This is a genomic window from Proteiniborus ethanoligenes (assembly GCF_900107485.1).
GTDB classification, from domain to species: Bacteria; Bacillota; Clostridia; order Tissierellales; family Proteiniboraceae; genus Proteiniborus; species Proteiniborus ethanoligenes.
In genome coordinates this window covers 57,672-115,342 of sequence record NZ_FNQE01000004.1, presented here as the reverse complement: position 1 = coordinate 115,342, position 57,671 = coordinate 57,672, and the positions used below count along the sequence as shown (strand labels likewise).

The following is a 57,671-nucleotide window of genomic DNA, read 5'->3' as shown; positions in this document are numbered from 1 at the left end:
TCAGTATGACTTTGACCTGATGCGTGTTTATAGATGGCCTTATTTTTGAAAATATGAAGGATATAGTCACATGCGACCTCCCATTTAACTCGACTTGTGACGATATTATCCTTCATATTTACTTTAATGTTGACAGGTGCAAAAATGCTTATGCCATTCTCAGCTAAGCTTTTCATTTCTTTCATATATATAAACTAATCAAATATTTAACAAAGATGTAGAGTTCTAAAAATGAAATGATCTATTCGTTTATATTATTATATTATAATGCATATCTTCAATTTCATCCAAAAACAAGGCTTCATCATTTCCAAGTCCTAACAAGTCGCGGTTTCTGCTTAAGGTAGATCTCGTAAAAGTCTTATATTTATTATCAAACAAATCAGATTCTAAAAGCGTATTAAGAATAATCAGAAGTTTATTTTACATAAAGGATCTCCTTTATATTTTCTTATTTTTGGGGTTACTAAGCTAAGACCAAACTGATAAAAAAGAAGAGATAAAACTAGAGTAGAGCCTAGAAATTACTATCATGCATAGAGAAATATACATGTTATTGTCTAATTATGATATAATTGAATTAAGTTTGGATTAATATGTCGAACAAGCTTTGAAGATATATATATTTTCTATATCAATATAAGGAGGCTTGTGGAAAAGCGGTAGATAAGGAGAATACTTAGATAAAGAGTATGATTAGACATCTTATAATAAATATTTTAAAATCAATCTACTATAGAAAGGAGATGAAAATGTAAAATGGAAGACTTACATCAAAGAGCTCTAGAATATTATGATAAGGTCCTAAATCATTTACAAATGATAATAGACAATGTCTTTGATGGCATAATAATAGAATCAAAAGGAAGAGTAATATTTTGCAATGAACCCTTCGAGAAAATTGTAGGATTAAAAAAAGAAGATATTGTTGATAAATCATTAAGCTCAATTTTAAAGGATGAGGAGCTTATCAGCGTAATTTCTCAGTCTGCTAATACAGAAAAGATAGAGATAAGCATTGGAAAAAAGCAAATACTGTTTATGAAAAGTGCTATTCAAATAAGTGATAGCATTAGCTCAAACATACTAGTGTTTAAAGATATTACTATGGAGAATTTTTCGCAAGCCTTTTCTAAGGAGCTAACTGGAAACCTAGAAGTGTTGGAGGAACTTTATAGCCATGCTTATCATGGGATGGCTGTAGTGGATGACGAAGGAAAAATAATTAAATGGGATTATGAAGAACTTTTAGGCTACAAGGAGGAGGAGGTTTTAGGGAAATATGCTCCAGATATTATTGAAAATACTAGGCTCCATATAGTAGCTAAGACGGGTAAAAAAGAAATATGTGACCTACAGCTGGTGAATGGAAGATATCTCATTACCTCTCGTATACCTATTGTGAGAAATGATAAGGTGATAGGAGCAGTAGGAACAGTTTTTTTCAAGAATGTAGATGAGCTAAAGAATTTAGTAAGTAAAATAGAAGTACTAGAGAATACGGTAAATAAATATAAAAGCGAAATAAGCAGACTATACAAGACTAAGTACTCATTTGATGATATAATAACTAAAAACAAGAAGATGCTCAGCATTAGAGAGGTTGCTAAAAAGGCAGCGAGAAGTAACTCTACAGTCTTGATACAGGGAGAAAGCGGAACGGGTAAGGAATTCTTTGCACATGCTATACATGATGGAAGCCAAAGAAAATATGGACCTTTTGTTACTATAAACTGTGCGGCCATTCCTAGAGAGCTTTTAGAATCTGAGCTTTTTGGATATGAAGAAGGAGCCTTTACAGGGGCTAGAAAGCATGGAAAAATGGGGAAATTTGAACTAGCAAACGGCGGAAGTATACTATTAGATGAGATTGGTTCTATGCCCATTGAAATGCAGGCTAAGCTACTGAGAGTATTAGAGGCTAGAGAGTTTGAAAGGGTAGGAGGAACAAATCGTATCAATCTAGATGTGCGTATAATAGCTTCAACTAACGAATCTCTAGAGGAACAGGTTAAACTAGGCAAGTTTAGGCAGGATTTATACTATCGTTTAAATGTAATATTGGTAGAAATACCACCTTTAAGAGATAGAATAGAAGATATAGGGGTGTTATCTCAAAATATTTTAGAGAACCTATCTAGAGATTTAATGATAGGAGTTAGAAGGTTTGCGCCAGAAACAATTGAAGTATTAATGAAGCACGATTGGCCTGGCAACGTAAGAGAACTAAGAAATGCTATTGAAAGAGCCATAAACATAGCACAAGGAGATGTAATTTATCCTGAGTATTTACCAGATTATATATTAGATAAGGCAGATTTTAATAAGCATCAAATAGTAGAAGGTGGTCTATTAAAAAATATTGTTGCTAAGGCAGAAATGGATGCAATTATAAAAATTTTAAGGGAATGTGAGGATAATAAGACCTTAGCAGCTAAAAAACTGGGCATACACAGAACTGTATTATATAAAAAAATAGATGCTTATAATATAAATAATTAATACTTTGACAAAGGTGTATCAAAAGAACTACTCCAAACAAAAATGGTGTAGTTTTTTTGATACATTTTTTATTCTTTACTATAAGTTAGTGAAATACAAGCTTGGGGGCATACTGACAAATTAAATAATAACATATCCAAGAAATATGTATTAAAAAAACTATAGTAATTAGGAAAAACAAAAATTGAGCTCAAAAAAATAAAAATACTTAAAGCGCATAAAATACAGGGTTATAAGCAATATTTTTAAAATATAAAATGTTGGCATGGTACTTGCTATATATAATAGTGCAGTAACTGCATTATGGTTTGCTAGCGTATAATAAAATCCTATATAAGTTAAGGGAGGCAAGGAATATGAGAGAAGTAGTTATAGCTAGTGCTGTTAGAACACCAATTGGAGCCTTTGGAGGCAGTCTAAAATCTATATCTGCAGCCGATTTAGGGGCTATAGTAGCTAAAGAAGCCATTGTTAGGGCTGGTATAGAGGCAGAAGCAGTTGAAGAGGTTATCTTTGGTAACGTTCTCCAAGCAGGACTAGGGCAAAATATTGCTAGACAGGTATCTGTTAAAGCTGGAATACCTATTGAAACACCTTCATTCACTGTAAACAAAGTATGTGGTTCAGGACTAAAAACCGTAGAATTAGCAGCTCAAGCTATCTTATCTGGAGAAGCAGATGTAGTTTTAGCAGGTGGAACAGAAAACATGAGCGCTGCTCCTTATATCCTAAAAGATGCTAGATGGGGTCAAAGAATGGGAGATGGAAAGCTTGTTGACTATATGATCCATGATGGCCTATGGGATATATTTAATGACTATCATATGGGAATTACAGCAGAAAATATAGCAGAGCAATGGAATATTACTAGAGAAGAACAAGATGAATTTGCACTTAGAAGTCAATTAAGAGCAGAGATAGCTATTAAAGAAGGAAATTTCAAAGCAGAAATAGTTCCTGTAACTATTCCTCAAAGAAAAGGAGACCCTGTAGTTGTATACACAGATGAGTATCCAAAGTTTGGAACAACATTAGAAACACTTTCAAAGCTTAGACCAGCATTTAAAAAAGATGGAACAGTAACAGCAGGAAACGCATCAGGAATAAATGACGGAGCCGCAATCCTAGTAGTAATGTCAAAAGAAAAAGCAGAAGAACTAGGAGTAAAGCCTTTAGCAACTATTAAAGCCTTTGCATCAGCAGGAGTAGATCCAAGCATTATGGGAACAGGACCAATACCAGCAACTAGAAAGGCTTTAAAGAAGGCAAATTTACAAATCCAGGATATAGACTTAGTAGAAGCAAATGAAGCCTTTGCATCACAAAGCTTATGCGTTGCAAAAGAACTAGGCTTAAACATGGAAAAGACAAATGTAAATGGAGGAGCCATAGCACTAGGGCATCCAATAGGAGCATCAGGAGCAAGAATACTAGTTACATTAATACATGAAATGATTAAAAGAGATTCAAAAACAGGACTTGCAACCCTATGTATAGGTGGAGGGCAAGGTACAGCATTGATAGTGTCAAGATAATAAATTTTTAAATAAATAACAAAAAAACAAGGAGGTAATTGTTATGTCAGTTTCAATAATTGGTACAGCCCATTCTAAAATGGGAAAATTAGTAGATGAGTCAATATACTCACTATTAGTTAATGCAGGTAGGGAAGCAATGAAGGATGCTAACGTTACGGGAAAAGATATAGATGCTGTTTATGTTAGTAACTATGGAGGACCATCCTTTAACAAACAATCACATTTAGCACCATATGCACTAGAAATTGACCCAGATTTAAGATTTACACCTTGTACAAGAGTGGAAAACGCTTGTGCAGCTGGTTCAAATGCAGTTAAAGAAGCTATCCTTGCTATAGAATCAGGAAGAGCAGAAACTGTATTAGTAGTTGGTGTTGAAAAAATGACTTCATTAAAGACAGCTGGTGTTACTGAAACATTAGCATTAGCATCATATTATCCAGAAGAAGGAGCAAAAGGATATACATTCCCAGGATTGTATGCTGAATATGCTAAAGGATATATGAAGCATTATGGCTATAGTGTAGAAGAGCTTTATGACACATTAGGACATATAACAGTAAAGGCTCATAAAAATGCAATGAGTAACCCTCTTGCTCAAATGCATGTTGAATTTGAACATGAATTTGCTAAAACTATTTCAGACAAAAATCCATTGATAGCTGATCCACTAAAGCTTTCTGACTGTTCACTTGTATCTGACGGTGCAGCAGCTCTAGTGTTAACTAAAACAGATTTAGCTAAGGCAAAGAAGGACAAAGTAGTAGAAATATCTAGTATAGCTCATGTTACAGACTATCTGTCAATAGTAGAAGGTAAGAGAGCAACTTACGAGTTAACAGGAGCAAAACTAGCAGTTAAAAAAGCCCTAGAAGAAGCAAAACTAACTATAGATGATATTAATGTTGCAGAGGTTCATGACTGCTTTACTATAACAGAGCTATTAATATATGAAGCATTAGGTCTAGCAGAGCCAGGAAAAGGAAGAGAAGCAATATTAAATGGAACTGTTCAAGTTGGAGGAAAGCTTCCAGTTAACCCATCAGGTGGACTAAAAGCAAAAGGACATCCAATAGGAGCTACAGGAGTTTCTATGTTTGTGCTTATTGCAAGACAATTACTTGGAGAAGCTATAGGACTTCAAGTGGAAAATGCTGAGAGAGGACTAGTTCTAAACATAGGTGGTAGTGGTGGAACTAACATATCTTCAGTATTAACAAGAATTAAATAGCTTTACCATATAGAAAACTAAAGAACTTGAGTACGAGATTTCCACAATATTAGCTTATTTCATCCATAGCACCATCCCTGTTATCCTGAGCGAAGTGGAGAATCTTCTTTTAGAGGTTCTTCACTGATGTTCAGAATAACAAGGTGTAAAGGATTTAATATAAAAAAGCAAAACAACTAAAATTGTTAATATTTGGACAAGCTTTTTAAAAGTAACAAGAGATAAAATATTCAATATACATGAGCAACATTCAAATAAGAGGAGGATAGCCAATGGAAAAGGTTATTATCAGTGCTGCCTTAACGGGAGTGTCCACTTTTAGAGAACAGACACCATATGTTCCTATTACACCAGAAGAAATAGCTGATCAAGCATATGAATCATGGAAGGCTGGAGCTTCTATAGTGCATATTCATGTGCGTGAAGAAGATGGAACTCCTTCAATGAATTTTGAAAAATTTGAAAAGACAGTAAAGCTAATAAGAGAAAGATGTGATGTGGTAATAAATCTAACTACTTCAGGGGGCATAGGCTTAACTGACGAAGTACGAATACGACCATTTTATGAATTAAAGCCAGAAATTGCATCATATGATGCTGGTACTATGAATTGGCAGCACAGAACAGTATTTGAAAACAGACCAGAATTCCTTGAAAAGCTTGCAAAAAGGATGAAAGAAGTGAATGTAAAACCAGAGGTAGAAATATTTGACACAGGCATGATATATAACACCATGTACTATGCAAGCAAAGGATTAATAGATGATCCAATATATTTTCAATTTGTTTTAGGTGCACCAGGTGGAATGACAGCGACAGTTAAGAATCTATTACATTTAAAAGAATCCATACCTGAAGGCTCTATATGGTCAGCTTTTGGCATAGGAAAAGGTCATTTGCCAATAATGTATGCTACCTTAGCACTAGGCGGAAACATTAGGGTAGGCTTAGAGGATAACATTTATTATTCAAAGGGTGTACTAGCAAAATCAAATGCAGAGCTTGTTGAAAGAGCTGTAAGAGTTGTAAAAGAGTTTGGTAAACAGCCTGCAACACCAGATGAAGCAAGAGAAATATTAAAATTAAGAAAATAATAGTTGGAGGTGGAGTTTTATGTCTAAAGTAATCTCAATGAAAGAGGTATTAGACAAAATCTATGATGGTGCAACAATTATGGTAGGTGGCTTCATAGGAGTAGGTGGACCAAATACTATAGTTGACGGAATGTTAGAGAAAAATGTAAAGGATTTAACTTTAATAGCTAATGATACTGTTGTACCAGAACTAGGAACAGGCAAGCTAATAGTAAACAAACAAATAAAAAAAGCAATTGTAACTCATATAGGGACAAACCCTGAAACAGGAAGACAAATGAATGCTGGTGAGCTAGAAGTTGAACTTGTACCACAAGGGACACTAGCAGAAAGAATAAGAGCAGCAGGTGCTGGTCTTGGAGGAGTACTTACTCCAACAGGTTTAGGAACAATAGTAGAAGAAGGAAAACAAAAAGTAGAAGTTGATGGCAAAGAATTCCTTCTAGAAAAACCAGTAAAAGCTGATATAGCATTAATCAAAGGCTCAAAAGTAGATAAGAAAGGTAATATATACTACAACGCATCAACAAGAAACTTCAACCCATTGATGGCAATGGCAGCAGACTTAGTAATAGTAGAAGCTGAAGAAATAGTTGAAGTAGGTGAGCTTGACCCTAATGATGTAATGACACCAGGAATATTTGTAGACTTCATTGTAAAGGGGGAAAACTAAAATGGATAAAGCTAGAGTAAGAGAAGTCATAGCTAAAAGAGTAGCACAAGAACTAAAAGATGGAGACGTAGTAAATCTAGGAATAGGTTTACCAACAATGGTAGCAAACTATGTACCAGAAGGCATGGATGTAACATTCCAATCAGAAAATGGTTTTGTTGGACTTGGACCAGCACCAGAAGAAGGTAAAGAAGACAAGGATTTAGTAAATGCAGGTGGTCAACATGTTACTATAAACCCAGGTGGAGCATTTTTCGACAGTTCTATGTCCTTTAGTATTATAAGAGGAGGACATGTTGACATAACAGTATTAGGAGCATTACAAGTAGACCAAAAAGGCAATCTTGCTAACTGGATGATACCAGGGAAAATGGTACCAGGAATGGGTGGCGCTATGGACCTTGTAGTAGGAGCTAAAAAGGTTATCGTAGCAATGGAGCATACAGCTAAAGGTAAGGCAAAAATATTGAAAGAATGTAAATTGCCACTAACAGCAGCAGGAGAAGTAGATATGATTATTACTGAAATGGCTGTAATACAAGTATCTAAAGATGGCTTATTCTTAACTGAGATAGGACCAGAAACAACAGTTGAAGAAGTAATAAGATTAACAGAAGCAGAACTAACAGTATCAGAAATGCTTAAAGTTATGGATGTTTAATTATTAAGGCACTTGCAGAGAGCCGAATTTGTATAAATAAGTTTGGCTCTCTATAAGATAAATGATCAGCAGCTCATTTTTGCAATACAAAAATAATGGGAGGTCATGATATATTATGTTTAAAAAATTTACGAATGGATGTATTGCTTTAGTTCAAAAATATTTACCTGATGCATTTTTATTCGCAGTTATTTTAACTATTATTGTTTTCGTAGCTGGTATGATAACAACAGGACAAGCACCAGTAGATATGATTAGACACTGGGGCGGTGGCTTCTGGAGCCTACTAGGATTTGCTATGCAGATGGCACTTGTAGTAGTAACAGGTTATGTATTAGCTGATACAAAACCAGTAAAAAAAGCTCTAGATAAACTTGCTTGTATTCCTAAAACTCCACGTCAAGCTATATGGTTTATTTCTTTTGTTTCACTAATTGCTATGTTTATTAACTGGGGATTTGGATTAGTTATTGGACCTTTATTTGCTAGAAGACTTTCTAAAAAAATAAAAGGTGTTGACTATAGACTATTAATAGCATCTGCCTATGCAAGTATTGCAAACTGGCATGGTGGAATATCTGGTTCTATACCTTTAAAAATGGCTACAGGTGGATTAGAAGCTGAGACAGCAGGAGCATTAACTGCTGCTATACCAATAACAGAAACTATATTTGCACCATGGAATCTTATCATGCAAATAGCTATATTAATTATAATACCATTAGTAAACTCAGCTATGCATCCAGATCCAAAAGATGTAGTATCTTTAGATACAAGCTTATTAGAAGAAGAAGTTGCAGTTGCAAAAGATAAGTCACTGATGACGCCAGCAGAGAGAGTTGAAAACAGTCCGATTCTTTCAATGATAATTGGTATAGGTGGTTTAGCATATATTGTATATTGGTTTGCGACTAAAGGATTTAACTTAGACTTAAATATTGTTAACTTTATTTTCTTATTCCTCGGCATTATTTTACATGGAAATCCAAGAAACTTCCTTGATTCTGTTGAAGGTTCTGTGAAAGGTGCTGCTGGTGTTTTAATACAATTCCCATTTTATGCAGGTATTATGGGTATGATGGTAGGAGCTAATCCAGAAGGAGTTTCATTAGCAAAAATAATATCAGACGGATTTGTTTCTATAGCTACACCAAAAACATTCCCACTTCTTTCATATCTAAGTGCTGGAATAGTTAACTTCTTTGTGCCTTCAGGTGGAGGACAATGGGCAGTGCAAGCTCCTATCATGATGCCAGCAGGAGCTGCTCTAGGTGTTAACCCTGCAGTTACAGGTATGACTATTGCTTGGGGAGATGCTTGGACAAACCTAATACAGCCATTCTGGGCTTTACCTGCTCTTGGTATTGCAGGACTTGGTGCTAGAGATATTATGGGCTACTGTATAATTGACTTAATAGTAGTAGGTGTAATAACTTGTGCTGGATTCTTATTCTTAGTTTAATTATTTAATATTAAAAGTTATGAACACTCACATAATTAAATAACTAATGTTTTAAATATATGAGCTGCTGATTTTCATTAAGGATTAAACATGGCTTTACTAGCAGGGTACACAGCTTATATAGGGTGACTTTGACTCTGTACATGCCTGTTTATTATATAGAAGTAATTTAAAGATATGAAGGATGGGAATAGCATGGGACCCCCCATCACTCGGCTTGTGACTATTAGATCCTTCATATACATTTTATGGTGTTAGTAAACACTAGGCGAGAATATTGTTGTCATATCCTCGCCTAGTGTTTATTACAGGAAAGTGTTGCAATTATATATAATCTTAAGGCTAAAAATAGTTTTTACTTATTTCCCTAAAAACTTGTCTGATATCCATACAAATTTACGTATTTCGTCAAAAAACCGTTGCAAAAACATTGAGAGGTATTATATAGTATCAATATATAGGGTAAAATAGAGGTAGAGTGGGATGATATAAATGAAAACTAATGGAAAGTCGAAAATACTCGAAAACTTAGCCTTGGTTTCACAAATAGGCATATCAATGCTAGTTCCTATTTTAGGCGGAATTTTGCTAGGCAATTTTATAGATAAAAAATTAGGAACAGGAGTAATTTTTCTTTTGACTTTTTGTGTTTTAGGAATAATCTCATCCTTTGTAACTCTATTTAATATTGCTGTGGGGCGTAATAAAAGGAAGTGATACTATGAGAACGATGGAAGGTAATTATCAACAAAAAATAATTGTTAGAGCATTAGGACTTGCCCTTATATTGTCAGGCATATTTTGGCTTCTACTTCCAAACCCTAAAGAGTATATCTATGGCTTGATCTTTAGCACATCAATAAATGTTCTCAACTTTAGACTCATGGGTATTACCTTAGAAAAAGCAATAAACATGCCCTCTAAGAATATTATGCCTTATGTTGTTGCAAATTATTTTGTAAGATATACTATATACGGTATAATGCTAGTAGTATCTGCTGTAGCAGATTATATAAGCTTATATACTGCAATATTAGGTTTATTTATGATTAAAATTGTTATACTTTCTTCTCCAATTTATGATATTATAGTAGATAAGATTTCAAAAAAAGACAAGTCTAAAAGAGGAAATTAAAGCAGTCAAAAAAAAGATTGTTAAAAAAAATACAACCTTTTGCTTTATAAACTTTATAAATTAATATTCTTACTATGAAAGGAGGTAGAAGATATGGAACCGGGAATTAAATTTACTATGCTAGGCAATCAAATATATATCCATGATAGTGTAGTTAATTCGTGGGTAATAGTAATTTTGCTGTCAATACTTGCCATTGTAGTAAATAAAAAAATTAAAAAAGCAAATATTGATGATAAGCCCAGTGGATTATTAAATGTTATGGAGATATTTGTTGAGGCCATAGAATCTTTAGTAAAAACTACAATGGGGCCAAGTAGAATAGGATTTGCTCCATTTATAGGAACTCTAGTATTGTACTTAGCGTGTGCTAATCTTTTTGGCCTAATAGGATTCACACCACCTACTTCTGATTATAATGTTACACTAGCTCTAGCAATGATTACCTTTACTTTGATTCATTTCTTTGGTATTAAATCAAATGGAATCAAAGGATATTTAAAAGGTTATTTTGAGCCTTTTCCATTATTATTTCCTATTAACCTATTAGGAGAGATTGCAACACCTATATCACTTTCTTTCCGTTTATTTGGAAATATTTTAAGTGGTGTTATTATAATGTCATTGGTATATATGGGCTTAAATAGTATATCTATGCTCATAACACCATTAGTAGCTCCAGTATTACATGTGTATTTCGATTTCTTCTCGGGGCTGATTCAAACATTTATATTTGCTATGCTTACTATGGTATACATTAGCAGTAAAATGGGAGATGAATAAAAGCAAAATTTTTATTAAATAAAAAATAAATTATGAAATTAAAGGAGGATATTATAATGTTACAAGGAATTTCAAGTGAAGCTTTTGTATTAGGATGTTCAGCAATAGGAGCAGGTTTAGCACTTATAGCAGGTATAGGTCCTGGAATAGGCCAAGGTATTGCTGCTGGTTATGGTGCACAAGCAGTTGGTAGACAACCAGAGGCAAAGGGAGATATTATCCAAACCATGCTTCTAGGTCAAGCGGTTGCAGAGACAACAGGTATCTACGGACTAGTTATAGGTATTATATTACTATTCGTAAGACCACTAATGGGAGCACTTTAGAATACAAAGAGGTGGGTACACCTACCCATCTCTTGTTTCTGCATGACTAAGCAATATAAATGGGAAGCCATTTTTTATATACTTCAGAGCAAGGAAGGGAGGCTTAAAGCATGGACGTTCAAATTAATGTATTACCAGATCTGGTCAACTTTTCACTACAGATTGCTGCAACAATAGTATTGTTTCTAATATTGAGACACTTTTTATTTGGACCAGTATCAGGCTTTTTGAATGCTAGAAAAGAAAAGATTGCTAAAGACATAGATGAAGCTAAGCTTCAAAGAGAAGAAGCTAATGCCCTAAGACTAGAATATGAATCAAGAATAGATGAAGCTAAAAATGAAGCAAGGGTAATAGTAGACTCTGCAAAGAAAAGAGGAGAAGAGCTTAAGGATCAAATTGTAGTAGAAGCAAAAACTGAAGCTAGTAATGTACTAGCTAAGGCTAAAAGCGACATACAAAGAGAAAGAGAAAAAACTATGGCTGACCTAAAGTCAGAGGTAGTTCAAATAGCTATGATGGCTGCTGAAAAGGTAGTAGAGAAAAGCTTAGACGAAAAGGCTCATAATGATATGATAAACAAGTTTATCGATGAGGTAGGGGAAGCACAATGGCAAAATTAATAGGTAAAAGATATGCAGAAGCCTTGTGTGAGGTAGCCCTTGAGCTAGATAAACTAGAAGATTTTAAAAATGAAATCAAGTCAATATCACAGGTACTTGAAAGTGAGCCAAAGCTAAAGATTATATTTGAGCATCCTAAGCTTTCAAAGGATGAGAAAAAAGACATAATAAACTCTATTTTTAAGGATAAAGTTTCTCAAGAAATACTTAACCTATGCTATATACTAATAGATAAAGGTAGAGAAAAGTTTGTAAAGGATATTAGTGAAGAATATACTAAGCTTTCAAATGAAAAGCAAGGAATAGTAGAAGCTAAAGCTATTACTGCGATTTCTATGAATGAAAAAGAAATGAAGAAGCTGGAAGATGAATTATCTAATAAGCTAGGTAAAAAGGTTCTTCTTTCTAATGTTATTGACAATACCATAATAGGTGGAGTTCTTGTAAAAATAGGCGACAAGGTTATAGATGCCAGCATTAAAGGAAGATTTGAAGAACTTCACAAGGATTTAAATAGTGTAAGAGTAAGAATAGGATAGGGGTGAAGAACTAAATGAATCTTAGACCTGAAGAAATTAGCTCAATTATAAAAGAGCAGATTAAAAGATATGAGAAAAAGCTTGATGTAGTAGATGTAGGTACAGTTATTCAAGTTGGAGACGGTATAGCAAGGATTCATGGACTTGAAAGCTGTATGTCTGGAGAGTTGTTAGAGTTCCCAGGTGAAGTATATGGTATGGCACTTAACCTTGAGGAAGACAACGTAGGTTGCGTTCTTTTAGGCTCTGATGAGAATATCAAAGAAGGCGACATAGTTAAGAGAACAGAAAGAATCGTTGAAGTTCCAGTTGGTGATGCATTAATAGGTAGAGTTGTAAACTCACTTGGTCAGCCTATAGACGGAAAAGGACCTATAAATACAGATAAGTTTAGACCTGTAGAGTCAAGAGCACCTGGAGTTATTGAAAGAAAATCAGTTTCTGCACCATTACAAACTGGTATTAAAGCCATAGACTCTATGATTCCTATAGGAAGAGGACAAAGAGAGCTTATCATAGGTGATAGACAAACAGGTAAAACAGCCATAGCTATAGATACTATAATAAACCAAAAAGGACAGGATGTTATCTGTATATATGTAGCTATAGGACAAAAAAGATCTACAGTAGCTCAGATAGTAAATACACTAGAATCAAAGGGCGCTATGGATTATTCTATCGTAGTTTCTGCAACAGCTAGTGAGCTAGCACCGCTTCAATATATAGCACCTTATGCTGGTGTGGCTATGGCAGAAGAATTTATGTATCAAGGAAAAGATGTGTTGATAATATATGATGACTTGTCTAAACACGCAGTTGCTTATCGTGCAATGTCATTACTACTAAGACGTCCACCAGGACGTGAAGCTTATCCTGGAGACGTATTCTATCTACACTCAAGACTATTAGAAAGAGCTGCAAGATTAGATGAAAAATATGGCGGAGGTTCAATAACTGCACTTCCAATTATAGAAACTCTAGCAGGAGATATATCAGCTTATATACCAACAAACGTAATATCCATAACAGATGGACAGATATTCCTTGAGTCAGAGTTGTTCTTCTCAGGACAAAGACCAGCTGTTAACTCAGGACTTTCCGTATCACGTGTTGGTGGAGCTGCACAGATCAAAGCTATGAAAAAAGTATCCGGAGGTATAAAGCTTGAGCTAGCTCAATATAGAGAGCTATCAGCCTTTGCTCAGTTTGGTTCAGAGCTTGACAAGGAAACTCAAGATAGATTATCCCATGGTGAAAGAATAATGGAGATCTTAAAACAGCCTCAATATAGCCCTATGCCTGTAGAAAAACAGATAATGGTTCTTTATGCTGTTACTAACAAGTATATGTCAGATGTACCACTAGAGAGAATAAAAGACTTTGAAAGAGAATTCCTAAACTTTATGGAAACCACTTATCCACAAGTAGGAAAGAAAATCATAGAAACAAAAGAATTAACTAAAGAAATAGAAGCTGAGCTTGTTAAAGGGATAGAAGAGTTTAAGAAGAGCTTTGCATAGCAGTATAAAACAGATTAAAGCTGTTATTCAAAGAAAAGAGAGGTGAGAACATGGCTCAAGCAATGAAGGATATAAAAAGAAGGATTAGAAGTATTAGCAGTACAAAGCAAATAACAAAGGCTATGGAATTGGTTTCATCAGCAAAGCTTAGAAAAGCTAGGGAAAAGCTCGAAAGAACTAGACCCTACTATCAAACCATAGTTAGAAGCATTGGAGACATTCTTTCTTCTACAACAGGTATAAAACATCCTTTATTGGAAAAACGCGAAGTAAAAAAGCGGGCTTTTATAGTGGTAACTGCTGACAGAGGCTTAGCAGGAGGCTACAACAGTAACGCAATAAAGCTAGCAGAAAGCAATATAGATGATAAAAACAACACTGTTTTAATAACAGCTGGTCAAAAAGGTAAGGATTACTTTAAAAGAAGAGGCTACAATATTGTTGGCGAATTTGTATCCATATCAGAAGACCCAGAGTATGCAGATGCTAGTAAAATAGGCAACCTTGCCACAGAATTATATAAAAATGGTGAGGTTGATGAAGTAAACCTAGTATATACTAGATTTAAAAGCGTTATATCTCAGGAACCGACAATACTTAAGCTTTTACCTGCTGAAAATATGAAAGAAGAAAAAACAGAAGGCTCAAAAACATTAATAGAATATGAGCCATCCCCTGAGGAAGTACTAGATTATATAATACCTAAGTATATAAACAGTGCCATATATGGTGCTTTGATAGAATCTTCAGCTAGTGAGCAAGGAGCGAGAAGAACAGCCATGGAATCTGCAACAGATAATGCAGAAGAAATGATAGACGACCTTGGACTAAAATACAACAGAGCACGTCAAGCATCCATAACTCAGGAAATATCAGAGATCGTAGGCGGAGCAGAAGCGCTTAAATAATTAACGATAGTGTAACGATGGTTTAACGATAGAGTAACAATAGTTTAACGATAGAGTAACAATAGTTTAACGATAGTGTAGCAATAGTTTAACGATAGTGTAACGATGGTTTAACGATAGTGTAGCAATAGTTTAACGATAGTGTAACGATGGTTTAACGATAGTGTAACGATGGTTTAACGATAGTTTAACTACTGTTCAACTACTGTTCAACTACTGTTCAACTACTGTTCAACTATAGTTCAACCACTGTTCATAAAGCAAAGGAGTGAAATAAATGGCCGAAAAAAACATAGGTAAAGTAGTTCAAATAATCGGACCTGTGTTGGATATAAGATTTAGCGAAGAAAATCTGCCAAACCTTCTAAATGCTATAGAAATACAAGGACAAGATTCTAAGGTAGTGGCAGAGGTGGCACAGCACATTGGCGACGATACAGTTAGATGTATTGCCATGTCTTCCACAGATGGCCTTGTTAGAGGCATGGAGGCTGTAGATACAGGAAGCCCTATAACAATTCCTGTAGGAAAGGCTACATTAGGAAGATTATTTAATGTTCTTGGAGAAACAATTGATGAAGTTGGCGCTATAGATACAGAAGAACACTTCCCAATCCATAGACCATCACCATCATTTGAAGAACAAGAAACAGCTACTGAAATATTTGAAACAGGAATAAAAGTTATAGACTTAATAGCACCATATGCAAAAGGTGGTAAAATAGGTCTATTCGGTGGAGCAGGTGTTGGAAAGACAGTTCTTATTCAAGAGCTTATTAACAACATAGCAAAAGAGCACGGTGGATTATCAGTATTCTCCGGTGTTGGAGAGAGAACAAGAGAAGGAAATGACCTATACTATGAAATGAAAGACTCTGGAGTTATAGACAAAACAGCACTAGTATTTGGCCAGATGAATGAACCACCAGGAGCTAGAATGAGAGTTGCATTAACAGGACTTACAATGGCAGAATACTTTAGAGATGTGCAAGGACAGGACGTACTTCTATTTATAGACAATATATTTAGATTTACTCAAGCAGGCTCAGAGGTTTCAGCTTTACTTGGACGTATGCCAAGTGCCGTTGGTTACCAGCCTACATTGGCTACAGAGATGGGACTTCTACAAGAGAGAATCACATCTACTAAGAAAGGCTCAATAACATCAGTTCAGGCTGTATATGTACCTGCAGACGACTTAACAGACCCTGCACCAGCTACTACATTTGCTCACTTGGATGCTACAACAGTTTTATCACGTGCAATATCAGAGCTAGGAATATATCCAGCAGTTGACCCACTAGATTCATCATCTAGAATCCTAGACCCATTAGTTGTAGGAGAAGAGCATTACCAGGTAGCTCGTGAAGTACAAGAAATTCTTCAAAGATACAAAGAGCTTCAAGATATTATAGCTATACTTGGTATGGATGAATTATCTGAGGACGATAAAGTAACAGTTGCACGTGCTAGAAGAATTCAACGTTTCTTATCTCAACCATTTAGTGTTGCAGAGCAATTTACAGGTATGCCAGGAGCATATGTACCACTAAAAGAAACTATTAGAGGCTTTAAGGAAATACTTGAAGGAAAGCATGACAATCTTCCTGAATCAGCATTCTTATTCGTAGGAACAATAGAAGAAGCTGTTGAAAAAGCTAAGAAAATGGGATATTAGGAGGTGCTTTAAATGGCAGGATTTATGCTAGAAATAGTAACTCCTGATAGGAAGTTTTTCGAAGAAGAAGTAGACATGATAATAGTAAGAGGCGTAGAAGGAGAATTAGGTATTCTAAAGGGTATGTCACCCTTAGTAACTCCACTTGGCATAGGAAAGATTCAGATAAAACAAGGCGACAAAACTAGAACAGCAGCAGTGGCAGGTGGATATATAGAAGTAACTAAAGAAAAATCAACTATTGTTTCAGACGCTTGCGAATGGCCTGAAGAAATAGATGTAGAGAGAGCAGAAGAAGCAAAGAAAAGAGCAGAAGAAAGACTAGCAAGAAGAGACAATATAGACGTAGCAAGAGCAGAAATCTCTCTTAAAAAAGCAGTAAACAGAATAAATGTTGCAGAAGAAGAATAAAAATTATAAAAATGAGTTGGAATTTTCCAACTCATTTTGTTTTTTTCTATGTATAAAACCCCCTATTAGATGTTAATACTTGTTTATGAGGAAAGGTGGCTCCATTGCAAAAGTGTTTTGTCCCCCTTTACATTTTTGCATTTTATCCTTTCCTCAAATTACTTAATTGAACAGTAGTTAAACAGTAGTTGAATAGTAGTTGAACAGTAGTTGAACAGTAGTTGAACAGTAGTTGAACAGTAGTTGAACAGTAGTTGAACAGTAGTTGAACAGTAGTTGAACAATAGTTTAACAATTGTTAAACTATCGTTACACTATCGTTAAACTATCGTTAAACTATCGTTAAACTATCGTTACACTATCGTTTAACTATCGTTAAACTATCGTTAAACTATCGTTAAACTATCGTTAAACTATCGTTACACTATCGTTACACTATCGTTAAACCGGAGGGGTAAAATGAAAAAGATAAAAAATATTATTTCAATTGGACTCATAATACTACTAACATTTATAAATTGGTCATATGCAGACAAGGAAGGTTTAAAAAATGAAGACCTGTTCATAAAGGCCTTTGAAGAAACAGGAGCAGATTTTTTTCAGCTCAACCTTAATTTTAGCGGAACTATGTTCGAAGATTATAAGGATAGGGAAGAACTTAGTTTAATTATGGACTACATAATAAAAGAATTAGATTTAATCGGATTAGAAGAAAAAGAGGAAGCTGAATACGAAGATATAAATACAGAAGCCTTTAGTAGCTGCCAAATAGTCACCTATGGAAAGGACAAGGAGCAAGGCTTATTTACTATAATACTTTATTCATATTTAGATAAAGAAGCAAATACTGGAGAAACAAGTATAGTAATAGACATTACACAAGAAAAAGATTATAATAAACTTGGAGAAACAACAAGAAAAATTGAAAATTTGTATAAAACATACAATATAAAATCAGAAAATACCTATTGCATTATTGGTACATTTGAGGCAGAATTAGATATGAGAAATGTACTAAAAAAAATAACAAAAGCTCTTTCCATAACAAATAGCAGTAAAATAGAAGGTCTAATAGAAAATGAAATAATAAGCATTTCCGCATATTCACCAGATATTGATAGATTTATATATACAGGAAATAAAAAGATGAATTTAAATATTGCTATGAGTTATAATGAATATGAAGGGAAAACATATATACTTATGGGATACCCAATAATTGCAATAGGATACTAACAGCCAACTAAGAACTAACAACAAAAGGGAGGAAACAATACGTGCCAAAGATTATTGTTGAGAAGAGTCCTGCATTAAAAGGCTCTGTAAAAGTTAGTGGAGCAAAAAACTCTACACTACCAATTATAGCAGCTTCACTTCTTTCGCAAGAAACATGTACACTTGAAGATATTCCAGCTTTAGATGATGTAGATGTAATAAGTGAAGTTCTTGCAGCTTTAGGTGTTGACATAAATAGACATAATAAAAATATTTTAGAGATTAATTCTTCAAAGATAACTAATATTGAAGCACCCTATGAATTAATGAGAAAAATGAGAGCTTCTTTTCTAGTAATGGGACCTTTATTGGCCAGGATGGGTAAAGCAAGAATATCTCTTCCTGGAGGCTGTGCCATAGGTACTAGACCTATAGATTTGCACTTAAAAGGGTTTAAGGCATTAGGAGCAAATATAGAAGTAGGTCATGGCTATGTAGAAGCATATGCAGATAAACTAATTGGAGATAAGATATATCTTGATTTTCCAAGTGTGGGAGCCACAGAAAACATAATGATGGCAGCTACAATGGCAAAGGGAGAAACAATCATAGAAAATGCTGCAATGGAGCCTGAAATAGTAGATTTAGCAAATTTCCTTAATAAAATGGGGGCAGATATAAAGGGCGCAGGTACTAACAATATCAGAATAAAGGGAGTAACAGAGCTAGGCAAGACAAGACACTCAGTAATTCCAGACAGAATAGAGGCAGGAACATATATGATAGCTGCTGCTATAACTGGAGGAGATGTACTTATTGAAAATGTAATACCTAGCCATATTAAACCTATAATTGCAAAGCTAATAGAAGCAGGAATAGATGTAGAGGAAAAAGAAGATAGTGTGAGAGTCATTGCTAAGAATGGCATAAAATCCGTTGATATAAAGACACTTCCTTATCCTGGTTTTCCTACAGATATGCAGTCGCAATTTATGGCACTAATGAGTATAGCCAATGGAACTAGTGTAATGATAGAAACTGTATTTGAAAATAGATTCATGCATGTTGATGAGCTAAAAAGAATGGGAGCAAATATAAAAATTGACGGTAGAAGCGCAATTATACAAGGTACAGATAAGATGATGGGAGCACCTGTAAAAGCTACAGATTTAAGAGCAGGAGCAGCACTTATATTAGCAGGATTAGTATCAGAGGGCCATACAGAAATAAGCGATATATATCATATAGACAGAGGATATACAGACATAGAACAAAAGCTTTCAAATATGGGAGCTAAAATATATAGAGTAGAATAAGATAAAGCTGACAAGGAAATAAGGACTTGTCAGTTTTTTAGTTGCGAATGATGGAACAATAGGGGAACGATAGTTTAACAATAGTTTAACAGTAGAGGAACAATAGTTGAACGATGGTTAAACTATCGTTCAACAACCGTTTAACTACCGTTAATATAAATTGTATAACTTTTTGCTTTAAGAAGGAATTTTCTTTCTTTTATAGAATAATATTATTAATGTGCAAAAAATAAATCTTAAAGGAGGATTATTATGAACTTCAAGAAAACAAGAATTCTTAGCTTAATAGTTACACTTTCAATGGTACTAGGACTAGTCTTTGCACCAATAGTAGGAGTTTATGCAGAAGAAAATACAATAGAAATTACAATAGTACATACAAACGATACCCACTCAAGAGTTGAAGCTGGAATAGGATTTGCAAAGATTGCAGCAAAAGTAAAAGAGCTAAAAGAAGCAAATCCAAACACTTTATTAGTTGATGCAGGTGACACACTTCATGGACAAAGCTTTGCTACAATCTCAAAGGGAGAAAGTATAGTTAAGGTTATGAATGCTATGGGATATGATGTAATGACTCCTGGCAACCATGATTTTAACTATGGACAAGACAGATTATTAGAACTTAAAGAATTAATGGAATTTCCATTAATAGCTGCAAATGTTATAAAAACAGATGGTTCTCCATTACTTGAGCCATTTGTAATAAAAGAAGTTGGCGGACTAAAAATAGGTATATTTGGTCTTGCAACCCCAGAGACTACAGTTAAAACAAATCCTAAAAATGTTATAGGATTAACATTTAAAGATCCAGTAGAGTCTGCAAAAGAAATGGTAGCAAAGCTTAAGGAAGAAAAAGTAGATGCTATAATAGCATTGGCACATTTAGGAATTGATGAAGAAAGTGTAGATACAGCTTACAAGGTAAGAGACAATGTAGAAGGAATAGACCTTATAATAGATGGACACAGTCATACACATCTAGACAAAATAGACAATGAAGAAAAAGCTACTAAGATAGTACAAACAGGAGAATACAACAATAACTTAGGTATAATTAACTTAACCTTCAAAGATGGAAAATTAGAAAGTATAGAGCCTACACTATTTAGTTTAGAAGCAGCAGCAGAATTAGAAGCAGATGCTGATGTAGCTGCTCTTATTGCAGAAGTAAAAAAAGGAAATGAAGAAATCACTTCAGTAGTAGTAGGAAAAACAGACGTGGTACTTGTTGGAGAAAGAAACAATGTAAGAGGTGGAGAAACAAACCTTTCAAACCTTATAACAGCTGCAATGCTATCAGCATCAGAAGCTGACATGGCTATAACAAATGGTGGTGGAATAAGAGCTTCAATAGAAGCTGGAGATATCACTATGGGAGATATAATAACAGTTCTTCCATTTGGTAACTATGTTATAGTAAAGGAATATACAGGGGCACAAATATTAGCAGCTCTTGAGCATGGAACAGCTAGTTATCCAGCAGCTGCAGGTTCATTTGCACAGGTAGCAGGTGCAACATTTACTCTAGATTTAAATGCAGAAGCAGGCAGTAGAGTTAAAGACGTTAAAATAGGTGGAGAGCCACTTGACTTAGGTAAAACATACAAGGTAGCTACAAACGACTTCATGGCAGCAGGTGGAGACGGATATGAAATGTTTAAAGAAGGAGCTCTTGTAGTTGAACTACCAGGTCTTGACGAAATCCTGATTGAATATGTTAAGGAGTTAGACTCAATACCAGCAACAGCTAATCCAAGAATGACAGTAATAGAGAAAGAAGTAGTAGAAGAACCAACACCAGAACCAACACCAACTCCAGTAGAAGAGCCAAAGGTAGAAGTACCAGCTGGACAAAAATACACTGTAAAGGCTGGAGACGTACTTTGGAGAATAGCTAAACAATTTGGCTTAGCTTGGGAAAAGCTAGCTGAATTCAACAGCCTAAAGAATCCACATCTAATATTCCCAGGACAAGAAATTTTGATACCATAGAACTATAAAAACGAGGGCAACCTCGTTTTTTTATTGAGAACGGTTGAACCATAGTTTAACGATTGTTCAACTACCGTTCAACTACCGTTCAACTACCGTTCAACTACTGTTCAACTACTGTTCCCCTACCGTTCAACAACTGTCCAACTAAAAAATGACATAATTGGTTAATTTGGAAGGATTTTTTGGACGAGTATAGAATATATTGTATTACGTAGTAAAAATTCAATTATTAAGGAGGATGACAAATGAAATTTAAAACTAAAAAAATACTTAGCCTAATTGTAACACTTTCATTATTATTAGGTATTTTCGTAGTGCCAGCAATGGCAAACGCTGAAGATACAGTGAAGATTACTATATTAGGCACTACAGACGTTCATGGCAACATCTATAATTGGTCATACGAGGATGCAAAAGCAAATGAAAGTGTTGGTCTTGCAAAGGTTTTCACAGTTGTACAAAAGGTAAGAGAAGAAAATCCTAACACAATACTGTTAGACAATGGTGATACTATACAGGGAACAGTGTTGACAGATGACTTATACAATGTAAACCTAGATGAGCCTAATCCAGTGATAGCAGCTATGAACTTTATGGGCTACGATGCAATGACATTAGGTAATCATGAGTTTAACTTTGGACTTGATCTAGTTAATAAAATAATAGAAGAAGCAGAATTTCCTATGTTATCAGCAAACACTTATAAAAGAGCAGATGATACACACTATGTAAAGCCTTATATAGTAAAAGAAATAGCAGGAGTTAAAGTAGGTATTTTAGGCTTAACAACACCAAGTATCCCAAGATGGGATGGAGCTAAAGTAGACAGCCTTTACTTTACACATATGGCAGAAGAAGCAGAAAAGCAAATTAAATTATTAAAAGAAACAGAAAAAGTAGACATCATAATAGCTACAGCTCACTCAGGACTAGAAAGCAGACACGAGGAAGACGGTGGCGATGCTGTTAAACTAGTTATAGAAAGAAATCCTGAAATAGAAGCAATGCTAATAGGCCACGACCATGAAAGCATAGCAAGAATGGAAGGAAATGTAGCTATAGGAGCTGCAAGAGACCAAGGCAGACAAGTAGTTAGAATAGACTTAACCTTACAAAAAGATGGAGAAGGCTGGAAGGTAATAGAAAAGACTCCTTCACTTATAGAAGTAGTAGAATTTGAAGCATCAGAAGAGCTAAAAGAGCATACTAAAGTATACCACGAAGCTACATTAGAATTCTTAAAGGAAACTTTAGGAGTAGCAACAGATGATTTCCACCCAGCATCTGAAGTAAAAGGTATTCCAGAGGCTCAAGTAAGAGATACAGCAGTTATAGATCTTATAAATACAGTACAGCTTAAGTATACAGGAGCAGACATAGCTGCAGCAGCACTGTTTAAGAATGATTCTAACATCAGAAAAGGGAACATTTCATTTAATAATATATTTGACATATACAAATACCCTAACACTCTTGTAGGGGTAGAGGTAACAGGAAAAGAGCTAAAGGCTTATATGGAATGGTCAGCAGCATATTATAACACTTACAAACCAGGAGATGTGACTATAAGCTTTAATCCTAACATAAGAGGCTATAACTATGATATGTTTGCAGGAGTAGAATACAAGGTAGACATATCTAAGCCAGTAGGAGAAAGAATAGTAGACCTAGTATTTAAGGGTAATCCAGTAAAAGAAGATGATGTATTTAAGCTTGCTATCAACAACTATAGATATAGTGGAATGAAGGATATGGGAATCATAAATGGTGAAGCATACCTAGAAACAGACCCAATATCACTTAGAAGCTATATAGCAGATTATATTAAAGAGCAAGGAACTATTTCTCCAGAGGTAGATAACAACTGGAGTGTTGTGGGAGCAGATTTAAATCATCCATTAAGAGACTATATAATAGAGCAAGTAAATAAAGGAGAAATACAAGTACCTGTATCACAAGATGGAAGAACACCAAATGTTAAAGCTCTTAATGTTTATGAGCTAGCAGCAGAAGGAAAAATACCTGCTGAATTAGCAAAAGAGCATGGACTATTACCAACAGAAGAACCAGCTCCAGAACCAATACCAGCACCAGCTCCAGTAGAAGAGCCAAAGGTAGAAGTACCAGCTGGACAAAAATACACTGTAAAAGCTGGAGACGTACTCTGGAAGATAGCAGAACAATTTGGATTAGCTTGGGAAAAGCTAGCTGAATTCAATAGCCTAAAGAATCCACACCTAATATTCCCAGGACAAGAAATCTTAATACCATAGAACTATAAAAAAGCCAAGGATAAATTCCTTGGCTTTTTTAATTCCTAAAAATTTTTTCATATAGCTTATCCCCCACGCATACAATTTAATTAAAGCAGAACGATGGTGTAACAATAGTTTAACGATTGTTTAACTACTGTTCAACTACTGTTCCTTTACTGTTCAACTACCGTTCAAAAAAGGGGGAAGCGCATGAGAAACATAATTATATACATAGTATTTATTTTATTCATTACCATATTGCTACCTTTATTTTTAGTAAAAGGATGTAGCGTGGACAAGGAAACCCCTATAAAAGATAGTCCACAAAAGGTAGCTCAAAATAAGGAGCTTGTCAAAATATACAATACAAAAACTAAAAACACAGACGAAATGGAGCTAGAGGAATATCTTAAAGGAGTATTAGCTGCAGAGATGCCTGCAGCATTTCATATAGAAGCCCTAAAGGCTCAAGCCATAGCCGCAAGAACCTATGCGCTAAACCGTATTCAAAGATATGGTCAAGGACACCCCGAGCATATTACAGCGCCATTATGTACTGGAGTACATTGTCAGGCATACCTTACCTTAGCTGAGCTAAAAGACAAACATGGAGAAAGCTGGATTATAGAATATTGGCCTAGAATAGTAAGTGCAGTAGAAGATACTAAGCATATGGTGCTTACATATGATGGTGAGCTAATAGAAGCAGCTTACCATTCTACAAGCGGGGGTATGACAGAGGATTCGGAAAATGTATTTGCAACTGCAAGACCATATTTAAGGTCCGTCCAAAGCCCTTACGAAGAAGGAGCTCCTAAGCTAAAGGATAGTATATCCATGCCCTTCAACGACTTTGTGAAAAAGCTAAATGAAAAGTATCCAAATACCAAAATTACTAAAAAAAATATAACACAAATGATAAAGGTAGCTGACAAAAGCGATACAGGCAGGATAATGAAGCTAATGATAGGAGACAAAATAGTAGAAGGAAGAGAATTTAGAGCGCTCTTCAATCTAAATTCTACTAACTTTAAAGTAAACTTAATAGGAGACACCATACAAATAGAAACTCTTGGGAATGGTCATGGAGTAGGTATGAGTCAATGGGGAGCCAACGGCATGGCTAAAAACGGCAGTTCACATGAAGAAATATTAAAGCATTACTATCAAGGAGTGGAGATAAGGAAATATAATTAAGAATTAAAAATTTCAATAACAGTAGTGGAACGATAGTTTAACAATAGTGTAACGATAGTTTAACAATAGTGTAACAATAGTGTAACGATAGTTTAACGATAGTTTAACGATAGTTTAACAATTGTTTAACTACTGTTTAACTACTGTTCAACTACTGTTTAACTACTGTTTAACTACTGTTCAACTACTGTTTAACTACTGTTCAACTACTGTTCAACTAGCAACTAAAAAACTGAGATTCTTCTCATCTGTTCAGAAAGACAGTCCCTAGCTTCTAAATTTTAGTATTTAGCTAAGAACTAAGAACTAACACCGTCATTCTGAGCGTAGTGAAGAATCTCTATTTTTTTGCAAAAAATATATTTTTCTATGTATGAATTTTCTAAAGCTGGTCATAATATCTAATGGAGGTGGGGCGTATGGACGAGTTTAACAAAAAACCAAATGATAGTGAAATTGATAATGACAAAAAAGATAAAACTAATTTAATTCTAAATAGAATAGGTAAAGCGACAAAAACAATTACAGACAAAGATGGTTTTTATATTATCTTATTCCTTTGTATATGTATAGTAACAACCACAGCAGTATGGGTGTCAAAAAGTAATTATGATAAAGCAAACAAACTAGACAACGAAGATTATATTGAATTTGCTAAGGGCTATTTTGATGACATTGATGACCTTGAAGAAGAGGATAAAAATGTCACATTAATAGAGAAAAAAGAAGCACCATTAACTCAAGATACAAAAGACAAAGAGGCGGCCACCTCAGAAGAACAAATGATAAAAGTTACATCAACATTAGAAAATACTACACAAAAACAAGAATTAGCGGCAGTAGCAATGGTCCAGCCGGTTTTAGGGAACATAGGCATGGATTATGCAGATAATAGGCTAGTATATTCAAAAACCCTAGAACAATGGACTACACACAATGGAATAGACATAAAAGGAAGTGAAGGAACAGCAGTAAAGGCAGTTCTTGATGGAACCGTCATAGAAGTAGAAAAAGACACTGAGCTAGGAATAGTCATCACTATAGATCATGGGAACGGACTACAAACAAAATACGGGTGTCTATCAACAGCTGACATGGTCACAGTTGGCAAGGAAGTAAAAAAAGGTGATGCAATAAGTGGAATAGGTAAAGGAGTAGGTATTGAATTAGCAGATGGACCACATCTACATTTTGAAGTAATTAAAGACGGGAAAAATGTTAATCCCAAGCAGTTTTTACCTAAGCTTAAATAATATTTACAAAATAATGCACAACGTAACGTCAGTAGTTCTAATATATGAATTTTTCGCATAAGTATTATTTAAAAAGACTCATATTCACAAGAATACCGCAAAGGGGGTTGAATTATTGAAGGATTATATAGAGGAAAGGGCATTGGAGATTGCCAAATATATAATAAGAGAAAAAGCTACAGTAAGACAAACCGCTAATGTTTTTGGTGTAAGTAAAAGTACTGTACATAAGGATGTAACCGAACGTCTCCCTAGGATAAACCCTCTTGTAGCAGGAAATGTAAAAAAAGTGCTAGATATGAACAAGGCAGAGAGACATATTAGAGGCGGCAAGGCAACTAAAATGAAGTACAAAGCAATCAACAACTAATGAAGATTTTCAAAACTTAATATAAAAAAAACAAAAAATATTATTTCCAACTGGAGATAATATTTTTTTGTTATATTTACAAGAAAAAAAGAGGAATTTTGGAAAATATATAGAAATAGATTAGGATACTGTATTTACGGTGAATTGACTGTACTAAACATGCGATAATAAAAATGAAAGAGAGGTTTAGATATGTTTTCATTAAGATCTGATATGGGTATTGACTTAGGGACAGCCAGTATATTAGTGTACATAAAAGGAAAAGGAATAGTACTTCAAGAGCCATCGGTAGTTGCTATAGACAAAAATTCAAATAAATTGTTAGCAGTAGGCGAAGAAGCAAGAAGAATGCTAGGGAGAACTCCTGGCAACATAATAGCTATAAGACCACTTAAGGACGGAGTAATTTCTGATTATGAAATAACAGAGCGAATGCTTAAATACTTTATAGATAAAGCAGCAGGAAGGATGGTCTTTAAACCAAGGGTCATAGTATGTGTGCCTAGTGGAGTTACAGAGGTAGAAAAAAGAGCGGTATTAGAAGCCTGCAATCAAGCAGGTGCTAGAAAAACATATTTAATAGAAGAGCCTGTAGCAGCAGCCATAGGAGCCGGATTAGACATAACAGAGCCTACTGGTCATATGATAGTAGACATAGGCGGAGGCACTACAGACGTTGCAGTAATATCCCTAGGAGGAATAGTAGTAAGTAAATCAATAAAAGTAGCTGGAGATAAATTTGACGAAGCCATAGTAAGATACATAAGAAAGAAGCACAATATTATGATTGGAGAAAGAAGTGCTGAAGAATTAAAGATAAATGTAGGAACTGCATATCCAAGAAAAACTCAGGTTTCAATGGATATAAGAGGACGAAACCTAGTCACTGGTCTTCCTAAAAATGTGAGTATTACATCAGAGGAAATGCTTGAGGCATTAGAGGAGCCAGTAACTGCCATAGTAGAGACAGTACATTCAGTTCTCGAAAAAACACCACCAGAGCTAGCAGCTGATATAGGAAATATTGGCTTGGTAATGACAGGCGGAGGTTCATTATTGTGGGGAATGGATGAGCTTATAAACAAGAGAACAGGTATACCTGTCCACATAGCAGAAGATCCTGTGTCATGTGTTGCTGTAGGTACAGGAAAATCATTAGAGTGGGTAGATGTTCTTGAAAACAGTGTATTATCAGATGAACAAAGAAGAAAAAGTTATGATTAGGAGTTGGTTTTATGAATAGATCCATGTATATTGCAGCATCAGCCTTACTATTAAACCAAAAAAGAATAGATGTAATATCTAATAACCTTGCCAATGCAAATACTAAGGGCTTTAAAAAAGACATAGTCATATCAGAAGCCTTTCCAGAGGTACTGCTTAGCAAGATTAACGACAGGATAGACATGGACAACCATAAGGCTTTTAGAGGAGTAAATGTACAAGTAGAAGAAGATGCATACACTTTATCAATTAATTCAGGATATTTTAAAGTAAGAACACCTGCTGGCGTAGGCTATAGTAGGGACTTGAAATTTATAATAGATGATAATGGTTATCTTAAAACTCATTATAAGGATCTAAATGCACAAAATAAAACAGACGGAGAAAACTATGTATTAGGTCAAAATGGACCTATAAGAGTAGAAGACAGAAACATAGAAATTGACAATAGAGGAAATGTAATCTCTAATGGACAAATAGTAGATAATCTTATAACCTTTACACCTTTTAATGTAATAGGGACAACTAGTGGTGGAGTTAGATTAGATAAAGTAGGAATAGACTACACAGAAGGCACTCTAATCGAAACAGGGAACAAGCTTGACCTAGCCTTAAAGGGTGACGGATTTTTTAGTATAGAAACGCCAGAGGGCATAAGGTACACAAGAGATGGTTCATTTACATTGAACTCTAATGGAGAGCTAGTAACTAAGGAAGGCTATGCTGTATTAGGACAATATGGTCCTATAGTACTATCCCATAATAGTTTCGATATTAATGAGAATGGTGATATAATTGTAGAAGGACAAGTCGAAAATAGTCTAGTTATAGTAAGCTTTGACAACAAAGAATATCTGAGAAAACAAGGAAACAATCTATACGCAGTTTTAGAAAATGTAGATCCAGGTGAAACTGAGTTTGTAGGTCAAGTACTGTCAGGATACCTAGAGGCCTCAAATGTAGATACCATAAAAGAAATGGTAAGCATGATAACAGCCTACAGAAGCTACGAGTCAAGCCAAAAAGTAATAAAAACCCAAGACGAGCTTCTAGAAAAGATAGTAAATGAATTAGGAAGAGTTTAGAACAATAGTTGAACGATAGTTTAACGATGGTTAAACGATTGTTACTTGACTGTTAAACTACTGTTAAAAAAGGATGTGAATTTATGATTCGTTCATTGTACACAGCAGCAACAGGAATGAAAGCTCAACAGCTAAACATAGACACAATATCAAATAACCTATCCAATGTAAACACAAATGGATATAAAACACAAAGAGCAGAATTTAAAGACTTATTATATGTAGCCATGAAAAAGACAAACCTAACAGATGATGGAGGTGCTCCAGTAAATCTTGAAGTGGGACATGGAGTTATGCCTACTGCTACTACAAGAGATTTTAGAAAAGGGAGCCTAATACCTACAGAAAATCCTCTTGACTTTGCTATAGATGGAGAAGGATTTTTTTCAGTATTGCTACCTAATGAACAAGTAAGATATACTAGAGATGGAAGCTTTAAGCTAAGCGTAGACGGAGACGAAGCTATGCTAGTTACATCTGACGGTTATATAGTACTTGATGAAGATGATGCTGAGATAATCATCGAAAGCGGGATGAAGGACATAAACGTAGACCAATTTGGCTATATAACTGCAAGAGATGAAGATGATGAGATAATTGAAATAGGAAGACTAAAAATAGTCAACTTTATAAATCCAGCAGGTCTACTAAGTGAAGGACAGAATCTATTCAGCATGACAGCTGCATCTGGAGAAGAGTACATGCTAGAGCCAGAGGAAATGGAAAGCAAGATAATACAAAGATACCTAGAAGCTTCAAACGTCCAAGTAGTAGACGAAATGGTAAATATGATAACTGCACAAAGAGCTTATGAAATAAACTCAAAAACAATACAAGTATCAGATGAAATGCTTCAGATGGCAAATAATCTAAGAAGGTAATAAAAACTTAAGGTGATTTTATGAATATAATCGATTCAAATCTTAATATGTTAATAAATACAAATGCATATGATGAAAACAAAATCAAACAAACAGCCCAAAATGCAAATAATAAGGAAGATGACAAGGTCCTTATGAAAGCGTGTCAAGATTTTGAAGCCATATTTGTTCATATGCTACTAAAATCCATGCGTTCAACTGTGGAAGACAGCGGACTAATAGAGAAAAGCACAGCAAGAGAAATATTCGAAGACATGCAGGACCAAGAGCTAGCTAGCCATCTAAGCAAAGAAAGCAATGGCATAGGCATAGCCAAAATGCTCTACGAGCAAATGAAAAGAAACTACTAAAGAAGGCCAAGGCCTTCTTTTTGTCATCTTTAGCTGTTAGCTAGTAGCTAACAACTAACAACTAACAACTAACAACTAACAACTAACAAAGGGGGCTATCCATGTCATTTTTACCCGTACTAACCCAAACCATGATATTATTTATGCTAATATTAATAGGATTCGCAATAAAAAAGAAAAATGTAGTAACGGATCAAATGCTAAAGGACTTATCAGGACTGATAATGAACATAACACTTCCAGCTCTAATCATGACATCAATGAGCTACAAATTCTCCATGGATATGTTCAACAATGCAGTCATGATATTTGGATACGGTGCAATATCCTATGCCTTTGCTATAATATTTGCATTTGTTTTTAATAAAATATTCAAAACGGAAGAGCCCGAAAAAGGAGTGTATAGCTTCTTGATAGTATTTCCAAATACGGCATTCATGGGATTCCCCATACTAAATGCAATATATGGAGAAACAGGTATTTTCTATGGAGCAGTATACAACATCCTTTTCAATATAATTATGTGGACACTGGGAGTAAAATATTTAACAGCACATTCAAAATTAAAAGACAGAAAAGAATCTATGCTAAAGGATTTTCTAAATCCTGGTATGGTATCTATATTTATAGGAATATTATTTTTTCTAGCACCCTTTGAAATACCAGAGATTATTAACAGCCCTCTCAAGCTATTAGGAGATACTACAACACCTCTTGCAATGCTAGTGTCTGGAGGTATGCTGGCTAATATAAAGGGGACAGAAGTATTAAAAAACAAAAAGCTATATATAGTCACCGTACTAAGACTACTAACAATGCCTATATTGATGCTCTTTTTACTTTCAATGCTGCCTATGCCAGAAATAATTAGGGGAGCACTAGTAGTTCTCAGCGGAATGCCATCAGCAATGAACACAGCCATATTCGCAACAAAATACAACTCCAACTCAAAACTAGCATCCCAAGGAGTATTTATAACAACACTACTAAACATGATATCAGCACCATTAATTATATATTTACTAACAAAAATATAAGGGTATGTGGTATAATATATAGGAATTGTTTAGAGATATAGCTTTTAGTTATTAGCTCTTAGTTCTTAGCCCAAAACAGTGTTAAAGAGGGTAGTATTTATGAATGATAGCTTTGAGAAGTTAGAAGTTTGGAAGAGACAAAATATCACTTAATCTTAGCAAGAGACTTAGGTTATGTTGATAATATAAAATATAAGGATATAAAAGAATTAGCTGATGAAGTTGGTAGAATGCTTAATGGACTAATAAACAGTCTAACAACTAACAACCAACAACTAACAACTAACAAGGGGGATAGATCATGCTAAACAACATACAAATACAAAGCATAATTCCACATAGATACCCATTCCTTCTAGTAGACAAAATCATAGAGCTAGAGGAAGGGAAAAAAGCAGTAGGCATAAAGAACGTAACAATAAATGAACCCTTTTTCCAAGGTCACTTTCCAAACAACCCACTAATGCCAGGAGTGCTCATAGTGGAAGCCATGGCACAGGTAGGAGCAGTAGCAGTCATGACCCTAGAAGAAAATAAAGACAAACTAGCAGTATTTACAGGCATAGATAAAATAAGGTTCAGAAAGCAAGTAAGACCTGGAGATACACTTAAAATGGAAGTAGAGCTAATAGCTATGAGAAGAGGAATAGGCAAAGCAGAAGCAGTAGCCTATGTAGATGGAGAAGTAGCTTGTAAAGGAACATTAATGTTTGGAATTATAGATAAATAATATAGTAGGGGCGTACCTTTGGTCGCTCAAAAACGAAAGCGAGGTCAAACCATGCAACAACAACCAATACAACAATACGACTACGAAGAAATATCCCTAAGAGAACTCATAGAAACACTAATAAAAGGCTGGAAGCTAATAGCAATCATAACAGCTATCTGTGTACTAGTAGCAGGAGTATATAGCTTTTTTATAATAGATCCTACATACGAAGCAAAATCAGTACTCATGGCATCATTTGCCACAGACAAGCTAGTAAACATAAGCAAAAACGGAGATAGTGTAGAAGGCATACTAAACACCATATCTACATATCCAGTACTGACCATACAAACATATAAGGAGCAAATAAAAAGCCCTAAAATCTTACAACAGGTAATAGAAGACCTAAACCTATCCGAAAGGGAAATAACAAGAGTAGGTCTAAGAGACATGATAGCTCTTGAAGCTATAAAAGATACAAACCTTATAGAAATAAAAGTATCAAGCAGTGACCCAGAGCTAGCTGCTAACATAGCAAATGCTATGTCTACAAGATTTACAGAGTTTGTAACTGACTTGTCAAAACAACAAGCCTCTAAGTCCTCTAAGTTTCTTAAAGCTCAAATAGAATCAGAGAAGTCGAAGCTAGACGAGGCTTCTTTAGAGCTTAAAAGGATAATGGCTCAACCAAGAGGAGTAGATGAATTAGCAAGTGAGCAAGCAGCAAAGCTTACATTATTAAGCGAATATAAGGTTGGAGTAGTAGAAAAAGAAGTTGCATTAAACAAATTAAAAGCAGGGCTAGCAGCAGCAGAGGAAGAGCTAAAAAACACTCCACAGATACTAGTGACTAATAAATCAGTATCAGAAGATCAGCTCTTAGGTCGTATAGTTTCAGAAAAGAATAATATGTCAGCAGCTGAGGCTTCTAGCATTACAATGAAAAACGAAGAGGTAAACATAAACTATATTGAGCTATCAACAAAAGTAGCCGAGTATAAAATACTGGTATCAGAGACAACAAAAGAACTAGAGTTGATGAAATCAAAAATAGACCAGACACAGAAGGAAATAGAAAAGATACAGTCAGAACTAGCAGAAAAGAAACACGAGCTTAACCTAGTACAAAGAAACGTAGATATAGCACAGGGAACCTATGATGCTTTTCTAAAAAAATATGAAGAAATAAGGGTAGCAGAGACAACGGAAATGGGAGAATCCACCATTAACATAGTCTCTCCAGCACTAGTACCTATCAAACCAGTAGGACCGAGAAAGATGCTCAATGTAGCCGTAGCAGGAGTACTAGGCATTATGCTAGGAGTATTCATAGCATTCTTCAAAGAATACTGGAAAAACTCAGCAGTTAGCAGCAACTAACAACTAACAACTAACAACTAACAACTAACAACTAACAACTAAGAACTAATTTACCGGAGGTAACTCTATGGCAGCAAAATCTGCATCTATAAATAGAAAATCAAATTCCACAATTGAATACATAGTATTTTGGGGAATATGCCTATTACTTTTCATAGGTCCATACTTTAGAGGACTATTCTTTGAAACAGAGTTTTTACCAGCAGGCATATATACCTTCTCATTAGCTTTAATATGGATGATATCTAAATACAAGGACAAAGACTACAAGCTTATCCGCTCAAGTATAGACATATTAGTACTAGGTTTGACATTAATGTACTTTGTTTCTATAATATATGGTGTAAATACAAGACTAGCTATATTAGAAGCATTAAAGTATGGCAATTATTTTGCAATATATATAATAGGAAGAGACCTAATATCGGATGAGAAGCACCAAAAATATTTACTAAACACTATAGTCATAAGTGCTATAGGCATAGCACTAGTAGGTATAGGCTCTGCCATAGGTACCTGGGAATACAATGGGGCTGTCATAGGTGGCAGAATAAGCTCTACCTTCCAATATCCAAACACATTAGCTTCATACCTAGCAGCAGTGTTTATATTGACTATAGGCTTAATTATAATGACAGAAAACAATAAGCTAAAAGCATTATACGGAGCCAGTTCTTCACTAATGCTATTTACATTTATACTTACATATTCAAGAGGAATGTGGCTTATATTGCCTGCATTACTCCTTATACTATTTATTACAATACCAAATAGAAGAAAACTAGAAACTATAATATACATAATAACAAGTGCAATAATTAGTATTCCCTTAGCATTCTTATTTAACTCTAAACTCTCAACAATGGGTTCAGGGCTATGGGGAATAGTACTTGGATTAGTTGTAGCTTCCGCACTACTAACCTATGGAATATCTAAAATTGCAAAAAAACTACAAGAAGTATCTATTAAAATGCTACTGATTTTTATTGGAATATTAGTAGTATTATTTGTAGCATTAGCTTCAGTAGCATTAACTACAACTACATCACTTACTTTAAACAATGATACTACTGAAGATAAATGGACTTCTGTAGTGAGAAACATAAAGGACATATTTCCAGAGGAAGAATATGAACTGATAGTTAAATATACAGGAACTAATCCTGAAGACAAACCCCATATAGGTATAGTAAGACTTTATGGAGTAAGACTAGAAAATAACGAAGAGAAGCTAGATAGAATTGAATTTGTAAATCTAGAAGAAAATCAAGGCGAGCTAAACCTATCATTTACTACCTTAGATAATATAGAAGGCTTAAGAGTGTATTTCGATAATTATTACTCTAGCACATCAATTACCTACACTGAAGCTAGTATTTTTGACAAAACAACAGGAGAGCTAATAAAAGAAATACCTTTAAAATTCAAATATATACCTGAAAATATATATAATAGATTTCAGAGTATAAGCACAAAAGAACGTAGCTCTCAAGCAAGATTAGCATTTTACAAAGATGGATTTAAAGTAATAAAGGAATATCCAATACTAGGAACTGGCGGCGGTGGTTGGCTAACACTATATCAAATGTACCAATCATACCTATACTGGACCACCCAAGCCCACAACTATTTCCTACAGATGTGGATAGAAGTAGGTATATTTGGATTAGGATTATTCATAGCTTCATTGCTATTGCTTGTATATAAACTGCTTAGAAGATATAAAGATATAGAATCAGAAAACAATAAAATACTATTATCCATAATCTTCACAGCAGTATTTGGCATACTTGTACATGCTTTTATGGACTTTGACTTGTCCTTAGTTTCTTTAACTAACATACTATGGGTGTTTATTGGAGTACTAGCTAGCTATACTTTACCTATAGAAAACAAAGATACGATTACAAGCAAATCGAAGAAAAAAGCATTTAAACCACAATTTGGCTATATGAACATAGTATTTTCTGTTTTCTTATTACTAGTGATTTTAGGTTCATCATCACTTATACTAAGTGATTCATATAAAGAAAAAGCCTTAGCTGCAAATGAAAGACAAGATATAAACGAGGCTACTAAATACTTTGAAAAAGCAGCAAAGCTAGATCCATTTATGCCTGAATATAGAATAGACTTAGGTACATTTTATAGAGTAATGTATCAAATGACTAATGATTCGGATTATATATCTAAAGCAGTAGCTTCAGTAGAAAAAGGTCTAGAACTAGGACAGTATAACTCTAACCTACATACTATATGCAGCTCATTCTTCATGAATATAGGACAAGTAGACAGAGCACTAGAACTAGTAGAGAAATCAATAGAGCTTCAACCTATGAGAGTAGAAAACTATGTCCAAAAAACAGATGCATACTTAACTGTTTTCTATCACTATATAGACCAAGGGTACATAGAGAGGGCTAAGGAAATCATAGAACAAGGTTATGCAATAAAACAACAGATTAAAGATATCAACACTATAGCACAAAGGCCATTAAAATATAACGAAGATCTACTATATAATATAGGGTTCATACAATTTAACTATGATAACTTAAACAATCAAGAGTATATAATAGGGGATGACTATGTACTTGATTTTGCTTATTATTTTGATTTAGATACAGATAATGATGGAAATATAGATGAGCTTAGGTTATGGAACCCTGAAGGTGGAGATGTAAAGTATGAAACAATAGAAGATAAAGAAGATAATTATATTAGAATAACTAATAATGGGGAAAGCTATGGATTTATATACTCATATGAACCTAAATTGGATCCTAAAACAGAGTATAAGGTTATATTTAAGGCTAGAGGTAATCTAAACGAAAATACTTTTAGAGTATATGTGTATGATGGTAAACCAGAAAAGAAAATACAAGGAATTCTAGAGAATATAAAGTTAGATGAAAACTGGAATATATATGAACTTAATTTTAAAACAGAACCAGATATTGAATCAGGAACTCAACAGTTAAGACTTCAACATAATGGAAAAGATGATGGATATATAGACATAAAAGAAGTAATCGTGTTAAAGATGACAAATTAGAAAATTATTATTTTAAATAATAAAATGAATATTAAAATATAAATTTTGAAATGGGGGAACTAAATGACTGAGAGAAATATACCTTTTTCTCCACCAGATATTACAGAGGCCGAAATCGAAGAAGTAGTAGACACATTGAAGTCAGGTTGGATTACAACTGGACCTAAAACAAAATTATTTGAAAAGCAAATAGCTGAGTATTGCAGCACTTCAAAGGCAGTTTGCTTAAACTCAGCGACTGCCGCATTGGAACTGACTCTTAGACTATTAGGTATAGGGCCAGGAGATGAGGTTATTACATCTGCATATACTTATTCAGCATCAGCAAGCGTAATACATCATGTAGGAGCAAAAATTATACTTGTTGATACTGCTAAGGATTCTTTTGAAATGGATTATGAAAAGTTAGGACAAATAATTACTGAAAATACAAAAGCAATAATTCCAGTGGATATAGCGGGTGTAATGTGTGATTATGATAAGATATTTGAAGTAGTATATGATAAAAAGCACCTTTTCAAAGTATCAAATAAATTGCAAAACGCTTTTAATAGAGTCATTGTTTTAGCAGATGGAGCACATTCCTTTGGAGCCACTTATAATGGTAAACAAAGTGGCGAAGTCGCAGACTTTACATGTTTTTCATTTCATGCAGTTAAGAACCTAACTACAGCTGAAGGTGGAGCAGTTACTTGGAGAGATATTGATGGAATTGACAATGAAGAAATTTATAAACAGTTTATGCTACTATCTCTTCATGGACAATCAAAGGATGCACTAGCTAAGACAAAGCTTGGTTCTTGGGAATATGATATAGTTGCTCCTTATTATAAATGTAATATGACAGATATTTTGGCGTCATTAGGACTAGTTCAGTTTAAAAGATATCCTGAAACATTAGAAAGAAGAAGGCAAATTATTGAGATATATAATAAGGCACTAAAAAATGAAAATGTACGAGTGCTAAATCACTATAATAAAAACAACTCTTCTAGTGGACATTTATATTTAGTTAGATTACTTGGAAAAGATGAAGAGTATAGAAATAAAGTTATTGAAAAGATGGCTGAAAAAGGTGTTGCGACCAATGTTCATTACAAGCCATTACCGATGCATACAGCTTATAAGAATTTAGGATTTAAGATAGAAAATTATCCGAATGCTTTTGATATGTATAAGAATGAGATTACTTTACCTCTTCATACATTGTTGACGTATGAAGATATTGAGTATGTGGTTGATAGATTAAGAGAAGCAATAAATGAACTTAAGTAATGGGGTGAAGGTGTGTATCGCAACTTTTTTAAAAGAATAATAGATTTAGTATTAGCAATTATTGTACTTCCGTTTTGGCTAATTATTTTGGTTATTATTGGGCCTATTATTTACTTTCAAGACAAAGGTTCTATATTTTATAATGCACCTCGTTTGGGTAAGGATGGTAAGATATTTAAAATGTATAAGTTTAGATCTATGAAGATGGATGCCCCTGACTTGCGTAATGAAGATGGTTCTACATTTAATGCAGAAGATGATCCGAGGCTAACGAAGATAGGTAAGTTTATAAGAAAGACAAGCCTTGACGAGACGCCACAATTACTTAATGTTATTAAGGGTGATATGAGTTTGGTCGGACCGAGACCAGATTTACCAGATGCTATTGATATTTATGATGAAAATGATGCTCAAAAACTCAAAGCAAAACCTGGGATTACAGGTTTTAACCAAGCATATAGCAGAAACAGTTCTTCTCTTAAAGATAAGTTTGCAGATGATGTATACTATGTTAACAACATATCTATATTTCTAGATATAAAAATATTATTTAAAACGATAAAAACAGTTATTTTGTGTGAAAACATATATAAAGACTTAAGTCGAATAGGTGAAAGGGGCAAGTTTCATGAATAGAACTAACAACTTTTTCTTCGTAGAAGAAGATTATTTCAACACACAGCATTTTGGTATAAGGATGGGAAATGTAAAAACTAAAACAAATTTTATAAGCGAGAGTAAAGAAAATTTAATAAGAAATTTTGACGAGATGGTTTCTAAATCAAAGGAAGAAGGATATAAACATTTAACATTTAAAGTTGGAACAAATCAAAAAGAGATTATAAAATGTGCAATGAATGAAGGCATGGAAATAGCAGATACTTTAGTCAGATACGTTTTTGATTTTTCAAAGTCCACGCTACCTCAAATTTATCACAAATGTAGTTTAAAAGACTGTACAAAAGATGACATAAATGCATTAAAAGAGATTTCACGAAATTCTTTTAAAATTGATAGATTTCACTCAGATGATAATTTGCCTAATGAATTGTGTGACTTGTATTACGATAAATGGATTGAGAATTCATACAATGGCTATGCTGATAAAGTAATAGTGGCACATTATAATAATGAAGCTGTTGGATTCACAACAGGCAGATTAGATCTTGTTGAAGGATATGGACAATTGGTTTTATCAGCGGTTTCAGACAAATATCGTGGAATAGGTGTATACACTAGCATGATTTACCATGGTGTAGAATGGTTGATGAAAAACCGCAACGAGGCAATGAGAGGTGTGATTGTGGGCACTCAGATCGATAATATTGCTGTTCAAAAATCTTGGATTAAGTTAGGTTTTACTATTTTTGATAGTCAATATGTATTTCAGAAGTATTTTGGTTAAAAATTAAGGTTTTTTACTATGAATTCTTGTGATTATAACATATAGGGTGATGATGAATACTATTATTGTGTTGAATGTGTTTATCGGTAGATAAATAAATACTTTTTTATTTATGAGAGAGAATATGGCGGGCTATATTTTGTTCTTAATAAATGTTAATAATAGTGTAGTAGAATTAATATATGTTGATTAGAAATACCAAGAACAGAGAATAGGAAAGTTACTGAATAAAACAATGGAATTATTTGTTATAGGGCAAGGATTTGATAAAATAAAAGTTGGAACGCAAGTGAATAAGATATCAGCAGCACAATATTATAATGGTATAGGATTTAAGTATGTAGTATGTAATCTGTGGGAGTATTTATCATTTGTGAAAAAATTTAAAGATAGGAGAGTAATTATGAAGACAGTTTGGTTAGTAAATCCATATGGGCCAATTGAAGGAGAAAAGTGGAGAGCTTATAGTTTCAACCAATTTGGCAAATATTTATCGAGGAATGGTTTTAATGTAATATGGTGGACTGCAAATTTTGCTCATCACTTCAAGAATTATAGATCGAATGGTTGGAAAGATATTGAAGTGAATAAAAATTTCATTATAAGGTTAGTTCCAACTTCATCTTATAAGAAAAATTTTAGTATGGGCAGATTTATAAAGGATGTTCATTTTGCTAAGAATGCCTACAAGGGCTTTAAAAATTTTGAGACTCCAGATATAATCATAAGCGCAGATAATCCGTTAACTTTGAATTATCCAAGTTTTAAATATGCGAAAGAAAAAAACATACCAATTATTTACGACCAAATGGATTTGTGGCCAGAATTCATGGAAAATGTAGCCAGTCAGTTTTTGAAACCATTTTTAAAGATAATGTTTAAACCAGTTTACAAGCAACGGGAAAAAAATTATAAACAATTATCTGGAATAATTGCTTTAGGGAAAAATTATCTTGAAAAAGCTAAAGAGATAGAAATAACATTAAATGAAAAACCGCAGGCTTTAATTTATAATGGAATAGATGTTGAGAACTTTAGAGTACAATTATCGAGAAAAATAGAAGTACCTAATTTACCCAAAATTAAAAATGAAAATGAAGTGTGGTGTGTTTTTGCTGGAACGCTCGGACCATCATACGACATATTAACAATAATTGAATGTGCTAAGCGCTTTAAAGAAGAGAAGAACAGCAAGATCAGATTTATAATTGCAGGTAGTGGACCATATGAAGCTGAGGTTATTAAAGCTAGTAAAGAGTTACCAAATTTTAATTTTGTAGGGAAGCTTTTACCCAAAGAACTGATACCAATTTATGGAATGTGCGATATTGGTCTGGCTACATATACATCAAATTCCAATGTTGATATGCCAGATAAATTTTATGACTATACAGCAGCTGGATTAGCTGTGATTAACTCATTAAAAGGTGAAATTTATGAATTTGTTGAAAAATATAAAGTAGGGGTTAATTATAAAGCAAGTGACATTCATAGTATGTATAAATCAATAGAAATTTTGCTTGATAATGAAAAGTTATCATTATTTAAGAAAAATTCATTAGAATTAGCTATGGAATTTGATGAGAAAGTTCAAAATGATAAGTTGTTAAATATAATTCGCCAAATTCTTTCAATGTAAGGAGATCCAATTATGAATGTTTTTATAATTAATACTCCGTATCATATGTTTATTGCAAGTACCATGATAAAAAAGAAAGATATTGTTGTCATTGTTGATGATTTTGATTTAAATAATAGCAGGTTTTGTAAATTGCTACTAAATAAAGCAATGAAGGATAATAAAATTTATATAATTAAAAGTTTGAGAAGTTTTGGAAAGAATTTATTTAAATTAAAAGTATATATTAGTAAAATTGTATTTGATATTATACAAACTATTAATCAAAATTTTATTAATGATATTATACTTTTTAATGATGGGCATCCAATGAATCAGATTTTTATAAACAATATTATTCAAAAAAAGGATATTATTTTAATTGAAGAAGGAATTGGATTATATAGATATGTAAAAAAGAGATACCATTTTATATATTCACTGATTGGGAAACTTATTTTTGGGATTAGATTTGAAAATACTACATGTATAGGTGAACAATCTAGAACAACAAAAATTATGTGTAATTACCCTAAGTTGTTGAATAATATACAATTGAAGAAAAAAGTGGAAAGAATAAACCAATGGGATTTTAGTATTTTAAAAAACATGAAAGATTTATATGCTATAGATCAAAATTTTAATAAAATACCAGATCATGAATTTAATATATTTATTGGACAGCCACTTGTAGAAGATGGAATTATTAATGAAAAAGAATATATGAAATTAATAAGCACAGTTGTAAGACTATCAACTAAAAAAAACAATTTATTCATTAAACCACATCCAAGAGAAAACATAAGCAAATATTTTTTTATGGAAGAAGAATATGGTGCAATCTTATTAAGAAATAAAGATATCCCAATAGAGTTATTACTATTAGACCAGAAAAAAGCGCGTGTATTTACAGCTTATTCATCAGCTGTATTTAATATAGCAAAGTACTTTAGAATAAATTCATATTTGCTTTATAAATTAATTGATTTTAATCCCAAGATTCCCTGTGAAATGTTAAAATCCTCCTATATAAATGTGGTAGAAAATTTTAAAGAGTTATCAGAGTTAAAGGGGAAAATCACACATGAAAATCAAAATTCAATTAAGTAGCAATGTTTTTATAGGACTATTAACGTTTTCAATTGGTTTTTTGTATACGTTTAGAGGGCAATTTTATATAACAAGTAAAATATCAGTTTTCTCCTTATTACTTTTAGTCTTATTTACTTATAAATTATTTTTTTTGAAAAGAACTAAATTTAGTTTTGCTGAATTACTAATATATATATTATTATTATTTTATCCACTATGGCCAAATTTTATAGCTATGAATAAATTTGGAAGTTTTGAAGTAGCTGATTACTTAAGACTAATTGAAGGAATATTAATTTTAATAATCTTTTCAGATAAAGAGTTTGCAAATTACGAATACAAATATCTATTTCGAGGAATGTTAACTTCAACAATTTTTTCTATTTTATTGAATTACTCTCAAATAGTTAATTATTTTTTAACAGGTAAATTTAGTTTGTTTGTAAATCCTTTATATGAAGAAATTAATTATGCATCATCTTATTATATTTTAGTTCTTTCCTTTTGCTTTATGTCGATACTAAAAAATAAGGGGAAAACAATATTTAGTTTAACGAAAAACTTTTTTTTCTCGTTATTAATTATAATAGCGTTATTAATGTCGGTATCTCGTTCTGGTTTTTTAGGATTAACTTTACTTATACTTGTATCAGTGATGATTTATTCCAAAGGATCTGTCTTGAGAAAATTAGGATTAGTTTTTTTGGGAGCAATACCATTAATATTCCTAAGTTCAGAATTTCAAGGAATTTTTGAGGTCATTATGTCTCGGTTTTCAAGTATTACACATCCATATGGTGGGAAAATTGATCCCAGATTTATTGTATGGCGCGAAGCAATAATAGCTAATCTTCTGAACCCGTTTGGCATTGGCTTAAATAATATTAGATATTATACTTCGTATGGTATACCTGAGCATAATACAATTTTACAAGCTTGGAGTGCATATGGACTGATAACCGTACTGTTTATAAGAATTATTTTTAAGAACTTGAAAATGTTTATTACTAGTTATTTACCTAATAGGGACATAGATATTTTAATTATACTATTGATATTTTCATATATACCTTTCGTATTAACCCTAAATTTATTAACGAGTAGGCATTTTTGGGTAATTATCGCACTAATTATTTCTAGAAATAGGTTGAATAATAAAAATAGGATACTTAAGAATTAACTAAAGTTGTACATATAACTTAATTTAGAATGCGAGGAGATATTTTTGACATTGTGGGTTAGGAATAAAAAAATTAAAAACTTTTTTAACTATTCTATAATCAAGTACTTTGCATTAGCTTTTGCTCTTTTAAAAGATTTAGTTAACGCAAAAGTTTTAGGACCTGAACTGTTGGGAGTATATGGAAACTTGTTTCTCTTGTTCACATATTTAACTTATACAGATTTTGGGATTTTGCATTCGATGAATAGAGAATATCCATTAGCAACTAAAAACAATAAAGAAAATGCGAACAATATTTTGTATACAACATTTTCTTTTTTGATTATTATTTCTCTGATTTTATTATTATTAATGATTACTTTTACAATTTTTATTGATGAAAAGTATGTAAGATTAAGTAATCATTATTTTGTGATAGTTGGGCTATGGGCTATTACAGAACAATTTACAAAATACTATATTAATTATTTTAGATTGAAAGGAAATTATTCAGCTATCAATAAAATTGAAATTATTAAAAATATATTTAGTTTCTTTTTGGTGGTTTTTCTTATAAATAAATTTAAAGTTTACGGTATTATTATAAGTATGGTTATTAGTGGAAGTTTATGTGTAATTTATGGCATTCGAATGAGCGAACCAATTAAGTTATATATTGATAAAAAAATTTTAAAAAGTCTTCTTTCGGTAGGTATACCATTATTAATTTATAATTTAGGGTTTTATATATTATCTACTATTGACAGAATTATGATTATCAAGTATTTAAGTACTAAAGATTTAGGATATTACACTTTATCAAATCAATTGACAAATGCAACATTAATGTTTATTACATCGATACTCTTTCTTCAGTATCCAAATGCAATTATCTATTTAAATAACAAAAATTCGAGTAAAGAAGAAAGTTGGAATTACATAAAAAAATATACTGAATATGTTGAGATTTTTGGAGTTATTTTAATTATATTTGGTTTAGTTATTATCCATCCATTTATACATTTATTGATGAGGCAATATATATATTCAATCGATATTTATATTGTGTTAGTGTTTGGGGTTATTTTTAGTAGAATTTATTACTTTGCAAATGCATACATTGTATCCAATAACCAACAAAACATTTTAATTGTGCTACAGGTGCTCGCTGCTCTAATTGCTATATTATTGAATTTTATTGCAATAGAATTTGAATATGGAATTTTAGGAATAGCAATTGCAACTAGTATTGTAAATATTATTTATTCTGTATTGCAATTTTATATTGCAAATAGAATGCTTGAAATAAAAAATGGCTTAATAGAGTCTTTTAAAAGGTTAAATAGAATTATTATATTTTCATTATATTCTATTGCTTTATTGTTAATTGGCTTCAATTATTTAATATATACATTACTTGTAATAAGTATGGGGATTTACCTGTATAAAAAAAAGATGTTTATTGTTATTGATGTAATTAAAAGCATCAAATAATCATTTAGTTGCTCAAACAATTGAGACAAGTATCAAATCAAAGTTGAGGTGATAAAGTGAAAGTTTTAGCAGTAATCCCTGCGCGCGGTGGATCAAAAGGAATACCAAGAAAAAACGTTAGATTGCTGGTTGGAAAGCCATTAATAAGTTATTGTATAGAAAATTCAATAAATAGTGTTCATAATCTTGATGTAGTAGTTTCAACAGATGATGATGAAATTGCCAGGATATCATCTTCTTATGGAGCAAGAGTAATTATGCGACCAGAAAATCTAGCTACAGATAGTGTTACACTAGACCCAGTAATTTTTCATGCAATGAATGAGATGGAAAAAGAAAAAAATGATAGATATGATATTGTCATTACAATGCAACCAACATCCCCACTACTTAAAAGAGAGACGTTAGATGCTGCAATAGAATATTTCATAAAGAATAATTTTGATACAGTCCTCAGTGGTATTAACAAGCCGCATCTTTCATGGACTGAAAAAGAAGGGAAAATAGTTCCTGCTTATGAGAAACGATTGAATAGACAATACTTGCCAAAGAACTTGATCGAAACAGGAGCGTTCTTTATTTCAAAAAGAGCGTTTGTTGAAGAATATAGCAGGTTTGGACCGATTGTATCAGTTTACGAAATATCTGAGAACGAAGCAATAGACATAGATACACCTCAAGATTGGTGGATTGCCGAGAAGGAACTATCAAAGAAGAATGTATTAATTAGAGTAGAGGGTTATTCTGAAATTGGACTAGGTCACATCTATAGAGGTTTGCTGCTTGCGTATAATCTAATAGACCATAATATTAAGTTTGTACTTTCTGAGAAATCAGATTTAGGTATTAAGAAAATTGAAGCTAGTCATTTTCCATATTCAGTTATTCAAAATGACAATGACATTGTGAGTTTAATTAAAGACTTTAAGTGTGATATCCTAGTTAATGACATGTTAGATACAGATGAAGAGTATGTACATAGATGTAAGACTACAGGGGTTAGAGTTGTCAACTTTGAAGACTTGGGAGAAGGTGCTAGACTGGCTGATGCTGTTATTAATGATTTGTATGAAAAGAAGAACGAGCAGAATAATCACTATTGGGGCAGCGAGTATTACTGTATTAGAGACGAATTTTTGTTAGCTAAACCATCTGAGTTTAGAGAGAGCGTGGGAGAAGTTCTGGTGATATTTGGAGGAACAGATCCATGCAATCTGACTAAAAGATTATTTGACGTAATACAAAAGATTGATAATGGTAAAATTCATTATACTTTTATTCTTGGAATGGGTTATAAAAGGGCAAATGAGCTTATAGAGAAATCAAAGATACAAAACTTAAATGTTGATTTTATCCAAGATGTAAAACTTATGACTGAGTATATGGGTAAAGCGGATATTGCAGTTTCATCTCAAGGTAGGACAATGTTAGAACTAGCATCGATGGGTGTTCCAACAATTTTAATGGCTCAAAATAAAAGAGAGCAGCACCATGAATTTGGATACTTACAGAATGGATTTATTAATCTTGGGTTAGGTTCAGAGGTAGAAGATGACACAATTAAACAGACACTATTATGGCTAATTAATAGTCCTCAAATCAGAAAACAGATGAAGGATCAGATGAAAAAGAAAGATCTTAAGAAAGGCATTGATCGAGTTAGAAATATAATCTTAGATCGAAATGTTTAATGGAGGTTTTAGAATGAAAAGTAAAATTATTGAACGTGCACTGGCCGGAGAGTTTGTCTTAATTGCTGAAATTGGTGTGAATTATTATGACATTGCCAAGAAGAATGGAATAGCGCCAATGGAAGCTGCAAAATTAATGGTTAAAGAAGCTAAAGATGCAGGCATCCACGCTGTAAAATTCCAAACATATAAAGCTAGTACTCTAGCTGCAAAGAATTCACCGTCTTACTGGGATACAAATGAAGAGGCAACAACATCACAGTTTGAACTATTTAAGAAATTTGATAGTTTTTCTTTTAATGAGTATAAAGAGTTAGCGGAGTACTGTAATGAGTTAGACATTGAGTTTTTGTCAACTGCGTTTGATATAGATTCTGCAGATTACTTGTATGAACTAATGAATGTTTATAAAATATCTTCTTCAGATCTAACAAATCTACCTTTTGTTGAACATCAAGCTAAAAAAGGCAAATCAATATTATTGTCGATCGGTGCTTCAGATAAAGATGAAATTGATAGAACACTTGAAGTGATTAAAGCTAATAATGACCAACCAATTGTGTTACTTCATTGTGTTTTAGAATACCCAACACCATTTGAGCATGCAAATCTAAATAGAATTGTTACCTTAAAAGAAAAATATTCAGATTTAATCATTGGATATTCTGATCATACAAAACCAGATTATCATGTTGATGTTGTAAAAACAGCATACAATTTAGGAGCCGTAGTTGTTGAAAAACACTTTACATTAGATAAGACTCTTCCAGGAAACGATCATTATCATGCTATGGATCCTGATGACGCTAGAAAAATTGTAGAAGGTGTAGAGTTTATAAGGTCAATACGCGGTTCTTATGAAATCAAGCATCTTGAATCTGAGAATGCGTCAAGACAAAATGCAAGAAGATCTTTAGTTTCAAACATAGATATCAAAGCTGGAGAAGTAATCACTAAAGAAATGCTTACATTCAAAAGACCTGGAACTGGTATATCACCGACAGAAATTGATAATCTTATTGGAAAAACTGCAAAGACTGATATTCAAGAGGATACGATTCTTCAATATGATATGTTTGAATAATGCTAATTTAAAGAAATGAGGTGACCACAACTAATGAACATATTAGTAACCGGAGGCCTAGGCTTTATCGGCAGCCATACAACAATAGAACTAATTAAAAATAACCATTCTGTAATCATCGCAGATAACCTTATCAACTCAAAGATTGAAGTGCTGGACAAGCTATCTATCATAACTGGCATCAAACCAACTTTCTATCAGATCGATGTGACGAATGAAGCGAAGTTAGAAGAAATCTTCGTTAAGCATAAAATCGATGGTGTGATTCACTTCGCTGGCCTTAAAGCTGTAGGTGAATCTGTTTCCAAGCCACTTGAGTATTATTACAGTAACCTTGTTTCTACAATGTTACTTAGCAAGATGTGTGTAAAGTATGGCGTGAATAAGTTCGTCTTCAGTTCATCTGCAACAGTGTATGGTGAACAAGAACCACCTTTAAAAGAAGACATGGAACTTAAGAAGACTACTAATCCATATGGTGAAACCAAAGCTATGAGCGAAAGGATTTTAACTGATACAGCTAAAGCAAATGATGATTTTTCTGTTTCTCTGCTTCGATACTTCAACCCAGTAGGTGCTCATGAGAGTGGACTGATTGGTGAAGATCCTAATGGCATTCCAAACAATCTGATGCCTTTCGTGACAAAGGTTGCTAAAGGGCAATTGGAGAAGTTAAGTGTATTTGGAAATGACTACGATACAATAGATGGGACAGGCGTTCGTGATTATATCCACGTGGTTGATTTAGCGAAAGGTCATGTGAAGGCGATAGAGAACTTGGAAAAGGGTGTTAATATCTATAACTTGGGAACCGGACGAGGTACTTCTGTTTTAGAACTTGTTAATGCTTTTATGAAGGTCAATGACATCAATGTTCCTTATGAGATAGTCGGAAGACGCCCGGGGGATATTGCGACCTGCTATGCGGATGCTAGTAAAGCTGAGAAGGAGCTGGGGTGGAAGGCTGAGCTTGGGATCGAAGAAATGGTGAGGGATGCTTGGAAATTTGAGCAGAATAATAAGTGAAGCCTGATTTTACGGGGGTGATACAATGATTTTCCTTTCACATAATCATAAAGACAAAGTTATTGTTGAACAAATCGCAATAAGACTTAGAGATATATTTGGTGAAGAAAAAGTTTTTTATGATTCATGGTCAATGCAACCAGGTGATGGTATTATTGATAAAATGAATGATGGATTGAGTGAATGCAAATTATTCTTATTCTTTGTTTCAAAGAATAGTCTGCAAAGTAATATGGTGAAGTTAGAATGGCAGAATGCGGTCATTAAAGCTACAAAGGGTGAAACTAAGATTATTCCAGTGAAATTAGATGATTGTTTGATGCCCGCTATATTATTACAGAGCTTGTATATAGATTTATTTGGCAACGGGCTTGAAGTAGCTTTAAGACAAATTGTAGATGTAGTTTCTGGTCGAAACACATTTCAAAAAGGCGTGCAAGAGTTTTCTAACTTAAGAGCTTATACTTACAATGAAGGCGATAATGTTATTATAGAGTGTCATGCGGAACATTATTTGGAACCAATTTCAAGTTTTATATTCTTAGTGACTAATAATCAAGATGAACTAGCATTTAATTGTAGATCAAGTGCTATGGTTAGGACTGGGTTTAACGAAAATCTTAAATTGAACAATGGGAAGATATTTAATGGACAAATGATGGCAATAGAAAAAGCTACTGTACCAGGATTTCCATTTATTATTTATATTGAACCTAAACATGGAATTCAGGTCAATTTGGTAGGCGTTATGCATGAAAAGAAGATGCATGAATGGGGAATGATACCTTTGGTTCATGGGAAAAAGTGATGAGTTATTATCACGAATTAGCTGATAGGGGGTTATGATATGGATTATCCTATTTGGACGTTAAGTGGAAGATTCTGTGGTAAAGTTATTGATGGGCAGGTCTATGATCAAGATGGGCATCATGTAGGATACATTGATGAATCTAGGATATACTCTGTTAGAACAGGTAGAGTAATTGGTGAGTTTTATCGTGAAGATAGAGTAGGAATTCGAACTTCTAAAAGTTACCCAATAAGAGGGGCCAGAGGTGTAAGAGGTTCTAGAGGTTTTGGAAGAAGGGGTAACAAAGGTGGTATTAGTTCGGGCGGATGGTCAGAACCTGAATTTTAGATAACCATAGTGATTTTGATTAGAAAAAGTAAAAATGAAATCCGTGTTGGCCACGCCCCCAATTACCCTCCAAAGACAACAGCAGAGCCTCATATAAGTATAAAGGTGAGCTGGATGGGGAAGGTAGTTGGGGGATAAAGGATATAGAGAGATACTGTTAAGATACATGTAAAGGTTCATCTTTGAGAATAGTGTATGATCATCATCAGCAAAACGAGTATTTTAAACAAAACGGGCATTTTAAGATCTGAAGAGTTGCCCGTTTATTTTTACATATAGGTGTAAGAATATTGTATTAATGGGTGTGGAGTGGGGTGTTGAGTATTAAGCACATTCGGTGCCAGGCACTTAACTTATTAACTTATTTTTGTTTTAGAATTTGACACACATGCCAAGGAACTTCAGTACTTCAACTCGTACAAGCCTTTGAAGAAGTTAACGACATCAAGATCCCATTTGAAATAGTAGATAGAACACCACCAATAAACCCTTCTTTCGTATGCAGATGCAAGTAAGGCAGAGCGGGAACTAGGTTGGAAAGTTCGGAGAGGTATTAAAGAGATGTGTTTAGATAGCTGGAGGTTTGAGAAGGGGTATGGAGAGTAACAAGTAAACTTGTGACTATTCAGAAGGTGAAGAAATCAATGTATAGATTCAGAAGAATAGAAAATTTAATAGGAAAGTATAAAGAACTTGAAAATCAAGAAATCTATTTTTCGGACATTGTTTCTTTGAATGATCCAATGGAAGGATTTAGAGAGTTTTATTGGTCTGGAGATGTAATTGCTTGGGAAAACTTGTTTAAGCATTATATTCTTTGTCTTGAGCAAATGTGTTTCTTAGCATATTTAAGCGAGGAGATGCAAATATTTAGTGCTAGGGATATACCAATTTTTATAGAAGAGGATAAATTACCAACAGAACAATATAGGCAAATGTTTCGTGAAATCTGGGAGAAGTTCTTTCAAATTGATGGAATTAAAGAATATATTGATATTATTGCATCTTTACCATGGAAGGTTTATCGTGATGAACTTTATGCCTATTTCAAATATATCCATTTTATAGCCTTTCAAGTTATCATGGAAACGTATATTAAACATGGATTCCAAGAATCATATACTACTCAACCACCAGACTATTCTAGTCATTTAAAAGGTTTTGTTGAGGCATTGAAAAAAATAAATTTGGTAGATGAGGATGAACAAGATAAAATTAAAATTCTAGTAAAAATACAAAGAGATTTATTGCTGGAGTTTGATTTAATTAGCGCATACAAACTATATGATAGCCCTATAAATCAACGAAGGTGGTTTATATTATCTGAGTTTACAAATGCTTACTTAGATAGTCTTATAAAACTTACATATCCTGAAGCTTATGTTGCCTGCTTTATGAGTGATTGCACCAATGCAGCAGTTTGGGGACATTATGGGGACAGTCATAAGGGTATATGTTTAAAGTTTAGAACAAAAGATACAAATGGTATCCCTTCAATTGATCTAAATTGCATAATAGGTATGGGAGAAAAGCCTATATATGATTATAGACAATTTCCATTTTATAAGATAGATTATACAAATAAATTTAAAGAAATTGATTTTTTTAAATCTATCGGTCGTCTTACAATGGGTCAACTCATGAGACAGTGGTATACTGACCAGGAAGGGAATAGAAGTAGCTGTGCAGATCATATGATAGATAAGAAAAGAGAAGAAATATGGCGTGACCAATATTGGAATAGTTACAATAGCGGTTTTCTTATAAAACTTAAGGATTGGGAGTATGAGAAAGAACATAGGTTGCTTTTATCAAGTGTTCTTGATTCGTTTGAAGAAGTTGAAGATCGCAAGCTTAAGTATAAGTTTGATGATCTTGAAGCTATAATTTTTGGTACGAGGACATCCATTGAGGATAAAATAAAAATTATAAAGATTATTGAGTCTAAATGTGAAGTAAATCATAGAAAAAACTTTGATTTCTATCAGGCTGAATATTCTAAAACTACTGGAAGAATGGAAATTAGAAAGTTAGATTTTATAAAGTTGGGCTTAACTTAAATTAATGAAAGAAAAGGTTGTCCACTTCAAAAATTAAAGCCGAGTCATTTAATCCCATTTGCTCGCTCTGCAATACCATTTTGCCATGGAGAGCCGAACTATCTATTGAAGAAGTAATACAATTAAAGAAAGAAATAGAAAATTAGAAACTTTTTAAATTATTGAGTAACATACCACCTTTTAGTAAAACAGAACCAAAAGGTGGTTTTTATATTATTTCAATTTGATTTTATATAAAATAAGTCATAAAATAAGATAATAAATAACAGTTGCACATTCTACTATTTGTATGTGCTGATAAATAGATCAAAGGAGCTAATAAAAATGAACAATTACTTACAATCTAATAATATAATTGAAGAAAAAATATTCATAGAGAATGTTCCTGCTATTCTCTTTAAGCCTAAAGAAGCAAAGGGCTTACTTCCTACCATTATATTTTATCACGGCTGGAGTTCAAATAAAGAATTACAAAGGATTAGAGGATTTATTTTATCTGCTGTAGGCTATCAGGTTATTATACCTGATGCTATTAACCACGGTGAAAGAAATCCTATTGATTATTATGATATTAAAAATGGTAAATATTTTTGGTATACAATATTAAATAATTTAGAGGAAGCACCGATTATAATTGATGAATTAATACTAAAATATAATGCAGATCCTAATAGAATAGGTTTGATAGGTCACTCAATGGGTGGATTTACAGCTGCAGGAGTATTTACTCATAATCCCAAAATAAAGACTTTAGTAGTATTAAACGGTTCTTGTGGTTGGCAAAATTCTAATGAGGTATTTAAAAGAACTCTTGGAATAAGTGAAGTTGAAAAATTTAAGGAGATAGAGGATAAGATTAATAAAATTGATCCAATGAATAATTTACAATTACTTAAGGATAGACCCATGCTTATGCTACATGGTGATAGTGATAGCGTAGTTTCTATAGAAAGCCAAAGGATGTTCTATAAAGAGATTCTACCTCTGTACCTAGACAAAAACAAAATCAAATTAGTTGAGTATCCTAGATTAGATCATTTTGTGACTACAAATATGATGGAGGAAATTATAGAGTGGCTTTATGAAAATCTTCAATAAAATATAAGAACGTAAGTAGTAAATAGTATGGTAAACTAAAACTAGAACTAACTTTATGTGCAGAGGAGGAAATAAGATGCTTAAAACAAATAAACAAAAATTAGTAATGCAATCTGTTCAAGGTAAGATTCACAGTCCTATAGTTTCTAATCCCTATCGAGTAAATAGAGATGGAATAGCTGAAGTGTTACCAGCTACTGGTGGCATCACATACAATGTTAAAATAGGAGATACTTGTATGGAGTGGGTAGGAGATCATATAGAGCCAGGAGTTAGCATTAAAAGCGACAATACTAATGAAAACAATGCACTTATGCTTTTATCATGTATAGGTAATGAAGCTAAGGTTGTTTCAGGCGAAGCTAAAGGTGCAAAAGGATATGTAACTGGCATGCATGGTGGAATAGATCATGTATTAATACATTTTAATGAAGAAGATACAGAGAAAATGACTATAGGTGATTCTATTTTAGTTAAGGCTTATGGTCAAGGTCTAAAAATAGAAGGCTATGATGATGTTAAATGCATGAATATAGATCCTACTCTATTTGATAAATTAGGGATTACACAAAAGGAAGATGGAGTATTAAAAGTTCCTGTGACTACAGAAATACCTGCCTACTTAATGGGCTCAGGCATAGGTAGTATGACGGCTTTTTCAGGAGATTATGATATAATGACAGGTGATGAAGATGCAAACAAAGAGTTTGGAATAGATAAGCTTAGATTTGGAGACTTGGTGCTACTTAGAGATTGTGACAATACTAATGGACGTCAATATTTAAAAGGATCTGTATCTATAGGAGTAGTTGTTCACAGCGATTGTATTAAATCAGGTCATGGTCCTGGAGTTACTGTTATAATGAGTTCAAAGTATTCTAAAATAAAGGGAATCAAATCAGAAAATGCAAACATAGCTTATTACCTAGGTGTAAGATAATCGGTTAATTTAGAAATGTAGTTGTTATTGGTTATATTTTATATTTGCTTTTCAAATCAATTAATTTTTAGGAGTGTTTGATTTGCAAGATTTATTTTGTAAATATTCTTTGTATGAACTCAATGAAGACATGCAAAAATTTATAGAAGGCCACAAGGTTAATAATCTAAAAATGTTTATTGCCTCTGAAAAGAGTAGTAAACTTTCCATTACTATAAATCCAGATAAAAGTACTGATGATATGTATCATGGTCTTCATCCTAGATTTGATGAAGAGCAGCTGCGTTTGTTTTTGGATAAATTAACATCTAATGATGTTAAAAGTTTTTGGGAAGCAATTGATGAGATCCAAAATCAAGATATTAAGTTAATGAATTTAATTTTTTCGGAGTCTGAAGTAGAAGAGAATTTTCTAATAGAAATAATTGAAGATGAAAAATTAAAAGAAAATTTAGAGATAAGTTTATTAGGAAAGGCAGTTCTTCAAATGGCTTCTCATTTCGGATATCGTATTTACATTGACGAAAAAAATATATATGATGAATTTAAAAGCTATATAAATAGTTTTTTCAAAGGCAGTAAGATATTTTTTGATTATTGTGATAAAACTAAGGAAGTAAAATTATTAGGTATTTGGCCTAAAGATATGATCGGGAAATTATGTTTAGAATATTATTTAGATCAACAAGAAGGAAAGTTAATTCTTAAGAAAGGTAAGAAAGAAATACATGATAATTTTTTGTATTTATTGCTGAACTTTGAAGGGGAATGGGAATCTTTTTTTACATTATTAACTAGTGATGTATATTATTCAGGTGTTATGCCATGCGTGAAAAAGATTGATTATGAAATAAATCCTTCATTATCTCAAAAAATAAAATACTTAGTTTTTAATGTTATAAGAACAACATATGCAACTGTAGATACAATGGACAATTCACAAATTCTAAAGCATCCTTTTTTTGAAGGGGAACATGGAGAGAGGTTGGCAAAACTAGATAACTATGAGGATATTTTACAAAACAAGTATCTTTATAGCAATCAACCAAAACAAGAAAGAAAACAGAGAGATTATGAAGAAAAGATGATTTTAAATTTAAATAAATATCTGAAATATTCTTTAAACACGCACACAATTGCAGTTTCTTCAAATCTCATAACTGAAGATGGATATTTAATTGCTGGGAAACGTGGAGCTTTGAACATAGACGCAGGAGAATATTATTGTTCTTCCAATGGACAGACTGAGTTTAGGGATGAAAATGTGAATTTTTATCGAAAATCTGTATTTGAAGATATGCCCACTATGGATTATTTTTCAAAATATAGAGTTGATTTGACTAAAGAAATAGAAAGAGAGTGTATAGCGGAACTTGGAGTTGTTTCCTATGGTATAGGTTGGAATTATTATGGCGTATCTTATTTAAGTATCAATAATTTTATAGATGAAAATGATGATAATAGTATTCAAAAATCAAAAGAAATTAAATCAAGGCGTATGCACTTTAATGTGTTGACATCAAATTCAATTTCACAAACATTTAAAGAAGTTATAAAAACACATAGAACAGCAACAGAAAGCTTTGAAAACGAGTCAATTGTAGGAATTAAAACTAGAGTATTTAAAAGCAAAATAGATTTTTTAAAATCAATGGGCCTAAGTTTATACTATTGGATAAGTGAAAATAAATCTAAAATATTCTTATTACTTATTTTAATATCAATTTTAATCGGCAAGCAAAATTATTCAAGTGTTGATATTAGTAATTATTTTGATATTTTATTGTTGCTAGTTTATTTGATTATATCTGTTTTTACATGGTACAAGGATAGAAAAATTAGGAAACAGATGATCTTAAAATGTTATTATTTGCCAAGTTGTTTTTTAGATAATAAGTTCAAAATGGAAAAGGTATTAAAAAAACTTTCAAAAAAAGCAGGCAATGGTAAATTTCATGCAATTTTTAGTATTATGTATATATTACATTTTTTAAGTCTAACTGAAGATAATGATATTTAAAATATGGTGCAAGGCATTTGACTTTTCAAATTACTAAGATCTATACCGCCTTTTAGTAAAACAAAACCGAAAGGTGGTTTTTATATTATTTTCTAATTTTACCTTATTTAAAATAAGTCATAGAATAAGAGAAGAATTAATGATGGAGGAAATTATAGAGTGGCTTTATGAAAATCTTCAATAAAATATAAGAACTTAAGTGGTAAATAGTATGGTAAAATAAAACTATAACTAATTTTAGGTGCATAAGGGGGAATATGATGTCTTCATACATAAGTCAAATATTTAATTTCTTATCCATAGAATTTACAGTAATGCTAACAGCGGCATTACCTATTATAGAACTAAGGGGAGCTATTCCAGTAGGTATATCACTAGGGCTATCTCCTATTCATGCTACTGTTCTTAGCTTTATAGGAAGTATGATTCCTGTACCTTTTATACTATTTACTATTAGACCTATATTTAATTATTTGAAGAAGACCAAGACCTTTGAGAAAATTGTAAATAGGCTCACCAATAGATCAATGGCTAAGAGTGGTAAAATACAAAAATATGGAGCATGGGGACTCCTTGTGTTTGTAGCCATCCCTTTGCCTGGGACAGGCGTATGGAGTGGTAGTCTTATAGCAGCTCTCCTTGATATGAGATTTAAATGGGCATTTCCTGCTATATTTGTAGGAAATCTAATAGCTGGGGTTTTGATCATGGCTTTGAGCAATGGTGTTGTTAGTGTGATTAATGGGTAAATGTGGCGGAGCTTAATAGGCTAGATATAAGGATTACTGAAATAATAATAAAAACAGCAGAGAAGAAGGCTCCTAATATAGATTTTGATATAGGGAGCTTTTATTGTATGGTAATGTGGCAAGGTGAAATGAAGGGCAGGTGATATTATGGATCAATTTGATAATCTACGAAATGTAATTGATTTAGACTATGATTTACTAACGAAACCAGGGAATTTAGGATTTTATAGATCCTGCGAGGCTACGACTATATTCTTATTTAACAATGTAACTAAACAGGCACATAATTATTTTACTATAATGGTATTTGAGGAAAGAGAAAAAGAAACAGAAGAAGTTGAGTACTTAACGGAGAAGCTGATTACAATTTCCTCTGAATTTAAAATGGGTATTTGTAGATATGATTTAACAATGGAACAGGCCCTTGATAGCTTTAGGCAAATCAAAAATTCTCAGGTGTTATATAATATCGGTGGGGACTTACAAATAGGGAACTTAGATCTAATCAACAAACAATTTGTACCACAGGATGGAACGGTAGAAGTACGTTTAAACAAAGCCTTAAAGAATAATTTTATTAACGGTAGCTATATTTATGAATTTTTTGATACGTATAAAAGCTTTATATCAATTTTATCAAAACGACAGCGTGAGCAAATATCTAATCTAGTAATGAAATTTGTCCCCATAAATCTTCATGTCTTACAGGATAGGATTGGAAATATTATTTTTCAGTTTCCTTCAACATTACTTTCTTTAAAATCATCTTCTGGTAAGGATGAGACAAGTCTTGATATTACTCTTTATACTGATAAACGCATTGATAGTGAAGATAGATATGGAATACTTGTTACAAATGAATTTGATAATTGTATAACTGGTATTAGATATCATGATAATAAAAACAGCAAAAAAATTAGATTGGAAATTGGGGATACAGGTAATCTAATTAAAACTATGGTTTATGATAAGAAAACAGATTTAGTTGTTTATGAGGCGAATTATAGTTTTATTAAGCATATATATACTAGATTTCATATAGGAAGTGAGTTTCCAGAGTATAGAACAATTATAACTTCAAATGGGAAGGCTGAAGTGGATGTAGAACCTGTAGAGTTTATGGAAATTCCACGGCGTAATATGTCAGAGCATAAAAAGTACTGGAAAGAATTTGTGAAGGAGAGGCAATACAAAGAAAGACTAGAGGAATTAGAGCACCGTATGAAATTCATGCAATACGGTACTTCACAGAATTCTGAAAAAAATAAAGCCTTAGAGGATGTTAGAAAACTAATTATAATGAATTCAGAAAAACAAATTATGCTATGGGATCCTTATTTGTCTGCCAATGATATTTTAAATACTTTATATTACAGCAATCAGATGGGTATACAGATGAGAGCTATT

Annotated in this window: 54 protein-coding genes (2 of these 54 cut by a window edge); 52 read left to right on the top strand and 2 right to left on the bottom strand. The window is 33.1% G+C overall.

Features of this window, described 5'->3' with window-relative positions:
- Positions 1-185, bottom strand: the 5' portion of a protein-coding gene (locus BLV37_RS14795; RefSeq protein ID WP_143031475.1) for a hypothetical protein. Its footprint begins 40 nt before the window's first position; only the first 185 of its 225 coding nucleotides appear in the window; its start codon is at positions 183-185; the stop codon falls past the left edge of the window.
- 64 nt (positions 186-249) lie between these two features.
- On the bottom strand, positions 250-408 hold the full coding sequence (locus BLV37_RS15530) for a sigma 54-interacting transcriptional regulator (RefSeq protein WP_425287116.1): 159 nt from the start codon (positions 406-408) through the stop codon (positions 250-252).
- 351 nt (positions 409-759) lie between these two features.
- Here BLV37_RS15530 and BLV37_RS03065 point away from each other — a divergent pair, with 351 nt between their 5' ends.
- The 52 genes from BLV37_RS03065 to BLV37_RS02815 form a co-directional block, all read left to right on the top strand.
- Positions 760-2,502, top strand: a complete 1,743-nt coding sequence (locus BLV37_RS03065) for a sigma 54-interacting transcriptional regulator (RefSeq protein WP_208975187.1) — start codon at positions 760-762, stop codon at positions 2,500-2,502.
- Between the two features lie 356 nt (positions 2,503-2,858).
- Complete coding sequence (locus tag BLV37_RS03060; RefSeq protein ID WP_091727086.1) at positions 2,859-4,037, top strand: acetyl-CoA C-acetyltransferase; 1,179 nt, start codon at positions 2,859-2,861, stop codon at positions 4,035-4,037.
- 43 nt (positions 4,038-4,080) lie between these two features.
- Positions 4,081-5,271: a thiolase domain-containing protein gene (locus BLV37_RS03055; protein ID WP_091727083.1), complete on the top strand. Its 1,191-nt coding sequence runs from the start codon at positions 4,081-4,083 to the stop codon at positions 5,269-5,271.
- A gap of 272 nt (positions 5,272-5,543) precedes the next feature.
- Positions 5,544-6,365, top strand: a complete 822-nt coding sequence (locus BLV37_RS03050; RefSeq protein WP_091727081.1) for a beta-keto acid cleavage family enzyme — start codon at positions 5,544-5,546, stop codon at positions 6,363-6,365.
- 19 nt (positions 6,366-6,384) lie between these two features.
- Complete coding sequence (locus BLV37_RS03045; protein ID WP_091727078.1) at positions 6,385-7,038, top strand: CoA transferase subunit A; 654 nt, start codon at positions 6,385-6,387, stop codon at positions 7,036-7,038.
- Position 7,039: 1 nt separating this feature from the next.
- Complete coding sequence (locus tag BLV37_RS03040) at positions 7,040-7,699, top strand: CoA transferase subunit B (protein WP_091727075.1); 660 nt, start codon at positions 7,040-7,042, stop codon at positions 7,697-7,699.
- Between the two features lie 115 nt (positions 7,700-7,814).
- Positions 7,815-9,161, top strand: a complete 1,347-nt coding sequence (locus tag BLV37_RS03035; RefSeq protein WP_091727073.1) for a short-chain fatty acid transporter — start codon at positions 7,815-7,817, stop codon at positions 9,159-9,161.
- A 492-nt stretch (positions 9,162-9,653) separates the two neighbouring features.
- The gene (locus BLV37_RS03030; RefSeq protein WP_091727070.1) at positions 9,654-9,878 is read left to right on the top strand and encodes an AtpZ/AtpI family protein; all 225 of its coding nucleotides are present in this window, start codon (positions 9,654-9,656) and stop codon (positions 9,876-9,878) included.
- A 4-nt stretch (positions 9,879-9,882) separates the two neighbouring features.
- Positions 9,883-10,296 (top strand): ATP synthase subunit I, encoded by a 414-nt coding sequence (locus BLV37_RS03025; protein WP_091727067.1) that lies wholly within the window; start codon positions 9,883-9,885, stop codon positions 10,294-10,296.
- A 93-nt stretch (positions 10,297-10,389) separates the two neighbouring features.
- Entirely contained in the window at positions 10,390-11,079 is a 690-nt protein-coding gene (gene atpB, locus BLV37_RS03020; protein ID WP_091727064.1) for a F0F1 ATP synthase subunit A, read from the top strand.
- 56 nt (positions 11,080-11,135) lie between these two features.
- Positions 11,136-11,405 (top strand): ATP synthase F0 subunit C, encoded by a 270-nt coding sequence (atpE, locus tag BLV37_RS03015; RefSeq protein WP_091727061.1) that lies wholly within the window; start codon positions 11,136-11,138, stop codon positions 11,403-11,405.
- Positions 11,406-11,515: 110 nt separating this feature from the next.
- Positions 11,516-12,028 (top strand): F0F1 ATP synthase subunit B, encoded by a 513-nt coding sequence (atpF, locus tag BLV37_RS03010; RefSeq protein ID WP_091727059.1) that lies wholly within the window; start codon positions 11,516-11,518, stop codon positions 12,026-12,028.
- Positions 12,016-12,567, top strand: coding sequence for a F0F1 ATP synthase subunit delta (locus BLV37_RS03005; protein ID WP_091727056.1), 552 nt, complete (start codon positions 12,016-12,018; stop codon positions 12,565-12,567). The genes atpF and BLV37_RS03005 overlap by 13 nt, the downstream gene beginning before the upstream one ends.
- Before the next feature lie 14 nt (positions 12,568-12,581).
- On the top strand, positions 12,582-14,087 hold the full coding sequence (gene atpA, locus BLV37_RS03000; protein WP_091727053.1) for a F0F1 ATP synthase subunit alpha: 1,506 nt from the start codon (positions 12,582-12,584) through the stop codon (positions 14,085-14,087).
- Positions 14,088-14,137: 50 nt separating this feature from the next.
- Positions 14,138-14,995, top strand: a complete 858-nt coding sequence (gene atpG / locus BLV37_RS02995; RefSeq protein WP_091727051.1) for an ATP synthase F1 subunit gamma — start codon at positions 14,138-14,140, stop codon at positions 14,993-14,995.
- A gap of 277 nt (positions 14,996-15,272) precedes the next feature.
- Positions 15,273-16,673, top strand: a complete 1,401-nt coding sequence (gene atpD, locus BLV37_RS02990) for a F0F1 ATP synthase subunit beta (protein ID WP_091727048.1) — start codon at positions 15,273-15,275, stop codon at positions 16,671-16,673.
- A gap of 12 nt (positions 16,674-16,685) precedes the next feature.
- Complete coding sequence (locus BLV37_RS02985) at positions 16,686-17,084, top strand: F0F1 ATP synthase subunit epsilon (RefSeq protein ID WP_091727045.1); 399 nt, start codon at positions 16,686-16,688, stop codon at positions 17,082-17,084.
- A gap of 459 nt (positions 17,085-17,543) precedes the next feature.
- Positions 17,544-18,320 (top strand): YwmB family TATA-box binding protein, encoded by a 777-nt coding sequence (locus tag BLV37_RS02980; RefSeq protein ID WP_091727042.1) that lies wholly within the window; start codon positions 17,544-17,546, stop codon positions 18,318-18,320.
- A 41-nt stretch (positions 18,321-18,361) separates the two neighbouring features.
- Complete coding sequence (gene murA / locus BLV37_RS02975) at positions 18,362-19,615, top strand: UDP-N-acetylglucosamine 1-carboxyvinyltransferase (protein ID WP_091727040.1); 1,254 nt, start codon at positions 18,362-18,364, stop codon at positions 19,613-19,615.
- Positions 19,616-19,867: 252 nt separating this feature from the next.
- Entirely contained in the window at positions 19,868-21,610 is a 1,743-nt protein-coding gene (locus BLV37_RS02970; RefSeq protein ID WP_091727037.1) for a 5'-nucleotidase C-terminal domain-containing protein, read from the top strand.
- A 248-nt stretch (positions 21,611-21,858) separates the two neighbouring features.
- Positions 21,859-23,886 carry a 5'-nucleotidase C-terminal domain-containing protein gene (locus BLV37_RS02965; RefSeq protein ID WP_091727036.1) on the top strand — a complete coding sequence of 676 codons (2,028 nt, stop codon included), beginning with the start codon at positions 21,859-21,861 and terminating at the stop codon, positions 23,884-23,886.
- Between the two features lie 192 nt (positions 23,887-24,078).
- A complete protein-coding gene (gene spoIID, locus BLV37_RS02960; protein WP_091727033.1) occupies positions 24,079-25,065 on the top strand; it encodes a stage II sporulation protein D in 987 nt (328 codons plus the stop codon).
- Between the two features lie 419 nt (positions 25,066-25,484).
- A complete protein-coding gene (locus BLV37_RS02955) occupies positions 25,485-26,318 on the top strand; it encodes a M23 family metallopeptidase (RefSeq protein WP_176967840.1) in 834 nt (277 codons plus the stop codon).
- A gap of 115 nt (positions 26,319-26,433) precedes the next feature.
- A complete protein-coding gene (spoIIID, locus tag BLV37_RS02950) occupies positions 26,434-26,688 on the top strand; it encodes a sporulation transcriptional regulator SpoIIID (protein WP_091727028.1) in 255 nt (84 codons plus the stop codon).
- A gap of 192 nt (positions 26,689-26,880) precedes the next feature.
- On the top strand, positions 26,881-27,912 hold the full coding sequence (mreB, locus tag BLV37_RS02945) for a rod shape-determining protein (protein ID WP_091727026.1): 1,032 nt from the start codon (positions 26,881-26,883) through the stop codon (positions 27,910-27,912).
- An 11-nt stretch (positions 27,913-27,923) separates the two neighbouring features.
- Positions 27,924-28,997 (top strand): flagellar hook-basal body protein, encoded by a 1,074-nt coding sequence (locus BLV37_RS02940; RefSeq protein WP_208975186.1) that lies wholly within the window; start codon positions 27,924-27,926, stop codon positions 28,995-28,997.
- An 83-nt stretch (positions 28,998-29,080) separates the two neighbouring features.
- Positions 29,081-29,878: a flagellar basal-body rod protein FlgG gene (flgG, locus tag BLV37_RS02935; protein WP_091727024.1), complete on the top strand. Its 798-nt coding sequence runs from the start codon at positions 29,081-29,083 to the stop codon at positions 29,876-29,878.
- Between the two features lie 20 nt (positions 29,879-29,898).
- Positions 29,899-30,228 (top strand): rod-binding protein, encoded by a 330-nt coding sequence (locus BLV37_RS02930; protein WP_091727021.1) that lies wholly within the window; start codon positions 29,899-29,901, stop codon positions 30,226-30,228.
- A gap of 101 nt (positions 30,229-30,329) precedes the next feature.
- On the top strand, positions 30,330-31,265 hold the full coding sequence (locus BLV37_RS02925) for an AEC family transporter (RefSeq protein ID WP_091727018.1): 936 nt from the start codon (positions 30,330-30,332) through the stop codon (positions 31,263-31,265).
- Between the two features lie 128 nt (positions 31,266-31,393).
- Positions 31,394-31,573, top strand: a complete 180-nt coding sequence (locus tag BLV37_RS02920) for a four helix bundle protein (protein WP_091727016.1) — start codon at positions 31,394-31,396, stop codon at positions 31,571-31,573.
- Positions 31,567-31,995: a 3-hydroxyacyl-ACP dehydratase FabZ gene (fabZ, locus tag BLV37_RS02915; RefSeq protein WP_091727013.1), complete on the top strand. Its 429-nt coding sequence runs from the start codon at positions 31,567-31,569 to the stop codon at positions 31,993-31,995. The genes BLV37_RS02920 and fabZ overlap by 7 nt, the downstream gene beginning before the upstream one ends.
- 51 nt (positions 31,996-32,046) lie before the next feature.
- The gene (locus BLV37_RS02910; protein WP_091727010.1) at positions 32,047-33,357 is read left to right on the top strand and encodes a GumC family protein; all 1,311 of its coding nucleotides are present in this window, start codon (positions 32,047-32,049) and stop codon (positions 33,355-33,357) included.
- A gap of 67 nt (positions 33,358-33,424) precedes the next feature.
- The gene (locus BLV37_RS02905) at positions 33,425-36,412 is read left to right on the top strand and encodes an O-antigen ligase family protein (RefSeq protein WP_091727007.1); all 2,988 of its coding nucleotides are present in this window, start codon (positions 33,425-33,427) and stop codon (positions 36,410-36,412) included.
- Between the two features lie 63 nt (positions 36,413-36,475).
- Positions 36,476-37,687 carry a DegT/DnrJ/EryC1/StrS family aminotransferase gene (locus BLV37_RS02900; protein ID WP_091727005.1) on the top strand — a complete coding sequence of 404 codons (1,212 nt, stop codon included), beginning with the start codon at positions 36,476-36,478 and terminating at the stop codon, positions 37,685-37,687.
- 12 nt (positions 37,688-37,699) lie between these two features.
- On the top strand, positions 37,700-38,323 hold the full coding sequence (locus BLV37_RS02895; protein ID WP_091727002.1) for a sugar transferase: 624 nt from the start codon (positions 37,700-37,702) through the stop codon (positions 38,321-38,323).
- Positions 38,316-39,092 carry a GNAT family N-acetyltransferase gene (locus BLV37_RS02890; RefSeq protein ID WP_091727000.1) on the top strand — a complete coding sequence of 259 codons (777 nt, stop codon included), beginning with the start codon at positions 38,316-38,318 and terminating at the stop codon, positions 39,090-39,092. Before BLV37_RS02895 ends, BLV37_RS02890 begins: the two co-directional genes overlap by 8 nt.
- 235 nt (positions 39,093-39,327) lie before the next feature.
- Complete coding sequence (locus BLV37_RS02885; protein ID WP_091726997.1) at positions 39,328-40,731, top strand: glycosyltransferase family 4 protein; 1,404 nt, start codon at positions 39,328-39,330, stop codon at positions 40,729-40,731.
- Positions 40,732-40,743: 12 nt separating this feature from the next.
- Positions 40,744-41,820, top strand: a complete 1,077-nt coding sequence (locus tag BLV37_RS02880) for a polysialyltransferase family glycosyltransferase (protein WP_091726994.1) — start codon at positions 40,744-40,746, stop codon at positions 41,818-41,820.
- Positions 41,795-42,982 (top strand): O-antigen ligase family protein, encoded by a 1,188-nt coding sequence (locus BLV37_RS02875; RefSeq protein WP_091726992.1) that lies wholly within the window; start codon positions 41,795-41,797, stop codon positions 42,980-42,982. Before BLV37_RS02880 ends, BLV37_RS02875 begins: the two co-directional genes overlap by 26 nt.
- Before the next feature lie 45 nt (positions 42,983-43,027).
- Positions 43,028-44,458 carry an oligosaccharide flippase family protein gene (locus tag BLV37_RS02870; protein WP_091726989.1) on the top strand — a complete coding sequence of 477 codons (1,431 nt, stop codon included), beginning with the start codon at positions 43,028-43,030 and terminating at the stop codon, positions 44,456-44,458.
- Between the two features lie 56 nt (positions 44,459-44,514).
- Positions 44,515-46,149 carry a cytidylyltransferase domain-containing protein gene (locus BLV37_RS02865; protein ID WP_091726986.1) on the top strand — a complete coding sequence of 545 codons (1,635 nt, stop codon included), beginning with the start codon at positions 44,515-44,517 and terminating at the stop codon, positions 46,147-46,149.
- Positions 46,150-46,162: 13 nt separating this feature from the next.
- Positions 46,163-47,233 carry an N-acetylneuraminate synthase family protein gene (locus BLV37_RS02860; RefSeq protein WP_091726984.1) on the top strand — a complete coding sequence of 357 codons (1,071 nt, stop codon included), beginning with the start codon at positions 46,163-46,165 and terminating at the stop codon, positions 47,231-47,233.
- A gap of 33 nt (positions 47,234-47,266) precedes the next feature.
- A complete protein-coding gene (gene galE, locus BLV37_RS02855) occupies positions 47,267-48,259 on the top strand; it encodes a UDP-glucose 4-epimerase GalE (RefSeq protein ID WP_091726982.1) in 993 nt (330 codons plus the stop codon).
- Between the two features lie 25 nt (positions 48,260-48,284).
- On the top strand, positions 48,285-49,067 hold the full coding sequence (locus BLV37_RS02850) for a toll/interleukin-1 receptor domain-containing protein (RefSeq protein WP_091726980.1): 783 nt from the start codon (positions 48,285-48,287) through the stop codon (positions 49,065-49,067).
- Positions 49,068-49,106: 39 nt separating this feature from the next.
- Positions 49,107-49,397 (top strand): 4-fold beta flower protein, encoded by a 291-nt coding sequence (locus tag BLV37_RS02845; protein WP_091726977.1) that lies wholly within the window; start codon positions 49,107-49,109, stop codon positions 49,395-49,397.
- Positions 49,398-50,014: 617 nt separating this feature from the next.
- Positions 50,015-51,457, top strand: a complete 1,443-nt coding sequence (locus BLV37_RS02840; protein ID WP_143031474.1) for a DUF2971 domain-containing protein — start codon at positions 50,015-50,017, stop codon at positions 51,455-51,457.
- A gap of 324 nt (positions 51,458-51,781) precedes the next feature.
- Positions 51,782-52,555, top strand: a complete 774-nt coding sequence (locus BLV37_RS02835) for an alpha/beta hydrolase family protein (RefSeq protein ID WP_091726971.1) — start codon at positions 51,782-51,784, stop codon at positions 52,553-52,555.
- A 76-nt stretch (positions 52,556-52,631) separates the two neighbouring features.
- The gene (locus BLV37_RS02830) at positions 52,632-53,495 is read left to right on the top strand and encodes a DUF4438 domain-containing protein (RefSeq protein ID WP_091726968.1); all 864 of its coding nucleotides are present in this window, start codon (positions 52,632-52,634) and stop codon (positions 53,493-53,495) included.
- An 82-nt stretch (positions 53,496-53,577) separates the two neighbouring features.
- Positions 53,578-55,515 carry a hypothetical protein gene (locus BLV37_RS02825; protein ID WP_091726966.1) on the top strand — a complete coding sequence of 646 codons (1,938 nt, stop codon included), beginning with the start codon at positions 53,578-53,580 and terminating at the stop codon, positions 55,513-55,515.
- Positions 55,516-55,775: 260 nt separating this feature from the next.
- Positions 55,776-56,264: a COG2426 family protein gene (locus tag BLV37_RS02820; RefSeq protein ID WP_091726963.1), complete on the top strand. Its 489-nt coding sequence runs from the start codon at positions 55,776-55,778 to the stop codon at positions 56,262-56,264.
- A 2-nt stretch (positions 56,265-56,266) separates the two neighbouring features.
- Positions 56,267-56,407, top strand: coding sequence for a hypothetical protein (locus BLV37_RS14940; RefSeq protein ID WP_176967839.1), 141 nt, complete (start codon positions 56,267-56,269; stop codon positions 56,405-56,407).
- Positions 56,408-56,411: 4 nt separating this feature from the next.
- Positions 56,412-57,671, top strand: partial view of a VPA1262 family N-terminal domain-containing protein gene (locus BLV37_RS02815; protein ID WP_091726961.1) — the 5' portion only. Its footprint extends 354 nt past the window's final position; 1,260 of the gene's 1,614 nt are visible here — the first part of the coding sequence; its start codon is at positions 56,412-56,414; the stop codon falls past the right edge of the window.

What these genes read in the sequence shown, in the direction of transcription:
- BLV37_RS03065 (WP_208975187.1), top strand. Translation starts at nt 760, where the DNA reads ATGGAAGACTTACATCAAAGAGCTCTAGAATATTATGATAAGGTCCTA.
- BLV37_RS03060 (WP_091727086.1), top strand. Translation starts at nt 2,859, where the DNA reads ATGAGAGAAGTAGTTATAGCTAGTGCTGTTAGAACACCAATTGGAGCC.
- BLV37_RS03055 (WP_091727083.1), top strand. Translation starts at nt 4,081, where the DNA reads ATGTCAGTTTCAATAATTGGTACAGCCCATTCTAAAATGGGAAAATTA.
- BLV37_RS03050 (WP_091727081.1), top strand. Translation starts at nt 5,544, where the DNA reads ATGGAAAAGGTTATTATCAGTGCTGCCTTAACGGGAGTGTCCACTTTT.
- BLV37_RS03045 (WP_091727078.1), top strand. Translation starts at nt 6,385, where the DNA reads ATGTCTAAAGTAATCTCAATGAAAGAGGTATTAGACAAAATCTATGAT.
- BLV37_RS03040 (WP_091727075.1), top strand. Translation starts at nt 7,040, where the DNA reads ATGGATAAAGCTAGAGTAAGAGAAGTCATAGCTAAAAGAGTAGCACAA.
- BLV37_RS03035 (WP_091727073.1), top strand. Translation starts at nt 7,815, where the DNA reads ATGTTTAAAAAATTTACGAATGGATGTATTGCTTTAGTTCAAAAATAT.
- BLV37_RS03030 (WP_091727070.1), top strand. Translation starts at nt 9,654, where the DNA reads ATGAAAACTAATGGAAAGTCGAAAATACTCGAAAACTTAGCCTTGGTT.
- BLV37_RS03025 (WP_091727067.1), top strand. Translation starts at nt 9,883, where the DNA reads ATGAGAACGATGGAAGGTAATTATCAACAAAAAATAATTGTTAGAGCA.
- atpB (WP_091727064.1), top strand. Translation starts at nt 10,390, where the DNA reads ATGGAACCGGGAATTAAATTTACTATGCTAGGCAATCAAATATATATC.
- atpE (WP_091727061.1), top strand. Translation starts at nt 11,136, where the DNA reads ATGTTACAAGGAATTTCAAGTGAAGCTTTTGTATTAGGATGTTCAGCA.
- atpF (WP_091727059.1), top strand. Translation starts at nt 11,516, where the DNA reads ATGGACGTTCAAATTAATGTATTACCAGATCTGGTCAACTTTTCACTA.
- BLV37_RS03005 (WP_091727056.1), top strand. Translation starts at nt 12,016, where the DNA reads ATGGCAAAATTAATAGGTAAAAGATATGCAGAAGCCTTGTGTGAGGTA.
- atpA (WP_091727053.1), top strand. Translation starts at nt 12,582, where the DNA reads ATGAATCTTAGACCTGAAGAAATTAGCTCAATTATAAAAGAGCAGATT.
- atpG (WP_091727051.1), top strand. Translation starts at nt 14,138, where the DNA reads ATGGCTCAAGCAATGAAGGATATAAAAAGAAGGATTAGAAGTATTAGC.
- atpD (WP_091727048.1), top strand. Translation starts at nt 15,273, where the DNA reads ATGGCCGAAAAAAACATAGGTAAAGTAGTTCAAATAATCGGACCTGTG.
- BLV37_RS02985 (WP_091727045.1), top strand. Translation starts at nt 16,686, where the DNA reads ATGGCAGGATTTATGCTAGAAATAGTAACTCCTGATAGGAAGTTTTTC.
- BLV37_RS02980 (WP_091727042.1), top strand. Translation starts at nt 17,544, where the DNA reads ATGAAAAAGATAAAAAATATTATTTCAATTGGACTCATAATACTACTA.
- BLV37_RS02970 (WP_091727037.1), top strand. Translation starts at nt 19,868, where the DNA reads ATGAACTTCAAGAAAACAAGAATTCTTAGCTTAATAGTTACACTTTCA.
- BLV37_RS02965 (WP_091727036.1), top strand. Translation starts at nt 21,859, where the DNA reads ATGAAATTTAAAACTAAAAAAATACTTAGCCTAATTGTAACACTTTCA.
- spoIID (WP_091727033.1), top strand. Translation starts at nt 24,079, where the DNA reads ATGAGAAACATAATTATATACATAGTATTTATTTTATTCATTACCATA.
- BLV37_RS02955 (WP_176967840.1), top strand. Translation starts at nt 25,485, where the DNA reads ATGGACGAGTTTAACAAAAAACCAAATGATAGTGAAATTGATAATGAC.
- mreB (WP_091727026.1), top strand. Translation starts at nt 26,881, where the DNA reads ATGTTTTCATTAAGATCTGATATGGGTATTGACTTAGGGACAGCCAGT.
- BLV37_RS02940 (WP_208975186.1), top strand. Translation starts at nt 27,924, where the DNA reads ATGAATAGATCCATGTATATTGCAGCATCAGCCTTACTATTAAACCAA.
- flgG (WP_091727024.1), top strand. Translation starts at nt 29,081, where the DNA reads ATGATTCGTTCATTGTACACAGCAGCAACAGGAATGAAAGCTCAACAG.
- BLV37_RS02930 (WP_091727021.1), top strand. Translation starts at nt 29,899, where the DNA reads ATGAATATAATCGATTCAAATCTTAATATGTTAATAAATACAAATGCA.
- BLV37_RS02925 (WP_091727018.1), top strand. Translation starts at nt 30,330, where the DNA reads ATGTCATTTTTACCCGTACTAACCCAAACCATGATATTATTTATGCTA.
- fabZ (WP_091727013.1), top strand. Translation starts at nt 31,567, where the DNA reads ATGCTAAACAACATACAAATACAAAGCATAATTCCACATAGATACCCA.
- BLV37_RS02910 (WP_091727010.1), top strand. Translation starts at nt 32,047, where the DNA reads ATGCAACAACAACCAATACAACAATACGACTACGAAGAAATATCCCTA.
- BLV37_RS02905 (WP_091727007.1), top strand. Translation starts at nt 33,425, where the DNA reads ATGGCAGCAAAATCTGCATCTATAAATAGAAAATCAAATTCCACAATT.
- BLV37_RS02900 (WP_091727005.1), top strand. Translation starts at nt 36,476, where the DNA reads ATGACTGAGAGAAATATACCTTTTTCTCCACCAGATATTACAGAGGCC.
- BLV37_RS02890 (WP_091727000.1), top strand. Translation starts at nt 38,316, where the DNA reads ATGAATAGAACTAACAACTTTTTCTTCGTAGAAGAAGATTATTTCAAC.
- BLV37_RS02885 (WP_091726997.1), top strand. Translation starts at nt 39,328, where the DNA reads ATGGAATTATTTGTTATAGGGCAAGGATTTGATAAAATAAAAGTTGGA.
- BLV37_RS02880 (WP_091726994.1), top strand. Translation starts at nt 40,744, where the DNA reads ATGAATGTTTTTATAATTAATACTCCGTATCATATGTTTATTGCAAGT.
- BLV37_RS02875 (WP_091726992.1), top strand. Translation starts at nt 41,795, where the DNA reads ATGAAAATCAAAATTCAATTAAGTAGCAATGTTTTTATAGGACTATTA.
- BLV37_RS02860 (WP_091726984.1), top strand. Translation starts at nt 46,163, where the DNA reads ATGAAAAGTAAAATTATTGAACGTGCACTGGCCGGAGAGTTTGTCTTA.
- galE (WP_091726982.1), top strand. Translation starts at nt 47,267, where the DNA reads ATGAACATATTAGTAACCGGAGGCCTAGGCTTTATCGGCAGCCATACA.
- BLV37_RS02850 (WP_091726980.1), top strand. Translation starts at nt 48,285, where the DNA reads ATGATTTTCCTTTCACATAATCATAAAGACAAAGTTATTGTTGAACAA.
- BLV37_RS02845 (WP_091726977.1), top strand. Translation starts at nt 49,107, where the DNA reads ATGGATTATCCTATTTGGACGTTAAGTGGAAGATTCTGTGGTAAAGTT.
- BLV37_RS02835 (WP_091726971.1), top strand. Translation starts at nt 51,782, where the DNA reads ATGAACAATTACTTACAATCTAATAATATAATTGAAGAAAAAATATTC.
- BLV37_RS02830 (WP_091726968.1), top strand. Translation starts at nt 52,632, where the DNA reads ATGCTTAAAACAAATAAACAAAAATTAGTAATGCAATCTGTTCAAGGT.
- BLV37_RS02820 (WP_091726963.1), top strand. Translation starts at nt 55,776, where the DNA reads ATGTCTTCATACATAAGTCAAATATTTAATTTCTTATCCATAGAATTT.